The sequence below is a fragment of the Arenibacter troitsensis genome, from assembly GCF_900177645.1.
GTDB lineage: Bacteria > Bacteroidota > Bacteroidia > Flavobacteriales > Flavobacteriaceae > Arenibacter > Arenibacter troitsensis.
This window is the reverse complement of sequence record NZ_FXAO01000010.1, coordinates 1-57,671: the sequence shown is the minus strand read 5'-3', so window position 1 is coordinate 57,671 and position 57,671 is coordinate 1. Positions and strand designations below refer to the sequence as shown.

The 57,671-nt window shown below is 39.5% G+C and carries 41 protein-coding genes and 2 tRNA genes (1 of these 43 running past the window's edge); 22 read left to right on the top strand and 21 right to left on the bottom strand.

Annotated elements, in window-relative coordinates; genetic code table 11:
- The 7 genes from B9Y87_RS18890 to mce all read right to left on the bottom strand — a co-directional run.
- Positions 1-1,215: the 5' portion of a GH92 family glycosyl hydrolase gene (locus tag B9Y87_RS18890; protein ID WP_085500525.1), read on the bottom strand. It extends 1,113 nt beyond the left edge of the window; 1,215 of the gene's 2,328 nt are visible here — the first part of the coding sequence; its start codon is at positions 1,213-1,215; the stop codon falls past the left edge of the window.
- Between the two features lie 225 nt (positions 1,216-1,440).
- Positions 1,441-3,333: a GxGYxYP domain-containing protein gene (locus B9Y87_RS18885; protein WP_217807543.1), complete on the bottom strand. Its 1,893-nt coding sequence runs from the start codon at positions 3,331-3,333 to the stop codon at positions 1,441-1,443.
- A gap of 31 nt (positions 3,334-3,364) precedes the next feature.
- On the bottom strand, positions 3,365-5,014 hold the full coding sequence (locus B9Y87_RS18880) for a RagB/SusD family nutrient uptake outer membrane protein (protein WP_085500524.1): 1,650 nt from the start codon (positions 5,012-5,014) through the stop codon (positions 3,365-3,367).
- Positions 5,015-5,026: 12 nt separating this feature from the next.
- The gene (locus B9Y87_RS18875; protein WP_085500523.1) at positions 5,027-8,032 is read right to left on the bottom strand and encodes a SusC/RagA family TonB-linked outer membrane protein; all 3,006 of its coding nucleotides are present in this window, start codon (positions 8,030-8,032) and stop codon (positions 5,027-5,029) included.
- A 30-nt stretch (positions 8,033-8,062) separates the two neighbouring features.
- On the bottom strand, positions 8,063-9,127 hold the full coding sequence (locus B9Y87_RS18870) for a LamG domain-containing protein (RefSeq protein WP_085500594.1): 1,065 nt from the start codon (positions 9,125-9,127) through the stop codon (positions 8,063-8,065).
- A 705-nt stretch (positions 9,128-9,832) separates the two neighbouring features.
- Positions 9,833-9,906 (bottom strand) — tRNA-Ile (locus B9Y87_RS18865).
- Positions 9,907-10,062: 156 nt separating this feature from the next.
- On the bottom strand, positions 10,063-10,488 hold the full coding sequence (gene mce, locus B9Y87_RS18860) for a methylmalonyl-CoA epimerase (RefSeq protein ID WP_085500522.1): 426 nt from the start codon (positions 10,486-10,488) through the stop codon (positions 10,063-10,065).
- A gap of 184 nt (positions 10,489-10,672) precedes the next feature.
- Here mce and rbfA point away from each other — a divergent pair, with 184 nt between their 5' ends.
- Positions 10,673-11,065 (top strand): 30S ribosome-binding factor RbfA, encoded by a 393-nt coding sequence (rbfA, locus tag B9Y87_RS18855; RefSeq protein WP_072860162.1) that lies wholly within the window; start codon positions 10,673-10,675, stop codon positions 11,063-11,065.
- A gap of 2 nt (positions 11,066-11,067) precedes the next feature.
- Entirely contained in the window at positions 11,068-12,276 is a 1,209-nt protein-coding gene (locus B9Y87_RS18850) for an ABC transporter permease (protein ID WP_085500521.1), read from the top strand.
- Here the strand turns inward: B9Y87_RS18850 and dusB are convergent.
- On the bottom strand, positions 12,273-13,268 hold the full coding sequence (gene dusB / locus B9Y87_RS18845; protein ID WP_085500520.1) for a tRNA dihydrouridine synthase DusB: 996 nt from the start codon (positions 13,266-13,268) through the stop codon (positions 12,273-12,275). The genes B9Y87_RS18850 and dusB overlap by 4 nt on opposite strands.
- Before the next feature lie 177 nt (positions 13,269-13,445).
- On the opposite strand from dusB, the gene B9Y87_RS18840 reads away from it, so the two are divergent.
- The 3 genes from B9Y87_RS18840 (at position 13,446) to B9Y87_RS18830 (ending at position 15,973) form a co-directional block, all read left to right on the top strand.
- Complete coding sequence (locus B9Y87_RS18840) at positions 13,446-14,219, top strand: prolipoprotein diacylglyceryl transferase (RefSeq protein ID WP_085500519.1); 774 nt, start codon at positions 13,446-13,448, stop codon at positions 14,217-14,219.
- Positions 14,191-15,594: a radical SAM protein gene (locus tag B9Y87_RS18835; protein WP_072860158.1), complete on the top strand. Its 1,404-nt coding sequence runs from the start codon at positions 14,191-14,193 to the stop codon at positions 15,592-15,594. The genes B9Y87_RS18840 and B9Y87_RS18835 overlap by 29 nt, the downstream gene beginning before the upstream one ends.
- A gap of 160 nt (positions 15,595-15,754) precedes the next feature.
- Positions 15,755-15,973 (top strand): hypothetical protein, encoded by a 219-nt coding sequence (locus tag B9Y87_RS18830; protein ID WP_072860157.1) that lies wholly within the window; start codon positions 15,755-15,757, stop codon positions 15,971-15,973.
- On the opposite strand, the gene B9Y87_RS18825 is transcribed toward B9Y87_RS18830, so the two are convergent.
- The gene (locus tag B9Y87_RS18825; RefSeq protein WP_176225679.1) at positions 15,970-18,324 is read right to left on the bottom strand and encodes an outer membrane beta-barrel family protein; all 2,355 of its coding nucleotides are present in this window, start codon (positions 18,322-18,324) and stop codon (positions 15,970-15,972) included. The two genes, B9Y87_RS18830 and B9Y87_RS18825, sit on opposite strands and share 4 nt — an antisense overlap.
- A gap of 373 nt (positions 18,325-18,697) precedes the next feature.
- Here B9Y87_RS18825 and lepA point away from each other — a divergent pair, with 373 nt between their 5' ends.
- On the top strand, positions 18,698-20,494 hold the full coding sequence (gene lepA / locus B9Y87_RS18820) for a translation elongation factor 4 (protein WP_085500517.1): 1,797 nt from the start codon (positions 18,698-18,700) through the stop codon (positions 20,492-20,494).
- Positions 20,495-20,598: 104 nt separating this feature from the next.
- Here the strand turns inward: lepA and B9Y87_RS18815 are convergent, their stop codons facing one another.
- A complete protein-coding gene (locus tag B9Y87_RS18815) occupies positions 20,599-22,062 on the bottom strand; it encodes a sodium:solute symporter (RefSeq protein ID WP_085500516.1) in 1,464 nt (487 codons plus the stop codon).
- A gap of 108 nt (positions 22,063-22,170) precedes the next feature.
- Entirely contained in the window at positions 22,171-24,021 is a 1,851-nt protein-coding gene (locus tag B9Y87_RS18810; protein ID WP_085500593.1) for a cation:proton antiporter, read from the bottom strand.
- A 389-nt stretch (positions 24,022-24,410) separates the two neighbouring features.
- Between B9Y87_RS18810 and B9Y87_RS18805 the strand changes: the two genes are divergently transcribed.
- The 4 genes from B9Y87_RS18805 to B9Y87_RS18790 all read left to right on the top strand — a co-directional run bounded on the left by B9Y87_RS18805 (position 24,411) and on the right by B9Y87_RS18790 (position 30,866).
- Entirely contained in the window at positions 24,411-26,192 is a 1,782-nt protein-coding gene (locus tag B9Y87_RS18805) for a cation:proton antiporter (protein ID WP_085500515.1), read from the top strand.
- Between the two features lie 116 nt (positions 26,193-26,308).
- The gene (locus B9Y87_RS18800) at positions 26,309-27,169 is read left to right on the top strand and encodes an MBL fold metallo-hydrolase (protein WP_085500514.1); all 861 of its coding nucleotides are present in this window, start codon (positions 26,309-26,311) and stop codon (positions 27,167-27,169) included.
- 114 nt (positions 27,170-27,283) lie between these two features.
- Entirely contained in the window at positions 27,284-28,915 is a 1,632-nt protein-coding gene (locus tag B9Y87_RS18795) for a S8 family peptidase (protein WP_085500513.1), read from the top strand.
- 82 nt (positions 28,916-28,997) lie between these two features.
- Positions 28,998-30,866 carry a M1 family metallopeptidase gene (locus B9Y87_RS18790; RefSeq protein ID WP_085500512.1) on the top strand — a complete coding sequence of 623 codons (1,869 nt, stop codon included), beginning with the start codon at positions 28,998-29,000 and terminating at the stop codon, positions 30,864-30,866.
- 24 nt (positions 30,867-30,890) lie between these two features.
- Here the strand turns inward: B9Y87_RS18790 and B9Y87_RS18785 are convergent, their stop codons facing one another.
- Entirely contained in the window at positions 30,891-32,120 is a 1,230-nt protein-coding gene (locus B9Y87_RS18785; protein WP_085500511.1) for a succinylglutamate desuccinylase/aspartoacylase family protein, read from the bottom strand.
- Positions 32,117-33,967, bottom strand: coding sequence for a CBS domain-containing protein (locus B9Y87_RS18780; protein ID WP_085500592.1), 1,851 nt, complete (start codon positions 33,965-33,967; stop codon positions 32,117-32,119). Before B9Y87_RS18780 ends, B9Y87_RS18785 begins: the two co-directional genes overlap by 4 nt.
- A 118-nt stretch (positions 33,968-34,085) precedes the next feature.
- On the opposite strand from B9Y87_RS18780, the gene rnpA reads away from it, so the two are divergent.
- Positions 34,086-34,469, top strand: coding sequence for a ribonuclease P protein component (gene rnpA / locus B9Y87_RS18775; protein ID WP_085500510.1), 384 nt, complete (start codon positions 34,086-34,088; stop codon positions 34,467-34,469).
- 11 nt (positions 34,470-34,480) lie between these two features.
- Complete coding sequence (locus tag B9Y87_RS18770) at positions 34,481-36,109, top strand: S41 family peptidase (protein WP_085500509.1); 1,629 nt, start codon at positions 34,481-34,483, stop codon at positions 36,107-36,109.
- A 36-nt stretch (positions 36,110-36,145) separates the two neighbouring features.
- Here the strand turns inward: B9Y87_RS18770 and B9Y87_RS18765 are convergent, their stop codons facing one another.
- A complete protein-coding gene (locus tag B9Y87_RS18765; protein ID WP_085500508.1) occupies positions 36,146-37,252 on the bottom strand; it encodes an acyltransferase family protein in 1,107 nt (368 codons plus the stop codon).
- Between the two features lie 206 nt (positions 37,253-37,458).
- On the opposite strand from B9Y87_RS18765, the gene B9Y87_RS18760 reads away from it, so the two are divergent.
- The 6 genes from B9Y87_RS18760 to B9Y87_RS18735 all read left to right on the top strand — a co-directional run bounded on the left by B9Y87_RS18760 (position 37,459) and on the right by B9Y87_RS18735 (position 45,236).
- Positions 37,459-38,118: an SGNH/GDSL hydrolase family protein gene (locus B9Y87_RS18760; protein WP_085500507.1), complete on the top strand. Its 660-nt coding sequence runs from the start codon at positions 37,459-37,461 to the stop codon at positions 38,116-38,118.
- Positions 38,119-38,280: 162 nt separating this feature from the next.
- Positions 38,281-40,404, top strand: coding sequence for an outer membrane protein assembly factor BamB family protein (locus B9Y87_RS18755; protein WP_085500506.1), 2,124 nt, complete (start codon positions 38,281-38,283; stop codon positions 40,402-40,404).
- Between the two features lie 30 nt (positions 40,405-40,434).
- Positions 40,435-41,496: a Gfo/Idh/MocA family protein gene (locus B9Y87_RS18750; RefSeq protein WP_085500505.1), complete on the top strand. Its 1,062-nt coding sequence runs from the start codon at positions 40,435-40,437 to the stop codon at positions 41,494-41,496.
- Between the two features lie 183 nt (positions 41,497-41,679).
- Positions 41,680-42,840 carry a galactonate dehydratase gene (gene dgoD / locus B9Y87_RS18745; RefSeq protein WP_085500504.1) on the top strand — a complete coding sequence of 387 codons (1,161 nt, stop codon included), beginning with the start codon at positions 41,680-41,682 and terminating at the stop codon, positions 42,838-42,840.
- 40 nt (positions 42,841-42,880) lie between these two features.
- A complete protein-coding gene (locus tag B9Y87_RS18740) occupies positions 42,881-44,203 on the top strand; it encodes a GntP family permease (protein WP_085500503.1) in 1,323 nt (440 codons plus the stop codon).
- 1 nt (position 44,204) lies between these two features.
- Positions 44,205-45,236 carry an SMP-30/gluconolactonase/LRE family protein gene (locus B9Y87_RS18735; protein ID WP_085500502.1) on the top strand — a complete coding sequence of 344 codons (1,032 nt, stop codon included), beginning with the start codon at positions 44,205-44,207 and terminating at the stop codon, positions 45,234-45,236.
- Positions 45,237-45,243: 7 nt separating this feature from the next.
- Here B9Y87_RS18735 and B9Y87_RS18730 read toward each other — a convergent pair whose 3' ends face one another.
- Positions 45,244-46,446: an SH3 domain-containing C40 family peptidase gene (locus B9Y87_RS18730; RefSeq protein WP_085500501.1), complete on the bottom strand. Its 1,203-nt coding sequence runs from the start codon at positions 46,444-46,446 to the stop codon at positions 45,244-45,246.
- A 363-nt stretch (positions 46,447-46,809) separates the two neighbouring features.
- On the opposite strand from B9Y87_RS18730, the gene B9Y87_RS18725 reads away from it, so the two are divergent.
- Positions 46,810-47,184 (top strand): hypothetical protein, encoded by a 375-nt coding sequence (locus B9Y87_RS18725; RefSeq protein ID WP_072860137.1) that lies wholly within the window; start codon positions 46,810-46,812, stop codon positions 47,182-47,184.
- 81 nt (positions 47,185-47,265) lie between these two features.
- Here the strand turns inward: B9Y87_RS18725 and B9Y87_RS18720 are convergent, their stop codons facing one another.
- Positions 47,266-47,706, bottom strand: a complete 441-nt coding sequence (locus B9Y87_RS18720; RefSeq protein WP_085500500.1) for a GNAT family N-acetyltransferase — start codon at positions 47,704-47,706, stop codon at positions 47,266-47,268.
- 128 nt (positions 47,707-47,834) lie between these two features.
- Positions 47,835-48,266, bottom strand: a complete 432-nt coding sequence (gene rpiB, locus B9Y87_RS18715; protein ID WP_085500499.1) for a ribose 5-phosphate isomerase B — start codon at positions 48,264-48,266, stop codon at positions 47,835-47,837.
- A 641-nt stretch (positions 48,267-48,907) separates the two neighbouring features.
- On the opposite strand from rpiB, the gene rnr reads away from it, so the two are divergent.
- The 3 genes from rnr to B9Y87_RS18700 all read left to right on the top strand — a co-directional run bounded on the left by rnr (position 48,908) and on the right by B9Y87_RS18700 (position 52,612).
- Complete coding sequence (gene rnr, locus B9Y87_RS18710) at positions 48,908-51,097, top strand: ribonuclease R (protein ID WP_085500498.1); 2,190 nt, start codon at positions 48,908-48,910, stop codon at positions 51,095-51,097.
- Between the two features lie 155 nt (positions 51,098-51,252).
- Positions 51,253-51,936, top strand: a complete 684-nt coding sequence (locus tag B9Y87_RS18705; protein WP_085500497.1) for a head GIN domain-containing protein — start codon at positions 51,253-51,255, stop codon at positions 51,934-51,936.
- 13 nt (positions 51,937-51,949) lie between these two features.
- A complete protein-coding gene (locus B9Y87_RS18700) occupies positions 51,950-52,612 on the top strand; it encodes a LysE family translocator (protein WP_085500496.1) in 663 nt (220 codons plus the stop codon).
- Between the two features lie 57 nt (positions 52,613-52,669).
- Here B9Y87_RS18700 and B9Y87_RS18695 read toward each other — a convergent pair.
- The 4 genes from B9Y87_RS18695 to B9Y87_RS18680 form a co-directional block, all read right to left on the bottom strand.
- A tRNA-Cys gene (locus tag B9Y87_RS18695) sits at positions 52,670-52,743 on the bottom strand.
- Positions 52,744-52,794: 51 nt separating this feature from the next.
- Complete coding sequence (folB, locus tag B9Y87_RS18690; protein WP_085500591.1) at positions 52,795-53,151, bottom strand: dihydroneopterin aldolase; 357 nt, start codon at positions 53,149-53,151, stop codon at positions 52,795-52,797.
- 93 nt (positions 53,152-53,244) lie between these two features.
- Positions 53,245-54,195: a PorP/SprF family type IX secretion system membrane protein gene (locus B9Y87_RS18685; protein WP_085500495.1), complete on the bottom strand. Its 951-nt coding sequence runs from the start codon at positions 54,193-54,195 to the stop codon at positions 53,245-53,247.
- 20 nt (positions 54,196-54,215) lie between these two features.
- Positions 54,216-57,671 (bottom strand): T9SS type B sorting domain-containing protein (locus B9Y87_RS18680; protein ID WP_139827290.1); only part of this gene is annotated, 3,456 nt, incomplete at its 5' end.

The window sequence follows — 57,671 nt, the reverse complement described above, 5'->3', positions numbered from 1 at the left end:
TCCTGGACTGGCCCATTCCGGTAACCATCCGCTTTCATTGTATGCATTTACCAAACCGTTCATAACATTACTCAAATAATCCGGGTACATAATGGTGAAGAACGGAAATACTGCCCTAAAAGTGTCCCAAAAACCATTATCGGTAAACATATAACCAGGCAATACCTTTCCGTTATACGGGCTATAATGCACTATTTCATTTTCGGCATTATATTCATAAAATTTTCTTGGAAACAATAGCACTCGATATAGTGCCGTATAAAAAGTCCTATATTGCTCCAAGGTGCCTCCGGAGACCTCCATTCTACCAAGCTCCTTGTTCCAGGCAGCTGCGGCCTTAGCCTTTGTTTGGTCAAAAGAATCTTGCCCTATTTCGCGATCTAAATTTATTTTGGCCTGTTCGGGACTAATAAATGATGAGGCCACCTTGGCGGTTACCGTCTCCCCGTCCGTGGTCTTAAACGTAATGGCAGCACCCACATGGTAACCCTCCGCTTTTCTGTCTTCGGAGATTCTTAGTGAACTATCCTTTCCTTCTTCTTTTTCCCATGTAATCAACTCTTCGAAATCCTTATCAAAAACAATAACAAAATAATTATGGAAATTCTCTGGGACTCCTCCACTATTGTTTCTACAGTAACCAATTATTTTACGTTCACTTGGAATTACCTTTACCATAGACCCTTTAAAAAATCCATCAACCAAAATGTGGGACCTTTCAGATTCTGGGAAAGTAAACCTGAATTGTGCTCCCCGGGTGGTAGGCGTAATTTCGGTAGTAACGTCATAATCGGCTAAATAAGCTCGATAATAATGCGGTTGGCTAATTTCCGCCTTATGTGAATACCATGATGCCCTATCGTCCTCATTAATCTTCAAATCCCCAGTCTCTGGGAAAAGTGAAAATGCCGCATAATCATTGATCCAAGGACTAGGCTGATGGGTCTGTTTAAAGCCTCTTATTTTAAGTGCATCATAGGTATACCCCCAACCGTCTCCCATTTTTCCAGTCTGAGGAGTCCAAAAATTCATTCCCCATGGGGTAGCGATTGCAGGATAGGTATTACCATTGGACAGGGCGAACTCGGAATCCGAACCTACTAGAGGATTTACATACTCGACATAAGATATTAGGGTATCTTTTATTTTGGGTTGGGCAATGGCGGTAAATGAACTTATTATCACTAACGATAAAATCAATTTTCTTAATTTCATAATTTTCTGTTTTTATTATCCTTTGTTGATGCGTCCGAGTCAAAATATATTCTACTGTGATACTTAAAAAAGGGCAAAGAATAGACCATTCTTTGCCCCTCAACTTAACTAACTATTAACTCAACTCTATTACTTTATTGCTTCTCACATACTAAGGGATTCTACCCCATTAACGAATGGCATAATGAAGAAATATAGAATCCTTCTTGCATATCAGATAACAGTTTAAAATACTTCTTTTAACCATTTAGTGGTTTGTTCAGGCCTGTAATGCATTCTTATACGCCAAATTAATTCCTCCACGTTAACGACCTTAAAGTTTTCATCTAGCTTATCCGCATTGAGTTTTGCTGCTCCTGCTCCCACTATATTACTCCCGGAATTCTCGCTTAATTCATCGAGGGAATCCCCGATGTCCGTAAACTTGCTCCAGGCGTGAACTGACACTAGGCTAAATGGGTTATCAGACGTTTCAGAATTTAATTTATTGGCTATATATGTAGGAGTTCCTTCTCGCTCATTGTTGTGGTCTCCAAAATTCCATAAGGAATATTTAACGGTAACTACAGGAATATCATACCCCTTACTATTTTTCACCCAAATAATATCACCCTCTCCCCCGGCATATGGAGAATATTGTACGGCTATAATACCTTCCAATTGATCGTTGGCATCCACATAGGCCTGGTAGGCCTCCTTCGACTGTGTAGACCGTACGTCTTTTGCAATCAAAGCCAGTACTTTAACCCGATGTTGACGCATATGGGAAGCCGTAGCTTCCGATATGTATTTAAGATTCTCTAACCTATTTGCCGATTCACCAAGGTTGTCGGCATATGTATAACCGCCCCCAAAGGTTTGCACCAATGATGTTTTTGATGCTTGCCCTTCAAAAAGAGACTGCATCATGGCAGGTGCCATCATGGAAAGATTATCTACCGGCAGACCAAACGACATTTTCATATCATTTGCCTCAGGATGGGTATAATAATCAGACCCATCAAATCCATTCATCATCCATTGAATGTTGTCGCCATCAGACAGATAATAGGAAACATACTTCTTACCTTCCTCCTCAAAATCTATAAATTGTGGATTCAATACCTTAGCCATTCCAGCTTGACGTTCTTTATATAAAATCGATGTTAAACTCGTATTGTACGACCAGTCTGAGGGAACCATGATATTACCACTTTGGGATACCTTGTCTACAAACTGATCCTCTCCCACTCCTTGCTCCCAACCATACACGGGTGAATTTGGCTCCAGCCAATTCAATACTTCTTCGAATAGTGCCACATTCTGACCCGCGGACGGATTATTGAATTCTTTATTTAAGTTGATTACGAACAAATTGTTTTTTATGGCAAATTCCCGTAATTCTCCTGTTTGTACAGGCATAACTACCAATGCTTTGTTGTTGCATTTATCCTTGAATTCATTCCATGCATCTTGGGTTGTTTTAGTGGTGGCGTCATAGGTCATTTCATAACCTGCTTCTTCATAATATTCCTTGTCCCTTACATCCACTATGATGGAATTGTGGACATGGGAAGCTATAGAGGCTACAATATTGCTTTCAGGGTTGTTTTCCACATCGGTTAGAACATATCCGTCGAATAAATCCTTCAATTGCAATGCTACTCCATTATCCGGACCATAATCATTACGAGCCAATTCAAGACCACTTTGCATGCCTTGCTCTTTGATTCCCATATTTTCCAAGGCCTGTTTGGATACTTTATAGGATTCCTTTCCACTGTGGTCATGTAACCATACCCCCACTTCACTTTTTCCTTGCTCTACAGCCCTATTTGTCAAGCCTGCCAAGGATTGACATAATAAATGGTATTGCAAACCCCTTATTTTTTCCGTCTGTCCCAGTTCATTTCTACTTCCAACTGGGATTACTTCTACGCAATTCCAATATTTTTTGGGTTTAACGCGCATTTCTGGGTGCCAGTATTGTCCCTCATCTTTAAATGGGTCATATTGCTCCAGATAAAGGCTAGCCTCTTCCTCTTCATTCTGATAGTCCATGGGGTTAGGTGATTCATAATTATCGCAACCTGTGAATGATAAGGTTGTCATGAATAAGAATATCAATATATTGTTCATTGTATTTTTCATTTTTTATGTCTTATATCAATTAGTATCCTGTATTTTGAGTAAGTCCATCTACTTTATTAATCTCATCTTGTGGAATAGGACGCAGAAGGTGCATATTACCAATATTGTTATATTTAGTAACGAAAATATTGTATTCTTTAGCCCTATCTATCAATTTACCGGTACGTTTAAGATCGAACCAACGATCATGCTCTCCTAGTAATTCCCTAGCTCGTTCATCCAATATAAAATCCAGATCTACCGTTGATACTTCCATGTTGTCCCTTTCCGAAGGTGTTACAGCAGCCCGTCTTCTTAAAGTATTGATCCGGTTAAGGGCCATATCAAAATTTCCTGCTCCCAAATTAGCTTCGGAGCTTAATAAATAAGTGTCCGACAACCTAAAGATTACATCTTCCCTGGAACCCGGGCCACCCCAATCAATTTGAGTATCCTTAAACTTTTTTATGATCGGCATCCTATCCAAAGCTGTAGTAAGAATCGGTAATGCTGTGGACTGAGGGTACCATTTGTAATCACCATCTTCTTTGAAAGCATAATAGTTTATAGCGTCATTAGTGTTCCCGGAATCATCATTCCAGCGAGGGAAATAGATACCTAATTTGCCAAAATCATCACTATTTGGATTATTCACGTAAAACTCCCTTTGAAAAGTGGCATCATAACGGGAATCAACATAAGGGTTCTCAAATAATTCATGCACCCTAGGGTTTATCCAATAGCCACGACTCATTGCGCTATAATCGGACTGTACTCGGTCAAATAAATCCGGCTCAAGTGCTACGATATTAAATCCAAATAGCGATTGTTGTGGGTTACCTCCACCAATATAATTTCTATCCATCCCATATTGTATGGCCCATATCACCTCAGAATTGTTCTGATTGTTTTCGTCATAGACACTAGTATAGGAATCCAACAACTCATAAGGAGATTCTGGATCATCAATAATTCGATCCAATTGCTCGGCAGCAAGTTCAAAATCCAAGGGATTGGCAAAAGGCTTATAGGCACGGGTCAAATAAACTTTCCCCAATAACTGAATAGCCGCAGCTCTACCAAGCCTTCCAGGTTCCTCTACCTCCCAAGAAAGCAAATCAACCACTTCGGAAAGCTCATTCACCATAAAACTATATACTTCGGCTTCGGAAGTCCTTTCCACCTCTGTTATTACAGTGGTCTGCTCAGTAGTATATAGAGGCACCGGTCCAAAGGTCTCCACCAAATAATAATAGGCCAATGCCCTTAAAATCCTGCCTTGTCCCGTTATTTCATTAAATTCTTCCAAGGTCATTCCCTCAGTATCTAAACTGGTTCGGGAAAGTAAAATATTAGCCTCCTGAACAATCTTAAATAAATTGTTCCAATATGGCCCAACTACTCCTGCAGTAGAGTTAAAAGAGGGATCGTATCCATTGAACATTCTTTCATTGGGACTTTCCGTAATGGCCATGTAAAGATCAGTGCCGTAATATTGAAGTTCGCCTGTATTGAATACAGAACGATATTTGGAATACATATCTACCAAAAGTTTTTCCTGGCCCGATTTGGTGTTGTAAAAATCATCTGTTATGGCCGAAGGATTGTCAATATCCAAATTATCGGAACAATTGACCAAGAAAAATACCGATACTGTTAGAAAAACGAGTTGACTTATATTTTTTATCATATCTGAATTCGATTAAAAGTTTAGGTTAACACCAAGAGTAAAAGTCATTGGAAACAATGAAAGCTGGGTATTTAAATCTTCCCCTATTATTTCGGGATCCGAACCTATGTAGTCCGAAAAGGTAAAAGGGTTTTGTACAGATCCATAAATCCTAGAATTATTAAGCCCTAAAAATTTATTCATTTTATCATTTAAGGAATATCCCAATGTTATGTTCTGAATCTTTACAAATGTCCCTGAAACCTGACCTAATACTTGTGTGTTGTATGATTGGGCTCCCACTTCTTGATAGTCGTTACTTTGATTATCAGGGGTCCAATAATTAACATCGGCCTTGTTCCAATGCTCGTTATCCCAGGCCGTGAAGGTATAGGCAAAACTATCATTATACAGACCTCCGATCCGTGCGTACATATCAAACGATAAATCAATATTTTTATAAGAAAACGTATTTACCATACCAGCCATCCAATCCGGGTTGGGTGATCCTACGATTTGATAGTCTTGTTGGTCCAAGTTATAATCACCATTTACGTCTTCTACCTTAATATGCCCAACGCTCTGACCATATAAGGCGGCCTCTTCCGCCTCAGATTCCTGCCATATTCCGATTTGTTTTAAATCGTAGATTACATTTATAGGTTGGCCTATAAACCATCGGTTGCCCAAATCATCCTTTTTGTCCCCATACAGATCCTTTATTTTATTCCTATTCAAGGAAAATGAAAATTTACTTTTCCAATAAAAATCCTGATTAGAAATATTAACTGTATTTAGTCCTATCTCTATTCCTTTGTTAGTAGTGGTCCCAATATTTTCATAAATAGAATTAAACCCGTTTACTGAACCAACGGCCTTGTTAAAAATTAAATCATTGGTTGTGCGGCTATAGACATCGATGCTTCCGGAAATTCGGTTATTAAAAAATCCAAAATCCAAACCAATATTATGTTCAGATGTCATTTCCCATTTCAGATCGTCATTGCCTTTTGCCCCACCAAGTCCAAATCCGTTAGTACCGCTATCTCCGAAGGTATATCGGGAGAGATCTAATTTGGTCCAAGTTATATCATGTCCAATGTTATTGTTGCCGCTCCTTCCATAACTGATACGTAGTTTTAAAGAATTTATGGCGTCAAAATCCTTCAAAAACCTCTCATTTTTGATTTGCCATCCAAATGCCAGAGAAGGCATAAAGCCCCACTGATTTCCTTCTTTAAGACGCGAGGTTCCATCATAGCGCCCAGTAAAGGTCAAAATATACTTATCCCACATAGAGTAATTGGCTCGAAGCATATATGAATTAAGTGCTGATTCCCAGTAATAACTACTCACATCACGAATCTCATCGGCAGTTTGAATAGCGTGCCAATCAGAGTCATAAGGTAATCCATCACCTCTCATTGCAGATCCTTGGTGAGTATCTTTTTGAATACTGAACAAGCCAATAACATCCAAACGATGATCCTTAAAAAATTCCTTTTTGTAGGTAAGAATGTTATCCCAAACTAAATTCCTATTTCTAGCTTCTCTGCGATAGGCCTCACTTTCATTGACACCACTTTTTTGCTGGGTAAAAGTCCCAATCCATTCCCCAAAAAGATCCGTATCAAACTGGTAAGCTAACTGGGATTTTAAGGAAAGACCTTTCATGGGCTTAATTTCCACGAATCCGGAAAAATTGGCAAAAAAAGCCTCCGTTTCCCGGATGTTATTCTCATTCTGAATAAAAGGATTTATTTTACTGGATGTAGGTTGAACTATGAAGGCATATTCACCATTTTCATCGTACGGACTAACAATTGGGGGAAGAAAGTAGGCGTTTATTAAGGTCTCCGCCGCCCCATGGTTGGTATTATTATTCGAAATATAAGAAGTTAATCCTGTCGTAATTTTATCTGAAAACCGGTGTTCCAATCCAATATTTGCTGTAATTCGATCAAAGCCTTCTTTTCCTACCATTCCTTCATCCTTTAAATATCCTAAACCAAACGAATAGGAAGAATTCTCATTTCCGCCACTTGAATAAATACTATGGTTTGTAACTAAACTATTATCAGAAACCTCACGCAGCCAATCATAATATTCGCCATTTCGTATACGTCTTTTTTCGTCTTCAGTTAAAAAGTCTGACCTAGATAAAGAAGCATCTCCATATTTCTTTTTCCACAAAGCAATCCTATAATCCACATATTCCAATCCGTTGCCTTTATTTCCCAACATATCTGGGATACGCGTAGGGGTTTTTATCCCGACGGAACCACTATACTCTATTGATAATCCTTTCTTTTTATTAGCTCCTTTGGTAGTGACAATTACGACCCCATTGGCGCCACGAGAACCATAAATAGCTGTTGAGGAGGCATCCTTTAATACATCAATTGATTGAATATCGTTGGGGCTTAAGTATTTAAGACCAGAATATGAAGGTATTCCATCTACCACATATAAGGGTTCATTGGAAGAATTGATAGAGTTCATCCCCCTTATTTGAATGCTCATATCAGCACCTGGCCTATTGGAGGACTTGGTAACCAAAACACCACTTACTTTACCATTCAAAGTCTCTGTAACATTGGTATTGTTTACTCTCACCAAATCACTGGAAGATATAGTTTCTATAGAACCTGTTAGATCCTTTTTTTCTACAGAACCATATCCTATAACCACTACATTTTCCAATACCTCTTCATCATTTTGCATAACAATTGACAAGTAAGTCTCTTCTGTGATGACCCTCTTTTGGGTGACCATCCCAATAAAAGAAATTGAAAGTACATTTCCCTTCGGAACGCTAATACTGAATTTCCCATCAAAATCAGTCACTACCCCTTTTCGAATGTTCTCAATAACAACATTTGCACCTGGAATGGGAAATCCCTCTTGGTCCTCCACCAATCCAGTTACTTGAACCTCGGTATTCTGATTTTGTGACCGGAGTTGTCCTGTGAACATTAATAAAATTGTTACTGTCACCACCAACATCAATTGTGTTGTGTAATTCTTATTTTTTTTCATAATTAAATTCACGTTTAATATTCGTAAGGGTTAGTCATTTAGTGGCATCCATTTATAGCTACCCACAATCTTTGCGGTGTGATTTCCTGTTTTGTCCAATATATTTTGATCGTCTTCGGGCACTTGAGTGAAATCCCATGCACACTCCAAATCCGTTTCAGAACCTGATACATCCGAATTCATAAGTACTTTGATATCTTCCAATGATTTTGCTGTATTCCAAAAGCGAAATTTTTTAATATAACCAGTCATAGTCCTACCTCGGTCTGTAGGTTCCTGAAAGGCCCACATATTATAGTTCTTGGTATTTGGCTGGTACGATTGTAGTTCACCGGCACCATTAAAAATGTCGTTAGTTTTGCTAAAGAAAAGGTCTCCATTTAAATACATCTTAAGCTGGCCTTCCGCTAAACTGGCATCATAAACCATCACAAGGTGATTCCATTCCCCATAATTTTGTGGGTACTTACTTCCAAATTCCAATACCCGTGACTCTTGTGGGCCCATTCCAATTGTAGCACGTAAGTTGTCACCCAAAAAATTGATCATCCAACCTTCTATCGGCTGGGTACTACCATCAAAAGTTGCTATAAAATCACCTATACCACTTTCAAAAAATCCTTTATCATATTTCAGCCATGCCTCTACAGAAAAAGCATCGTCTCCTCCAAATGCCGGGTCGGCCCCAAACTCAACACGTCCTTTACCATCAATACCAAATACTATAAGTTCTGCAGGTTCACCAGGGGGTAAAGTAAATTGAAGTGAATTTTCGAACTCCGCGATTGCCTTCTCAGCTTGTATACAATAATTATCGGCTTCAAATTGTAATGTAAATTGGCCAGCCAGTCCTTTTGAATACCCAAACTGAAGTTTTTCAATTTCTTGTTGAAGTGCAATGGCATTTTCTTCTGGGTAACTTCCGTCTTCATCACCTATAATTGCGTTTTCTAAAAGTGACTCCATGGTTTCCAAATTGGTGTCAAGACAATTCATACTAATTTCCCTTGGTTCTGTGTTAACTTCATCCTCGCAGGAATGAAAAACAAGCGAACAACAATACAGGGCGAATAATAAATTCCATTTTCTTTTCATATTTTTCATTTAATCATTAAGGTTTGGCAATCATTTTAATTTTTGTAATACAACATCGTATTTTCAAAAATTTAATTTTCCGTAAATATATCCGGGTAAGGTTAGTTTGAGGGTTAATTTTGGATTAGGGTAGGATTAGATGTGGATTAATTTTGTTAATCCAATGATTTTTTAATCAAAAAATGAGAATATATTATTTTTCCAGGGACAAAATTGCCATTATAAATTCCAAGTCAGGAACCATTTATGCCGATAATATCAGTGCAATTTCAGGTTTCAACTGAATTGGACATTACTACTGAAATCAGCGTAATTGTAAAGTTAATCTCCTTAAATCTCCCAACTAAATTGCGCCAATAGTAATAATATGTTTTAAGAGATTTGAGGTTAAGTCCTTATGAAAACACATATTGTTCCTATTGATAGTTCACTATCTATTGTCTTCACACATAGAACTGAACTCCATATAAATTTTTAACTCTTTGAATTTATCCCAATCGATTAATACTGTAGAAAGATTGAAGCCTGAATATTAAAGTAGAAGATGGGTTGGATCAAGTATAGAAAGATTTTAATGAGGTTATCATATAAATCCTTATTCAACATTCAAAATCGAAAAATGAATTGTTTTAAACATGTTGTACCTATGTTGTACCCAATACAATCAAAAAAGCCCTCCCATCTGGGAAGGCTTGATTTTACTAGTGGTCCCACCTGGGCTCGAACCAGGGACCACCTGATTATGAGTCAGGTGCTCTAACCAACTGAGCTATAGGACCATTTCCTTTTTTGCCTCTAGCTTCAAATACGCTTATTTGAAAAAGCAATCGGGAACCGCAATTTGCGGATGCAATATTACTACTTATTTTTTAACACTGCAAACAAATTAGGAAGCATAATTTAGCGCTTAGGCAACAACTTCGCCTTTAAACTCCCTACTGTAGTAATTCTTCCCCTTGAGCCGGAGCTTCCTGACAGAGCTCTATCAGCACCCCGTTGGTGCCCTTGGGATACAAAAAAGCCACCAGTTTGTTATCCGCTCCCTTTTTGGGAGTTGTATCTAAAACGGTAAACCCTTCCTGGACCAAACGTTCTATTTCCGCCGCAATATCATCTACCGCAAAGGCAATATGGTGAATTCCCTCTCCCCTTTTCTCCAAAAATTTGGCTATGGGGCTATTGTCATCAGTGGCTTGCAACAGTTCTATCTTATTGGGACCGGCTTTAAAAAAAGAGGTTCTTACCCCTTCTGACGCTACTTCCTCAATTTTATAATGGGGAACCCCCATTAATTTTTCAAACAAGGCATTGGAAGCCTCCAAATCATGTACCGCTATACCTAAATGTTCAATTTTGTTCATATTCACCATATTTGGCCCCTAACAATTTCTATGGGCCCTGTCTTTCATGGCCATAACCCAACCAATTATCGGATTCTTATTGGGCTTAACCACCACTTCTCTCAAAAATACTACATTCCACATAATCTAAGGCTATTCCATACCCAATCATAGAATCTATATAAATATATCGTATTTTTGTGCCATGGAGACACAAAGACAGAAGAAAATAGGCGGGGTTATACAAAAGGATATCGCGGATATTTTACAACGTGCTGCTACCGACGGCGGACTAAAAGGTACGCTAATTTCGGTATCCAAAGTGTCGGTCACCACAGACCTTTCCATCGCCAAGATATATGTGAGTATTTTTCCGGCCAACAAGGGCAAGGAATTATTGGAAGGAATTAAATCCAACCAGCCTATGATAAAACATGAACTGGCACAACGTACTAGGCACCAGTTAAGAAGGGTTCCAGAACTTTTATTCTTTCTGGACGATTCCTTGGAATATATAGATGGCATTGAAAAATCGCTCAAGGGCGAAGAAAACCCCGTTAAGAATCCAGATCTGTTGGAAAAAAGGAAAAAATCATAAGATTGAACTTCCCTTTATACATAGCAAAGCGGTACTTACGTTCCAAGAGTAGCCAAAATGCCGTAAACATCATCAATTTTATTACATTTCTGGTCATCGTTATTGGATCGGCAGCCCTTTTTATTGTCCTCTCAGGTTTTGCCGGACTAAAAACTTTTAGCCTTTCCTATACCAACATGGTAGATCCGGATCTTAAGGCATTGCCCTTAACAGGTAAATTCTTTAGCGTGTCCGAATCCCAGGACCAGGCACTTCAACAACTGAAGGATGTAGCAGCCTATTCCAAGGAAATTGAGGAAAAGGTCTACCTGACCCATGATCAAAAGGCCCATATTGCCTATATAAAAGGAATAGATTCCACTTTTACGAAAACTACGCCCATAGACAGTAGCCTGTATTTTTATGGTGATTGGGCCGTTAACAGCTTACAAGGGGTTGTAGGGCAGGGAATCGTTAACTTGTTAGGATTAAACATCAACAATTTCCGGAGTCCCCTGGTCATTCGTGTCCCTAAACCGGGAAAAGGCCTTTTGGGCCAACGTTTGCTAAAGGATAGTTATAACGAGACCAATCTGGTCATAAGTGGTATATACCAGATTGAGGAGGAGCTGGACAGAAAATATGTCTTCGCAGACCTGCCTATGGTACAGGCCCTGTTGGAAAAGGATAGTACCCAGATATCCGGAATAAACTTTAAACTCAAGGAAGGGGCCAATGTTCCTGACCTGAGGCAACAAATCGAAAATATTTTACCAGGTCAGGTTATTTTAAAGGACCGCAGGGAATTGAACAGTACCCTACATAGAATGTTAAATACGGAGAACCTTGCCACCTATCTTATTTTTACCTTAGTACTCATTATTGCCCTTTTTAATGTAGTGGGTGCCATTATCATGATGATACTGGACAAACAACAGAATTCCAAGACCTTGTACAATCTGGGTACGACCATTAAGGCATTAAGAAAAATTTACTTTGTACAGGGCATACTGGTAACAGGATTGGGTGGCTTGATAGGTGTATTTTTGGGTTCTATGTTAATATGGTCCCAATTGGCCTTTGGATGGTTAAAAATAACGCCTTCCCTATCCTATCCCGTGGAATACAGCTTGATCAATGTTTTTATAGTCTTGGCTACCATTATTGTCCTGGGCATAATTGCCTCCTTAATAGCCAGCAGTAGGATCAATAAAAAATTAATAGCACACTAGCTTACAAATTCGAAGTCCCCGAATTTTTCCATTACCTCATCAAAGGCCTCGAACACATCTACCGAGTGGTCACTGGTGACCATCTTCATACGGTACTCCTTAAAATTGGGAATTCCCTTAAAATAATTGGTATAATGCCTACGGGTTTCAAATACACCCAACTGTTCCCCTTTCCAATCTATGGCCATTTGTAAATGACGACGGGCAGCATTAACGCGCTCCTCCATGGTAGGTGGGGCGGCATGGGTCCCCGTTTTAAAATAGTGCTTCACTTCTTTAAAGAACCAAGGATACCCTATACTGGCGCGTCCTATCATGGCTCCGTCCAAGCCGTATTCGTCCCTCATTTTCATAGCCATTTCAGGGCTGTCCACATCGCCATTCCCAAAAACCGGAATGTGCATACGCTGGTTGTTCTTCACCTCAGCTATGGGTCCCCAATCGGCTTCTCCCTTATACATCTGTACCCTAGTTCTGCCGTGTATGGAAATTGCCTTGCAACCTACGTCCTGCAAACGTTCTGCTACCTCAACAATTCTAATGGAGTCGGAATCCCAACCCAAACGCGTTTTTACGGTGACAGGCAGTTTGGTATGCTCTACCATGGCCTTGGTCAAGGACACCATTAAGTCGATATCCTTAAGGATTCCGGCCCCGGCCCCTTTACAAACCACTTTTTTTACGGGACAACCAAAGTTGATATCGATAATATCCGGCCCGGACTTTTCCACTATCTCCACAGATTGAAGCATAGAGTCCAGGTTGGCCCCAAAAATCTGTATCCCTACAGGACGTTCCTTTTCATAAATATCCAATTTCATGACACTTTTGGCAGCATCACGGATAAGTCCTTCCGAGGAAATAAATTCGGTATACACCACATCAGCACCCTGCTCCTTGCACAAGGCACGGAAAGGTGGGTCACTAACATCTTCCATTGGTGCAAGCAGCAATGGGAAATCCGGTAATTGAATGTCTCCTATTTTAGGCACAGTATATATCCTTTAATTTTTGGGACTGCAAAATTACAGAAAAATTATATAATCCTAAATTTCAAGGCATAAGAATAGTTTAACAGCTAAACAAAGCCAATAACAAAGTTCCTGTTTAGATATATTTCTATCTTAATAATGCATTGGGAAATTTAATTATAAAGTAAATTAGCCCTTATGTTATCTCTTATCTTTATGCCATACGAGCCAATTCTGTTTGGAATAAAAATCAATATACATTTGGTATTGGAATATTTGGCTTTTTTTGTTGGGTTTCAATATTACCTCTATTTAAGAAAACGCACAACGGATACCATCTCCACCAATAACCGTTTATCCATCATTATTGGCGCCATATTTGGTGCCTTATTTTTTTCCCGATTAATGGCCTTTTTAGAAAATCCACCCCTACACTACTCCCAGGGCATACTATCCTTCCTTAATAACAAAACCATTATGGGCGGACTCTTTGGTGGGTTGTTGGGCGTAGAGTTGGTAAAAAAGGTAATTGGGGAAAAACAGTCTTCTGGGGACCTCTTCACCTTGCCCATAATTCTAGGGATAGTCATAGGAAGGTTGGGCTGCTTTTTGGCAGGGACCAAAGAATTTACCTTCGGGAAAGAAACTACATTCTTCTTGGGTATGGATTTGGGCGACGGACTTTCAAGACACCCGATTGCGCTTTATGAGATCGTTTTTTTACTAGGTCTGTTCTTCCTGATCCGACAACTTCAGAAATCCGCCCTGCCCCTTAAAAATGGAAGCTATTTTAAAATATTTATGATCGGCTACTTTACTTTTAGGTTTATGATAGAATTTTTAAAGCCGAATACCTATTTCTTATTAGGTTTAAGCAGCATTCAATATTTATGTTTACTTTGTTTACTGTATTATTATAAATCCATTGGAGAAGCCATTAATTATGCCCGCAAAAAACTATACCTACTATGATTTTACCCTGAGTCTTTGCCCTGAATGCCTAAGGCGGGTAGATGCCAAGATCGTCTTTGAAGATGACAAGGTATACATGCTAAAAAATTGCAGGGAGCATGGAAAATCAAAAGTGATCATTGCCGATGATATTGAGTATTACAAAAATATTCGCAACTACAATAAGGCTTCCGAATATCCCAAGACCTTTAATACCAAAACCCATTATGGTTGCCCTTATGATTGTGGGCTTTGCCCAGACCATGAGCAACACTCCTGCCTTACGGTAGTTGAAGTTACGGATCGCTGCAACCTTAGCTGCCCTACCTGCTATGCTTCCTCCTCGCCCCACTATGGTAGACATAGAACCCTGGAAGAAATAAAAAAGATGTTGGATGTTATCGTAAAAAACGAAGGTGAACCAGACGTGGTCCAGATCAGCGGCGGTGAACCTACCATACATCCACAGTTTTTTGAAATATTGGATTATGCCAAATCGTTGCCCATTAGGCATTTAATGGTAAATACAAACGGTATTGAAATTGCCAAGGATTTTGCCTTTGCAAAAAGGTTGGCCACCTACGCTCCCGATTTTGAAATTTATCTTCAGTTCGACTCCTTGGATGATAAAGTTCTAAGAACGCTACGCGGTGCTGATTTAAAACAGACCAGACTCAAGGCTCTTGATCATCTTAATGCACTTAACCTGTCCACCACCTTGGTAGTTACCTTGCAGAAAGGTTTGAACGACCTTGAAATGGGCTCCACCATAGACTTTGCACTGAAACAAAAATGCGTTCGGGGAGTTACTTTTCAGCCTACACAAATTGCAGGAAGACTGGAGAATTTCCAGGTCGATGAAAATAGGATTACCCTAACCGAGGTTAGACGCAAAATTTTGGAGCAATCCCCTATTTTTGAGCCGGACGACCTAATTCCCGTTCCTTGTAACCCTGATGCCCTGGTCATGGCATATGCCTTAAAGATTGGGAATGAGGTAACGCCCTTAACGCGGTATATAAATCCGGACGACTTGCTAAATAGCGGGAAGAATACCATTATCTATGAACAGGACGAACAGCTACATGAAAAAATGATACAGCTATTCAGCACCGGGAACTCGGTAGAGAAAGCTTCCGAGAATTTAAAATCCATCATGTGCTGCCTCCCGGAGATCGATGCCCCCAATATGGGCTACGACAATTTATTCAGAATCATTATCATGCAATTTATAGATGCCTACAATTTTGACGTTAGGGCCATTAAAAAATCCTGCGTTCACATCGTTAACAAAGATTATAAGATTATACCCTTCGAAACCATGAACCTCTTCTATAGGGACGATAAAATAAAACGTCTCAACGAACTAAAAGCAGAAGTGGAACACCACCTATAATTCATTGATCCAAGGCTCCATATCCTTCGTAAACCCATATTCCTTGGTTAAGGATAAAGTGGATTGGGCGTTATATCCAAATCACCTAGACACAACGTGACCCCATTTTTCTCCCAGGCCTATTATAATTTTATGGTATATTTAATCTATAATTTTAGCTATGTATATTTTATCCCTTCCTTTAGAAGTAGGTAACTTGGGCGGACTAGTGGCAATCCTTTTTTTGATTATGTTCGGTCCGGCCATTCTATTATTGGTTATAGGCTTAATATTGAGGTCAAAGCGGAAGAAAAAAGCCGGCAAGATTTTAATTATTTTGGCCGGAGTCTATATGCTGGTTAGCCTAGGGGTTTGTGGAGCCTTGGTGGGTGGATATTAAAGCCTATCCCGTTCATCCGTGTCTTTGGATTTGTAGTTATCCCTAATCTTCATATTGCCAAAGTTATACCTAAACCCAAGCGAAAATATTCTCGCGTCAGGTTTATAGATGGAGATATTAAATTGATTGTCATATTTTCGGGTGTTCCGTAATTTAAATTGCCTAAATATATCGGTTACCCCCATAGTGACGGTTCCTTTATTACCCCAAACGTTTTTCTTTAGTGTAATGCCCCATTCGTTATAGAATTCCTGTCTGGAATTACCGGTGATGACCGGTGAAACATAGGAGAAATCTATATTGGCCGTTAGGGATCTATCCTCCAAAAAGGTCAGGTTATTACTAAACTGTAACAGCAAGGTCCAAAGGCCCTGATCTATCTTGTTCTGAGATTGAATATCCGTAAAACGCTCCGCACCATAAAAATAAGAGGAAAGAAAATAGGTGTCCCAAAACCTTGTAATATTTTTGCGATAAATAAAATCCAACCCATAGGCCAATTCCCTATCCACATTATTCGTAATAAATCGCAATAATTTACTTTCATTGTCCTGAAAGGTCAACAATCTCATAATATCCTTATGGTACCTATAAAAAAGCTCAAAGGTATAATCCTTGTTATAACTATAGGAGAAAATTACCGAATTCTTAAATGAGGGTTTTAAGTTTACATTACCTTCTATTACGGAGTTATTGCTCTGAAATACTTGGAATGGGTTAATTTTACTATAACTGGGTCGTATGATACTTCTTTTGTAATTAAACCCAAACCTATGTTTTCTATTGGGGTTGAACTGCAAAAATGCCGTTGGAAAAAATTCCAAATAATGATTTTTGATCTTGTCCACTGTATGACTGTAATCCCCTTTGGTTTCTGTATACTCCGCCCTTAATCCGGATTTCAATGACCATTTGTTCCAATTGGCGTCAAAACTGGCATAACCGGCAAAAATTTCCTCGTCATACAAAAATAACCCGTCTTCGGTAGGTTCTATACCCTCTTGCTCCCTATCAAAACCTTCTTGGGTTATATAGCTTTCGGAATCTATAATAGCGTATTTTATACCCGTCTCAAAATTGGCGTTCTCCCCTACCGGTGAAACAAAATCTGACTGTACACTGTACAAATCGGTGTGCTGTCTATTAAAGGTATTAAAATTATTCTCCCCGACTATGGTACGGTTACTATCGTAAAAGTCGGTTTCCAATTCCTGATCTTTATCATAATCATAATGGGTATAATGCAAATTCACCGCCAGATTGGAGCCTTGATCGTTAAACTTGTGTTTGTAGTCCAGATAAAGCGCCGAGTTGATCGACTCAAAGTTGGCATCGTTCAAGGTAAGAAACCCAGTTGTATTGCCACCATCGGCATCCTGTATTTTGGTATCTGAAAAATCCCTGCTAAGGTAAGAAGGGGTAAGGGTAGCCAATGCGGAAAAACTTAAATTGTTATTATCATTAATGGCATAATCCAAGAAAGCACTGGTATTGTGCTTCTTACTTCTATAGATGGTCTCAAGATCTGAAGTCCAGGTATCCGTTATTTGACCTGCCTCAATAAAATTGGTGATATCCGTATAATTCGTCAAAATCTTATTCTGAGCAAAGCTGTAATTAACAGATAGTTCCAGCTTCTTCCCCTTAAAATAATGATTTGTTCCTATCATTTGTCGGGGAAATACCCCTTGGCTATATCTATTGTAGACGGAACCATTGTAGCCCGCCACCAAATTCTTCTTCATTTTAATATTGATCAAGGTCCCGCCTTCAGCATCGTATTTCGCCGGTGGTGTAGTTATTACCTCTATAGATTGGACACCCTTGGCAGAAGTGCCACTTAAAAGATTAAGAATGTCCTCTGGAGGAAGGTTCACTTTCTTGTCGTTTATCATTATCTGAACGCCTTTCTCCCCTTTCACGGTAATCTCATCGTTCATTACGAAGACAGTGGGAGTACTCTTAAGAACATCCCATAAATCCGAATCCGAAAGCGCTGTATGCTCAATATTAAAGACCAACCGATCTACTTTTTGTTCCAACGATGGTTTTTGGGAGACTACGACCACCTCGTTCAATGCCTGGCCCTTATCGTCTATATAGAGAGGTCCTATGTCTAGATCAGAATTTACCTCTATCATTTTATAGGAGGAATGACTCCCTATATAACTGGCACGTATCAAATATTGGTTGCGGATTATATTGTCGAAAGAAAAAAAACCTTTTTCATCAGATGCGGCTCCTTTAAAAAAACTGGTATCGGCAACCTTGTAAAGCAGTATATTTGCAAAAGCAACCTCAGTACCATCTGATTGCTTAACATGGCCTGAAACCTTGTATTCTTGACCCATTGCAGGCATCCAAATTAAGAGAAAGAATAGGGTCGAAACCTTTAACATTGTCACAAACAGTGGCATATCCGTTATAAAAATTGTTAAAGTTAACTTTTTATTAACAATCCACAATAGTTTCTCCAAATTTTGTAGTAAAAATCTACAAACCGGATATTTATCCCGAGAAATTCCCGGAAATCATCTGCCAAATTTTATCCCTCCCGGGTAACAAAAACGACCTTGGAGAATTTTACTTTAAAAATCATGGATAAAGCCTATCTTTGCAGTTGCTTTGATCTGCATTGGATGACAATGAAATGCTGATCACGAAAAAAGGGATACTGAAACGCATTTTTATAGCACCTATTCAGGACCAGTAAATTAGGCATACATGAAAAACATACGGAATTTCTGCATCATTGCACATATTGATCACGGCAAGAGCACCTTGGCCGATAGGTTGTTAGACTTTACTGGTTCGGTAACGGAACGGGAAAAACAGGACCAGTTATTGGATAGTATGGACCTTGAACGCGAGCGTGGGATCACCATAAAGAGCCATGCCATTCAAATGGATTATGAACATAATGGCGAGAAATACGTACTGAACCTAATTGATACCCCTGGACATGTGGATTTTTCATATGAAGTATCTCGTTCCATAGCAGCCTGTGAAGGTGCCCTATTGGTAGTAGACGCTGCCCAGAGTATACAGGCCCAGACTATTTCCAACCTTTATTTGGCTCTGGAAAACGATCTTGAGATTATTCCTGTATTGAATAAAGTGGACCTGCCCAGTGCCAATCCAGAAGAAGTTACCGATGATATTGTTGATTTATTGGGTTGTAAACCAGAGGACGTTATCCCTGCTAGTGCTAAAACGGGCTTAGGAATCCAAGAAATTTTGACGGCCATCATAGAACGTATACCAGCGCCCAAGGGCAATCCTGATGAATCCCTACAGGCTTTAGTGTTCGATTCCGTTTACAATCCGTTTAGGGGGGTAGAAACCTATTTCAGGGTTATTAACGGGGAAATAAAAAAGGGTCAAAAAATAAAATTCGTAGCCACGGATAAAAACTATTTTGCGGATGAGGTGGGTACCCTAAAACTGGTACAACACCCCAAGCAAAGTATAAAGGCGGGAGATGTTGGCTATCTCATTACTGGTATAAAGGATGCTAGGGAAGTAAAAGTAGGGGACACCATTACAGATGCGGCAAGTCCAACCAAAAATCCTATCGGAGGTTTTGAGGATGTTAAACCAATGGTATTTGCCGGTATTTATCCGGTAGATACAGAAGATTATGAAGAACTGCGTTCCTCTATGGAAAAATTGCAGTTAAATGATGCCTCTTTGGTATTTACACCAGAAAGTAGTGCGGCACTTGGGTTTGGTTTTCGTTGCGGCTTCCTGGGAATGCTGCACATGGAAATCATCCAGGAGCGTTTGGAGCGGGAGTTCGACATGACCGTGATCACCACCGTACCCAACGTAAGTTACCATGCCTTTACCCGCAAGAATCCGGATGTACCCATTATTGTCAATAATCCATCCGATCTACCCGATCCATCAACTTTAGATCACGTAGAGGAGCCGTACATTAAGGCAACGATTATCACCAAGGCCGATTTTGTTGGCAACGTTATGTCCTTGTGTATAGATAAAAGAGGGCAGATTACCAACCAGACCTATCTGACCACGGAAAGGGTAGAATTGAATTTTGATATGCCCCTGGCGGAAATTGTGTTCGACTTTTATGACAGGTTAAAGACGGTATCCAAAGGATATGCCTCCTTTGATTATACGCCAATTGGCATGCGTACCTCCAAATTGGTAAGGGTAGATATATTGCTCAATGCACAACCTGTGGATGCCTTATCCGCTTTAATACATGCCGACAACGCTGCCAACATTGGAAAAAAAATGTGCGAAAAGCTTAGAGAACTGATTCCAAGACAACAATTTGATATTCCCATCCAAGCCGCAATCGGGGCCAAAATAATTTCCAGGGAAACCATCAAGGCCTTAAGAAAGGATGTAACCGCCAAATGTTATGGTGGTGATATCTCAAGAAAGAGAAAATTGTTGGAAAAACAGAAGAAAGGTAAAAAACGTATGCGCCAGGTTGGAAACGTAGAAATACCCCAGCAGGCATTTATGGCGGTACTTAAGCTGAACGATTAAAGAAAATAGAAAAGTCCATAAGTTTATAAGGTCAATATATCGATTATCCCATATTTGGGGGCCATGTACCAATTAGTGATCCTTAGCCTTTCTGCCTATGGAAATCAAGCGGTTTCCCCCTTTTGTTTTACCAATAACAATCCCAAAATAGTAAGCCCGGCATTAACGGCTATATTGATAAATCCAAAGTCGAAATTAAAGGATTGGGCAAAGAACACACTCAATAAATAAGTAAGTACGGGAGCCAATACACAAATAAGGGGCACCCATTTATCCTTAACGGCAATCTTGGTAAACATCCCCAGCATATAAAGGCCCAATAACGGACCATAGGTATACCCAGCTACTTTGAATATAAGCGATACCACATCTCCCCTGCTGTTTGCAAAGAGCATTATTATCAAAAATAATACCACCGAAAACCCAAGTAAAACCCAATTTTTAAGCCTTTTTTTATCCGCACTGGATTTATGTGAGATATCCAGAAAATCATAGGTAAAGGAAGTAGTTAGGGCGGTTAGGGACGAATCCACACTGGAAAATGATGCCGCAATGATTCCCAACAAAAAACTGATTCCCGCAAAAATACCAAGGTGGTTCAATGCCAGATCTGGAAACAGGTTGTCCGTATCCAAAAGTGCTCCGTTTTCACCTACGGCCAACGTAATTCCGTTATTCTCCGTATAAATATATAATAGGATTCCCAAACCCAAAAACAAAAATTGGGTGATGGCCAAAATAAAACTGTAGGTCAGAGTATTCTTTTGTGCATCCCATTGGTTCTTACAGGTCAATGTTTTTTGCATCATGTTCTGATCCAGTCCTATCATGGCAATGGCCACAAGAATACCGGCAATAAACTGTTTGAAAAAATTATTGCTCGATTTGTTTTCCCAATTGAATACTTCAAAATACTTATGCTCCGTTACCTGTTGAATGGCTCCTGAAAACGACAGGTTTAAGGAGGTAGTAATGGTATAGATCGTAATAATGGCGCCCAAAACCAAGAAGGTAGTCTGTAAGGTATCTGTCCAAACAATGGTCTTTATTCCAGATTTATTGGTGTACAACCAAACCAACAGTAAGATGATGATTACCGTTATGGGAAACGGAATATTCAATTGATCAAATAAGGCAAACTGAAGAATTTTTGAGGCCAACAATAACCGCAAGGCTGCCCCAAAGGATTGTGACACCAAAAAGAACAGCGACCCGGTCTTATAGGTCTTTACCCCATATCTCTGATCCAAATAACCATAAATGGATACCAGCCTTAACCTGTAGTACAATGGAATTAACACAAAGGTAATGAAGAGATAGCCCACAACATTCCCCAGAATAAATTGGTAGAAATAGAAATTGTTATTGCCTACCATACCCGGAAGGGACACAAAGGTTACTCCTGAAAGTCCTGCCCCCACCATTCCAAAGGCCACCAAAAACCAAGGTGATTGTCGGTCCCCCGTAAAATAAGACTCGTCACTTCTATTTCTTGAAGTGAAATACGAAATGGTCATTAACAGAACAAAGTATACGGAAATGATCGCTAAAACTAGAAGTGGATTCAATGCAGCTAGATTAAATTATAACTTAAAGTATTCTTTCTTATGGTATTATTCAACTATTATTCATGGATAGCCATTTTGGCCAAATGTACAGGTTTAGTACCCAGCCACCTATGTTTTCTGTTTCTTATCTTGCTTGTCAGCCTCCAATAACTTTCCAAGATACACCAACTTACAGCCTTCCTTAATATCCTCGAAATTTTTACTGAAGGAAGAAATAATTTTTAAATCCCCGTCCAAGGTCTTTATAAAAATGGGAACAATGTCCTTATCCGCTTTGGTAATTTCTATGAGTCCCTCATAATGTTCCTTGCCCTTTAATTCTATTTCATGAATTACGGGATTACTTCTAGCGGCTTCCGTCAGGGTAATAAAATCATCGGTATGTGAAAAAAGACCTTCCATTGGATTATTTTCAGGATCGTTCATTTCATCCGAATTTACAAGCCTAAACGAACCCTGCTCCCCAAATTCCTTCTTGAAGGTTTCAATAGCGTATTCATTGATGTCCGAGTTACCGGTCAATGCCATTAAATATCCAACATCGTTCAATTCTATATTGTCCGTTAAGGCATCGGAATAGATATTGGCCACAAAGGCCTCGAGCCCAAGGTTTTTAGCCTTTTCTATATTGTTCTGGTTATTATCTATCAATACCACATGCCTATTATTTTTCTTTAGATAACTGGCTATCAATCTAGGCACCTTGGAAGCACCTATAATGAGAATGCCTTCGGACTTTTCCAAGAATACCCCGAGTAATTTGGCCATGAACCTGGCGGTTGATGCATTGAGAAGTACTGTTCCCAAGACAATCATAAAGACCAAAGGTGTAATATATTCCGCTCCTGGTTCCCCTCGCAAGATTAATTTGGAACCAAATAATGAGGCTATCCCCGCAGCAACAATCCCCCTGGGACCAACCCAGCTTATAAACAACTTTTCCCTAAAATTAAGATTGGAACCCATAGTGCTTATAAAAACTCCCAAAGGTCTAACCACAAAAACTACAATAGCAAAAAGTATTAACGTATTAGGACTATACAACAATTCCAGTTCGGGTAAATTCATACTTGCCGAAAGTAAAATGAAAAGCATAGAAATCAAAAGTATGCTAAGCGACTCCTTAAAATAAAGTAGCTCCTTAATATTGGGAAGCTGTGTATTCCCCATGACCATGCCCATAACCACCACGGCGAGTAGCCCGGATTCATGTGCAAAAAGCTCTGAAATAACAAAAACCGAAAGCACTACGGACAAGGATACCACATTTAACAGATAATGGGGTACGTAATTTTTTTTAATGGCCAAGGTCAAGGCATGTGCAAAGGAGAAACCAAAAGTGAACCCCAGCAGCAACACCTTTACAAACTCCAAAAGTCCGGTCTGGGTATAGCCCTGCCCTTCCCCGATACTGATAAACTCAAAGACCAATACCGCTACAAGGGCACCAATGGGGTCTATCAAAATTCCTTCCCATTTCAGCACCGCGGATAGGTCCTTCTTCAAAGGAATATTTCTAAGGATAGGAGTAATTACCGTTGGACCCGTTACTATAATGAGCGCCGAGAACAAAAAAGAGATTTGCCAAGGTAAATCAAATATAAAATGCGCTGCTGTCCCAGCTAAAAAAAAGGTAACTGCACTACCCAAGGTAATCAACTTGGTAATTACCGGGCCTACTCTAGTAATCTCGGAACGTTTCAAGGTAAGTCCGCCTTCAAATAATATTACCCCTATGGCCAAGGATACAAAATGGTATAGGCTCTCCCCTAGAAACAAACCTTCAGTCTTGTTCCAGATGGGTCTTATTAGTTTGGTACCGTCCTCCGTAAACAAAGTAGATATAGGTCCTACCAATAGACCTATAAGAATTAAAGGCAAAATGGCCGGTAATTTAAAGCGCCATGCCACCCATTGTGCAATGATACCAAGAACAATTATTCCCGCTAGTTCTACCATAAAAAAATTTGAAGCAAGATAAGTTTTAATATAGAAAAAATCCATCTATGGTAAAAAAACCTTGGCTCACGATTAAAAATTGCCGTTTTACCTCCATGGCAAAGGCAATTCATTGCAGGGAATTTGTAAAAGACACCATCTTTTTAGTGGAAATAAAAGGTATTAAACCTCAGGGCAAGCCCTGAACCCAATAATTAGGAGTCGACCCAAGGGTCGAGGTATTGAAGCTAGATCCCGCCGAAAAAGGTGGGATTAGTTCAACTTGCCATTTTCAGTGCGTCTTACTGACTTCTCCAAGTTGAGTTTCACTAATAAAGTTTCCAGTTTCTTTGGGATTAGCCAATTTTTAGGTATTTTCTCATCGGTTTTCCCACCAATACATTACTACTATGGTAGAACTGAATATAGTAAACTTGTTGATGGTATTGGCCGCTGCCTGGCTTGGGGGGATTCTGGCCAAACGAATGGGTTTCCCTGCCATTTTAGGGGAACTTTTGATTGGTATAATTTTGGGTCCTGCGTTATTGGCTGTATTGGAAACCTCAGCTGACCTCGACATTTTGGCGGAAGTAGGTATTCTTTTCCTTATGGCCTATATTGGCATGGAAATTAACTTTAAGGATCTGGGTAAAGCCTCATGGGCAGGCCTACTTGCTGCCATTGGTGGATTCATAGTTCCTTTTGGGCTCGGCTATTACACTATATTACATTTTGGGGGTACACACGTTGCCGGACTGTTTGTTGGGATTGCCGTTGGGGTCACTTCCTTGGCCACCAAGAGTAGAATTCTCGTAGACCTTAAACTTCTGGATACTCGAATTGCATATGTCCTTATGGCGGGAGCCCTAATATCGGACACCTTGGCACTTATTATTTTTGCAGGGATTATAGGTTATGTGGAAGCTGGCAGTATTGATACCGCAGGCCTCGTATGGGTGGCAGGGAAAGCAATTCTATTCTTCACCATGGCCCTGTTAATCGGCATCTATTTATTTCCTCTTTTGGGTAAATTGCTCACAAAGGCCAAGTTAACGAGCCGGACCATACTAGTTACCATTTTGATTATAATGGTGCTTGGTTTTTCCGAGTTGGCCGAACTTGCCGGACTTCACGGTATTTTGGGAAGCTTTATGGCCGGACTCTTTATTAGGGATAGTGTTTTTTCCAGACAGATTCTCAAAGATATTTCAGCTGTCTTTCATGATATTTCCATAGGTTTTCTAGCGCCCATATTTTTTGTTACGGCCGGCTTTCATGTTACTTTGGAGGTCTTTCAAACAGACCTGGCCCTTCTGATAAGTGTCATTGTAGGTGCCGTAGTAGGAAAGATATTGGGAACCACACTTTTTTATCTGCCCAGCGGTTATGGTTGGCGGGAAGGGTTTACTATTGGTACCGGCATGAACGGAAGGGGGGCCGTAGAAATAATTATTGCAGGAATAGGCCTTCAGATGAACATTATTTCGCAGGAAATTTTTTCAATATTGGTGTTTATGGCCATTTCTACCACTCTTACGGTGCCAGTATTCCTAACTTGGACCACCAATTGGCTCCGAAAGCGCGGGGAGCTTGTAAAACAGGCAGCTCGTAATGGTTACCTGATACTTGGAGCAAACCCTTTGGGGCTGTTCATTGCCAAGCAATTGGCCGAACAAAACGAAGTAATCCTTATAGACTACAATAAGGATTTGGTACAAGAAGCCAAGGCACAGGGCTTAAAGGCTATCTATGGAAACGGACTTAGGGAAGACGCGTTTGAAGAGGCGAACGCCTTAAATACAAAAACCTTTATAGCACTAACGGGAAATAGCGAGATTAATCTTCTTTCCGCACAATTGGCCTACAACTCCTTTTACATCCCAAACAGAATAGTGCTGGTCTCCCCGGTTGAAAATGGGGCAGGATTAAATCTATTGGAACACATGGATGCCTCTTCCCTCTTTGCCAACAAAACAGATATGGTGCCTTGGTCCTACAAAATAACCACGAACAATTTTGAGCAAAAGGCAGAAAAAATAGAAAAGGAAATCTCCACCAGAAACTGGTTTAAAAACAATGCCAAAAATAAAGATATCCTACCTATTATAATTCTCGATGAAAATGGCCAAAAACGACCATTTCATTATAAGGACGTTATAAAGCCAAAGGAAAGCGTTGTTTACCTACAGTAGCTAAACACCAATGCTAAAATGCTGATAAAGTGTTAAAAAACCTCTAATAAAACCAAGTTTCAAGAAATATCCCTAGTGCTTTTGTTAATTTGCACCTTCTTTACACTAGGTTATCTATGAAATTATACCCTATTGAATCTGGAAATTTTAAATTGGATGGTGGGGCCATGTTCGGTGTGGTACCAAAATCAATATGGAACAGGACCAATCCGGCAGATTCAAATAATATGATAGATATGGCCGCAAGATGTCTATTAATTGAGAATGGCGACCGACTTACCTTAATAGATACCGGGATGGGCAATAAACAATCCGATAAATTCTTTGGTTATTACTATAGGTGGGGAGACCATTCCTTGGATAAATCCCTAAAAAAATATGGCTTTCACAGGGATGATATTACCGATGTTTTCCTGACCCATTTACACTTTGACCATTGTGGGGGAAGTATACAATGGAACAAGGATAGAACCGGTTACGAACCCGCTTTTAAAAATGCCGTTTTTTGGACCAACAAGGCCCATTGGCAATGGGCCACGGAACCAAATGCTCGGGAAAAAGCTTCCTTTTTAACAGAAAACCTAATACCCATGCAGGAAAGTGGGCAGTTGCGGTTTGTTGAAAGAACGGGAAACCCTTTCGCGGAAAAATCGGAATTGGATTTTGGAATTTTGTTTGTGGACGGACATACGGAAAAACAGATGATACCCCATATTAACTATAAGAACAAGACTCTGGTATTTGCAGCGGACCTACTCCCCACCGCAGGCCATATTCCACTGCCCTATGTTATGGGCTATGATACAAGGCCGCTATTGACACTCTCAGAAAAAGCACTTTTTTTGGACAAGGCCGTCAAAGACGATTACTATCTGTTTTTGGAACACGATGCCCACAACCAAATCTGCACCCTACAAACAACGGACAAGGGAATACGTTTAAAAGAAATACATACCTTTGCCCAGCTTTTTGAATAATATGAAAAATAATAGACTCCTATTTATAGCAGACCATGGCTTCATGGAAAGCTTTCAAGCAAAATTTTCTGGAAATCAAATTAATAAGACATTCTAATCTAACACTATAAATAAATGACAATAACATTGAACAGAGCTATTTTGGCCGTATCGGCCTCAATTTTACTTTATGGCTGTGGTAGTACTGCGCTAGTTTCCACCCCCATTGAAAATATTGATACAGTACCCTTAAAAATATCGGATTTAACCGAGGCCGAAAAAAAGAATTGGGGACACACGGATCTGCTTACCGACACTATTCCAGGGATGAGTGTGGACAAGGCCTACTCCGAAATAATCGGGAATAAAAAAGGGGAAACGGTAATTGTGGCCGTACTGGATTCAGGTATGGACCTTACCCATGAGGATTTGGTAGATGTTCTTTGGGTGAATAAGGGAGAAATTCCGGGAAACAATAAGGACGATGACAACAATGGTTATATAGACGATATACACGGTTACAACTTTTTAGGGGAATCCTACAACGAGCAATTGGAAATGGCAAGAATTGTGGGCAAAAAATTAGGGGATGCTTCCCTTCAGGCCAAGGCCAAAAGCGACCTGGACAAGGATTATCAAAAAGCCCTTCAAAACAAAGGACAGTACGAACAAATACTGCAAGCAGTCCAAAATGCGGATGAAGAGGTTAAGGAACTTTTGGGGAAAGACAGCTATACCAAAAAAGACCTGACCGAAATTAAATCCAATGACGAAAACATGCAGAGAAACGTTAGTATTTTAATGCAAATGTTGAGCATAAAGGATTCCATTCCAGAAATTATTTCAGAACTTAAGGATGGCATTAAACATTTTTCCGATCAACTTAACTATAATCTTAATGTGGACTTTGATGGCAGAAAAATAGTAGGGGATGATCCTTATAATTTTGATGATAGAAACTACGGAAACGGAAATCCTAAAAACAGGGTGGATGATGAAAGCCATGGTACCCATGTTGCCGGTATTATTGCCGCAAAAAGAAATAATGGCCTAGGAGCCAACGGGGTTGCGGAGAATGTAGAAATTATGAGTATCAGGGCTGTACCCAATGGAGATGAATACGATAAGGATATTGCTTTGGGAATACGTTATGCCGTAGACAACGGCGCCAAAATCATCAATGGAAGTTTTGGAAAAGCTTATTCTCCAAATGCCGAATGGGTTTATGACGCCATTAAATATGCAGCGGAAAATGATGTTCTTTTTGTACATGCGGCGGGAAACTCAGGCGAAGATCTTGATGACCCAAATAATCCAAATTTCCCCAACGATCAAATCAATAATGGGCCAGAAATGGCGGATAACGTAATTACTGTGGGCGCATTAACAAACAAATATGGTTCCGAAATGGTGGCCTCATTTTCCAATTATGGCCTTATAAACGTAGATGTTTTTGCCCCTGGTGATGATATCTATTCCACCATGCCCAACAATGAATACGATTTTCAGGGAGGTACTTCCATGGCCGCGCCCGCTGTTGCAGGAGTTGCCGCCCTTGTAAGATCTTTTTATCCAAAATTAACAGCCCCCCAAGTTAAAGCGATATTGTTGAATTCCGGACTTACTACCAAATCCAAAGTAGTGGTAGATGGTGATGCCTCAAAAGCAATGGATTTTCAAAAGATCTCGAAATCCGGTAAAATGGTCAACGCATACAATGCCTTGATTATGGCAGATGCCGTTTCCAGAGGTAAATTAAAACTATAAAGGATAAGTAAAACTCATTGGACAGCCTAAAAACATGGGACGCCTTTGAACCATAAAAAAATAGATTATTCAAATTGTAGGTATGAGACATAACAAAGGACTTTTTTTTGGGTTGGTGATTGCCATTCTTAGCTTAACGGCGCAATTGGAAGCACAGAACAATACTTCCTATTGGCAGCAGCATGTGGATTATTCCATGGATGTAAAGGTCGACGTTGAAAAATATCAATATAGCGGTACCCAAAAATTGGTCTATACCAATAACTCCCCGGATGAACTTGATAGAGTGTATTACCATCTCTTTTTCAATGCCTTTCAACCTGGCAGTGAAATGGATATGCGTCTACAAAATATTGCCGATCCGGACGGTAGAATGATGGCCAATGGGAAAAGTAGGATTGCAAGCCTGAGCCCGGAAGAAATAGGATACCTCAGGGTTACTTCGCTAACTCAGGACAACCAAGCCGTTTCCTTTGTGGAAGAGGGAACAATTTTGGTTGTTGAATTAAATAAACCCATTCCCGCTGGTGGAAAAACCACCTTTGAAATGACCTTCAACGGGCAAATACCTTTACAAATAAGGCGAAGTGGTAGAAACAGCAGTGAAGGGGTAGCGCTCTCCATGAGTCAGTGGTACCCAAAATTAGCAGAATATGATTTTGAAGGTTGGCATGCGGATCCTTATATTGCCCGGGAATTTCATGGAGTTTGGGGCGATTTTGATGTTAAGCTTACTTTGGACAAAAAATATGTAGTAGGGGGAACCGGTTATTTACAGAACCCTGAGGAAATAGGCCATGGCTACGAAACTCCTGGAACAACAATAAAAAAGACGAAGGGAAAAACCCTTACCTGGCATTTTAAGGCCCCAATGGTGCATGATTTTATGTGGGCCGCCGATCCGGACTACCTTCACGATACCTTAAAGGTTGAGAATGGGCCAATGCTACATTTTTTATATAAGAACGATAAGGAAATTATAGAAAATTGGAAAAAGCTACAGCCCAAAACGGCAGAGGCCATGCAGTTCTTCAATAAAAATATTGGCGATTATCCCTATGAACAATATTCGGTGATACAAGGAGGCGACGGCGGTATGGAATACGCCATGAGTACCCTTATCACTGGTGGTAGAAACTTTGGGAGCCTGGTTGGGGTTATGGTACATGAATTGGCACATTCCTGGTTCCAACATGTGCTGGCTAGCAACGAATCCAAACACGAATGGATGGATGAAGGCTTTACCTCCTTTATCTCCAGTCTGTGTATGGACCAGATCATGGACCAAAAAAAGGAAAATCCCTTTGCAAGCTCCTATCAAGGATATTATAATTTGGTGGCTTCCGGTAAAGAACAGCCCCAAACCACCCATTCCGATAGATATGAGCTAAATTTTGCCTATGGGGTTGCCGCCTATAGCAAAGGAGCCATTTTTCTATCGCAGTTGGGATATATCATTGGTCAGGATAAACTTATGGAAACCCTCAGGAAATATTATCAGGACTTTAAATTTAAACACCCTACCCCAAACGATATTAAAAGAACTGCCGAAAAGGTTTCCGGGATGGAGTTGGACTGGTACCTTACAGATTGGACCCAAACAACAAACACCATAGATTACGGTATTAAAACGGTAGAGGCAGAGGGACAAAAAACCAAGGTAAGTTTGGAACGAATTGGTCTTATGCCCATGCCCTTAGATATTTTGGTGCTGTACAATGATGGTACCCAAGAAACATTTTACGCTCCCTTGCGTATGATGTATGGTGAAAAAGAGAATCCATATCCCCATTTAAAACGAACCGTATTGCAAGATTGGCCCTGGGCATATTCCAATTACGAATTTATCTTGGAAAAGGAACTCACTAACATTAAGGCCATTGTATTGGATCCATCCCAACTAATGGCAGATATAAATGAGGAAAACAATGTTTGGCAGGCCCAAGAGTAAAAATAATTAAATGTTTAAATCCGTTTAAGATGGCATACCATAGCTATTTTGAACGGATTTTTTATTTCGATACCACCAGGTTTCCTTGTACATACTATTCTTGGCGGTAGCTTCCCTACTGGTCATTAAGATTTCACTTTTATTGATTACCCTATTTCTATAGCCCAATAGGTGGAAAAGAGGTTTTGCCATAAATCTGGCAGTTCTTTCATTTACCAATAAAGTACCGTTTTTCTTATCTGCCCACGAAACCCCGGGCAAAATGGGCAACAAAGCGGGCATTCTTATTTTTCTCAATAGAACGGATAACCACAAGGCGAACTTAGGCGTCTTACGAATCAGAAAAAAACCATCCTCACCTTGACTTTGGTATAGAGGCATAAAAATACTCGATTTTTGCTTCGCCAATACCACTTTATCGTTGTGTTCGGCCAGTACTTTTCCTTTGTTTACAATATCAAAACTCTGGAATCCGGGCTGCATTTGAAATTTCTCCCCGGATTCTATAGGATGCCTGTAAATTATCTCAAAAAAGCTGGCGTTCTCCTTGGCCGAATTTTTAAGCTGGCGGTAATATGCCTCAAACCCAACAATATCTACACTTTTAAGGGCACCTGCATACACCAGGGCCAACCACATAAAAGCTATACTATTGTCTACCGCTTCCCTCTCCGTATGCTGGCCAGATTCAAAACCAACGGAAAGGTATCCCCGTTCGTTGATATAACTAAGTAGGGGTCCCTCTAAATACTCTTCTATCCCCAAAATTATTGGCACAGGAAAAAGTTTTGAAAATTTCCTATTGATCAAGGCATCATTGATGGTAATAAAAGGCAGGGTCTTGCTGGAAGTAGTATGAAAATCTATAAAATAGAAAGGCCCGGATTCTGTTTTCAGTATATCCGACAAGATTTGGTGAATGGATAACAACTCCTTGTCCTCGCTAAGCAGTTCATATTTTGATTTGCCTTTAATTTTTTCAATTTTTTCATCGGTCCATAAACGGTTCAAATCCCGATCCAAAAATCTTTTCCCCGCCAATAGTGCCGCAACGTTGCCCCGAATCCCATAGAAGTTACCATTTGCTGAAATACCATTTTTGACTATCCCATTAAAAACTTCTTGTATTGCCTGCTCACCAGAAGGCTCATTACCGTGAATGCCCCCGAAGAATATCATGGTAGGTCCACCTTTGTCTCCTTTTAAATGACCAATGGTCCGGCTCCTGCCAACTGGCTTCCCTATCGTGATCATAGATCCTTGGTCGTGATAATACCTATCAATTTCTTTCCTTGTACAACCGGTAGACAATTTATTCCTTTGGATTCCATTAGGACCTTTGCCCGCTTAGTGCTTTCCTCCTCTGTTATCGTAATCAATTCCTTTTTCATAATATCTTTAATAGGCCCTTCAAATTTGTCCGGATTCTTTAAATACGCTTTTAGGTCTGTCCAAGTCAACAATCCTACCAAATCCAAATCCTCATTTAAAATGGGTACATGGTGAATGTTTTTCCACTGCATCATTTTTAACACCAATTCCGAACTGTCACTATCTTGGGCAGTTACGGTATGTACGTTCATTATCTGGTACACCTTTCTCTCATTTTCGTCAATTACAAATTCATCACCTCTTGGCAATTCCCAAGCATCAACGGAGTAACCCTTTTGCTGACCTTGGTACATTTTTGCCGTTAATATGGTTAGGGCATCTGGAAGTTTAATCTCCTTTCTAAGTTTTCTATAACTTTGAATCGTCCATCGTGAACCGTTGTAAGTGGCAATCCTCCTTTCTATAATTTTTAAGTAGTGCTCTGCATCTTTTGGTAATACCCCCATACGGTACAATCCCTTAAAGGCCATTGGCAGAAAGTGATCCAACAATAACTGTTGACTAGAGATTAGTTGTCCATCCCAATAAAATTGGGCTGCCATACCGTATCTGGCGGCATTAAAAAAATTGCTTTTTGCATCCTTAAAATCCATCTTGGTATGAATGGTATTAAACTTTTTAGGCCTTCCCATCATTATTCCCACCCAAAACATCATATTGGCTATTTCGTCCTCGGTAGTGGGTCCGGATGGGATATATCTGTTCTCAATCCTAATATGTGGCCTACCATTGGTACTACCATAGCAGACACGGTTCCAGGTATAGACTGTTCCGTTATGGAGTGACAAAGTTTTTAATTTTGGCGTTTTTCCCTGTTCCAGTTCGCTTAAACTATCCACATTGGAATCGGAAGTAAGTAAGCTCCTAAATCCTGTAATGGAATCTTTAAAATAATCCACAACCGATCCTTTTGCCCAACTATTGCCGAAGTTCACACGGGGTTCACTTTCGTTCAATAGAAAATTACTGGCCCTAGTATCCACACTCTGCGTAAATAGTGCAATTCTAGTTTCCTCCCACAATTCCCTTCCGAAGAGCATGGGGGAATTGGTACAAATAGACAGGATGGGACCTGCAATGGCCTGGGACCAATTGTAGGTATCCTTAAAATCATATGGGTCTATCTGCAGATGGGCTTGAAAGCTGGTATTGCATCCTTCGAACAGCACGGAATCATGCCGAATATTCAACTCATCTACCCCTTTAATATGAATTTCTATATCATTATTTCTTATTTCCTTTATTACCTCGTTCAAAATATTATAACGGGGAATAGGGGTCAAATATTCAAAATCAAGATGCCTTTTAGCAATGGTCGGCAAAATTCCACATAAAATAATTTTAGTAGCAGATTTCTCGGCAACCTTATTGGCCATGGCCAATAAATGATCTAACTGTAAATGCATTTCAGAAAAGCAATTCCCCGATAATGGAAGGGGATCCAAATTAATTTCCAGGTTATAAAGTGCCAATTCGGTGGTAAAATGGGGGTCATCTATATTTTCAAGCACTTCCAAAGCCTTATTGGATGGCTGCCAAAATTCGTCCACCAAACAAAATTCCTGTTCGGCACCAATCCTAATCGGACTTAGTTCGAACATCTTTTTATCCAGTATTTGTTCCAAGGCCGCAATATCTACCAACAATTGTTTTATATACAAAGCTTTAAGTGGATTGTTTTTCAATTTTTGAACTTGCAATTCTCCCATAGGTCCCTTATTTATAATTTTATAAAAAATATAATTCAAGATAATGGCCAATGGGATTTTGAACAATGATGATTGTCATATCCCATAACTGTGGTTTTTATTTTACATTTACGGCAAAATGTCATTTAGCTTCCCAAAAAAAGAAAAACTCAAGAGCAAAAAACTAATAGAACAGTTGTTTGCGGAAGGGATTGGTGTTACCAATTATCCTATAAAACTTGTTTATCTCAAAACGAGTTATGAAGATGATTCCAAATGCAAGGTCGGAGTAACCGCGTCCAAAAGAAACTTTAAAAGTGCCGTAAAAAGAAATCGAATCAAAAGATTGATGCGGGAAAGCTATAGGCTGAACAAACACCTAATTTTTAACAACATAGAGGGTAACTTTGCGTTTATGTTTTTATATCTTGGTAAGGAGATGCCCTCGCAAACCAAAATAACAGATGCCATGATTCCTTTGATGCGAAAATTTATCGATGAAATTGCTAAGGCCAGCAAATAATATATGAACAGATGAAAGTGATAGTAAAAAAGCGAATACTAATTCCCATTATCGCCATTGCCCTACTCATTGCAGGTAGTAGTTTTAAGGGCGATTTTTTTGAGATTGCCAAACAGATCGAAATTTTTACCACCTTGTTCAAAGAATTAAACATGAACTATGTGGATGAAACCAATCCTGCTGAATTAATGGATACGGCCATTAAGAATATGTTGGAAGACTTGGATCCCTATACCAAATTCCTGAATGAGCAAGACGTTGAATCCTTTAAAATAAATAATGCAGGCGAATATTCGGGTATTGGGGCCGTGGTAAGGACTTACAAGGATAAAGTAGTTATTGTTGAACCTTACAAAGGTTATCCAGCAGATAAGGCGGGCCTTAAAGCCGGGGATGAAATTATAAAGATCGGTGATATTGCCATAGCGGATATTAAAGAAGACGCCGACGAACTTTTAAAAGGAGCTAATAACACCAGTGTAAAAATTAGCTACGTAAGGCAGGGCGAAACCAAGTCTACCACAGTGAACAGGGAATCTATTGAAGTAGATGCCGTTCCCTATTACAAGATGATCCAAGAAAACACCGGTTATATTGTTTTATCAAAATTTAATAAAAAAGCCACGGAACAAACCAAGGAAGCTCTTCTCAACTTAAAAAACGAGGGTGCCAAAAAAATTATTTTGGACCTAAGGGATAATCCAGGTGGACTGTTAACCGAAGCCATTAATGTAACCAATCTCTTTATTCCAAAAGGAGAACTGGTAGTAACCACCAAATCCAAGGTAAAGAAATTCAACAGGGAATATAAAACTACCAACCAACCCGTGGACACTGAAATACCTTTGGTGGTATTGGTCAATGGAAGAAGTGCATCGGCCAGTGAAATTGTCTCTGGAAGCCTCCAGGATTTGGACCGGGCGGTTATAGTGGGCGCAAGAAGTTTTGGCAAGGGGTTGGTACAACGCCCTTTAAAACTTACCTACGGTACGCAATTAAAGGTAACGATCTCCAGATACTATACAGCATCGGGCAGGTGTATACAATCCTTGGATTATTGGAATAGGGATGAGAACGGAAATGCAGTTAAAAATACCCAGTTTAGGGATTTTAAGACCAAAAATGGACGAAAAGTACAAGATGGTGGAGGTGTTTTGCCAGATATAGAAATTGCCGCTGCCAAAACAAATCCTCTTACACAGGCCCTATTATCGGATAATGTGATTTTCGACTACGCAACCGATTTCTATTATAATAACACCATAGAGAATGTATTGGACTTCAATTATAAGGATAGTGATTTTGCATCTTTTAAAAACTATGTTTCCAAAAGTAACTTTAACTTTGAGACTAAGGCAGAAAAGGCCTTAAAAGAGGCCATGTCCGGTGAGGACAGCACTATATTCGGTATTGAGGTCACGGAACAGTATAAAGCTCTCTTATCGGAGATGGATAAAAACAAACTAAAGGCATTGGATAAGTACAAGGTGGAAATCCAAAAGAATTTGGAGGATGAAATTCTTAAGCGCTTTTTCTACAGGGAAGGTCTTTATGATTACCATTTACAAAATGACGAAGCCATTATGACCGCTACCGCTCTGCTAAATGATAAAAGCAAATATGAAACCATTTTAAAATAAAGGTATAATCGTAAAATAATACCCAGGCAAGAATTACTATACCTTAAAATAAACCTTCTTCTGATCCAAAAAGTAGGTGATATACCAGAACATAAAGAGTACAAACAAGGAATTTATAACCGATATTAGTCCTTCTTCCAAGCCAATGGGAGCCAATAATCCTTCGGTAAAGATTAGGCCAAAACCCCTGAACCATTGAGACCCTACAGTTTCTGCAAACAAATAAATAAAAATGGAATTGGTCCCCACCACAGAAAAGATCTTCAACCAATTACTCTTATGATCCTTAATATCTATCCACCAATAAAATAATGCCAATGCCAACAAGGCCCATCCTCCTGAAGCCAGAGTAAACGATGTGGTTGCTATTCTTTTAATGATTGGGGTTATTCCTAATAAATCCATCCCATAGCCCAACAAAAGTAAAGCCGCTCCCCACATTATTAAAGGATTTAATTTCTCCTTGGCGGATTTGTTGGAAAGCAACAATTGACCACAAATTACCCCCATAACCGTATGAACCGCAGTAGGCAGAAAATTGATAAAAACCCAGCCCCCACCGTTAATTTTACCCATTACCAACATATCTACCCAAGACCCAAAACTTTGACCCTGATTATAGGGATCCTGTGGGTTATAGGCCCTATATAGGATTTCGGTAAGAACCAAAATTCCCAGGCAAATAAGTATCTGTATACGGTGCGGAAGATTCATGATAGCGTAAGCTATAAGAATGGTGAAGGCCAATTGAACCAGAACGTTCCAGAGTTCCCAAACCAACGCATGGCTATACACACAGTGCAGCAATACCCCAAAACTAAAAAGTAAAAAACATCTTCTTAAAATATGTTTGGTGGCAGCCGTACGAGTTCCGCTTGCCAAACGCTTTCTCAAAGAAAAGGGCATGGCCACCCCTACTATAAACATAAAGAAGGGTTGTATCAGGTCCCAAAATCGTAAACCGTTCCAGGGATGATGGTGCAACTGTTCCGCCAATGGATGCAAAACGGCGTTGTTTTCGGTAAAGGCCCCGAAGCAACCATGAAATCCGGCTGCTTCGGCAATAAGTAAAAACATGGTCAATCCCCTAAATACGTCCAAGGAAAACAACCTAATGGATAGGTTGGTAGTTTCGTTTGTCATTTTGTATGTGGTTGGTTATTTGGCAATAACAATGTAGTGATTTTCTTTAGACATTTATAAAATATTGTGCTTAATGGATAATAATCCAATCCCGATTTTTGGCCGACTTGGTTCTTCACTAAGCAAAAAATACAGGCCTTATAGTAGCCCCAGCATTCCCTTTCTAAAATTTTTAATTATTTTTCACCCTTGAAAAAATTAAAAGCATGAATAATAAATTTTACCTTATAACAGCCTTATGTATTTTTCTTTGCTTGGGGTACAAACCCAAAGAGCCCAAAATCTTAATTATAGGCGACTCTATTTCCATAGGTTATTTTTCAAAGGTAAAAGAAGAAATGGCCAACAAGGCAATAGTAATGCACAATCCTGGAAATGCCCAGCATACCGGAACGGGACTGGAGAAAATCAAGGATTGGATAGGTAAGGAAGATTGGGATATTATTCAATTTAATTGGGGCCTATGGGATCTTTGTTACCGTCATCCGGATGCCGATGCCTATGGAAATAGGGATAAAATTAAGGGTACCATAACCTATGACCCACAAACATATAGACAAAATCTGGAAGAGTTGGTGAGTATCCTTAAAGCCAGTACCTCGGCAAAATTAATATTTGTAACAACCACCTATGTTCCTGTTAATGAAGCCGGAAGATTTACTGAGGATGTACCCAAATACAATGCAATTGCAAAAGCCGTAATGAAAAAGAATGGCGTAATCATCAATGATATCTACAAAAAATCCATTGCTATCCACCACAAAAACGGTGTGGGAGACAATGACGTTCATTATAACAAGGAAGGATATAAAGAACTTGGCGAACTAATTGTTCCTGTGCTCAACAAAACCTTGAAAAAGTTATAGTGTATACAACCATTCCTTTTCTTCAACCCAAACCATTGGGCTTCTGGAGTGTTAGATGAATTAGGGAAACAATGGTAGTTTCCTGGTCAAAAAATATTAAGATGAAACTACAGGCCCTTAGTTCTTAAAAATTAATTAATTTAAGCGATAAAACCACCACCAATGTCGCTTAAAACAACAAAACTTTTATCCATACTAAGCATAGCGGCAATTTGTCTAGTAAGTTGTAAACTTGATAGTACTACCAAAACCGACCCCAAGAAATACAAAACTTGGAGTTCCTATTTAGGTGGGCCAGATCGTAACCATTATTCCACCCTATCACAAATTACCTTGGACAATGTAACGCAACTTAAGGTAGCTTGGTCCTACTCTGCTCCTGATAGTGGTCAAATGCAAATGAATCCAATAGTAGCGGACACCATTCTGTACGGGGTTACGGCGGCCTTAAGGGCAGTGGCATTGTACGCTGGAACGGGGAAAGAAATATGGCGATTTGGGGATTCACTGAACCTTACCAATAGTACTAGTAGAGGTGTGGCATTTTGGGCAAAGAACGATGATAAACGTATTCTGTTCACCCAAGGACCCAAGCTTTTTGCCCTAAATGCCATAACAGGTATGCCAATTACTTCCTTTGGGGAAAATGGAAAAATTGATCTCCGATCCGGATTACCAACAAGCGCAAAGAATAAATTTGTAGTCTCCAACACCCCAGGAACCATTTACCGGGATTTAATTGTAATGCCCATTCGCCTCTCGGAAGATAGCGGTGCCGCACCAGGAGATATTATGGCTTTTAATGTAATAACTGGCCAATTGGAATGGTCCTTCCACACCATTCCCTATCCAGGAGAGCCCGGAAACGAAACCTGGGAAAATCCTGATAGCTATAAAAGTGAAATTGTTGGTGCTGCCAACAATTGGGCGGGTATGGCATTGGACGAAAAAGCGGGAATCCTATACGTGCCAACGGGTTCAGCAGCCCCAGATTTTTATGGTGGCGACAGAAAGGGCAGTAATCTTTATGCCAATACCTTATTGGCTTTGGATGCACAAACAGGAAAACTGCTTTGGCATTATCAATTTACCCATCACGACTTATGGGATAGGGATCCGCCGGCGCCTCCCAACCTTTTGACTATTACCAGAGCGGGGAAAAAAATACCTGCCGTGGCTCAAGTAACTAAACAAGGGTATGTTTTTCTTTTTAACAGAATCACGGGAGAGCCATTGTTTGATATTGAGGAAATACCAGTCCCTCCATCCAGCTTGGAGGGAGAAAAAACATGGGCAACCCAACCTTTTCCCACCAAGCCCAGGCCTTTTGCAAGACAATCCAATCTATTGACCGAAAAAGACCTTAGTCCCTATGCCCAAAATAAGGAGGAATTATTGGCCAAATTCAATGAAGCAGACAAAAGAATCTATGCTCCGCCCAGTCTAGATCCTGTGCTTCTACTTCCTGGGTATGATGGCGCTGCGGAATGGGGAGGAGCCGCCGCCGATCCGGAAGATGGCATATTGTACGTAAATTCCAATGAAATGGGGTGGTTCCTTCAAATGGACAAGGATACCCTAAACACAAGCATGGCTCCAGGGGAATATGCCTATAACCAATATTGTGTTGTATGCCATCAGCAAGACCGTAAGGGTAATGTGGCAAGTGGATATCCATCCCTGTTGAACCTAAAATCGACTTATAATAAAGAGACCGTAATCCAGACCATAAAAAAGGGAAAAGGAATGATGACAGGTTTCCCTCAAATTGAAAAAACGGAAATAGAAGCTTTAATACAGTTTTTATTTGAGGAAGAAGTTGGACCAATGGTTACCGAGAACGATACAAAACCTGTAAAAACAACCTACAAACACCGCGGATATAAAAAATTTCTGGACAGTAACGGGCTGCCGGCCATTTCCCCGCCATGGGGTACGTTACATGCAATAGGCCTCAATTCTGGGGATTACCTATGGTCCATTCCCTTCGGGGAAACATTGAGCTTGAAAGAACAGGGTTATCCTCAGACAGGCTCGGAAAACTATGGCGGGGCTATAGTTACCGAAAACGGACTATTGTTTATAGGGGCCACAAAAGACGGATATTTTAGAGCTTTTAATAAAACCAATGGCAAGCTACTCTGGGAATACAAACTCCCTGCTGCTGCATTTGCAACACCCGCCATGTATGAAGTTAACGGCAAACAGTATATTGCCATTGCCTGTGGCGGAGAAAAATTAGGAACAGAAAAAGGAAACAAGATCCTTGCATTTTCCCTTGAATAAAAAAATTAAGAAATATTATACCTTAGGAATATGAACAAACTAAAAACCCTTGTTGTAGGTTGTGGAAATATGGGTATTTCCCACGCCAGAGCCTATCATCAACTCAGTGAATTTGCAATTGTAGGGCTGGTAAGCCGAAAACCTGAAAGTAGGGAAAAGTTATCCAGGGAATTGGGAGGATTGCCTACCTATGCCGATTTTAATACCGCCTTGAGGGAATCCAAACCAGATGTAGTATCCATTAATACCTATCCGGATACCCATGCCGACTATGTTAGAAAAAGTCTGAACGCAGGAGCACATGTATTCGTAGAAAAACCGCTTGCCCTAACGGTAGAAGAGGCCGAGGAACTAGTGGTGTTGGCAACGGAAAAAAACAAAAAAATGGTGGTCGGTTATATTCTAAGGGTACATCCGTCATGGACCAAGTTCGTAGAAGTTGCCCGTACCCTTGGCAAACCCTTGGTAATGCGTATGAACTTAAACCAACAAAGCTCTGGGGACAAATGGTATACCCATAAGCAATTAATGAATTCCATGTCCCCTATAGTGGATTGTGGTGTTCATTATGTGGATATTATGTGTTTAATGACCCAATCCGTTCCGATCAGTGTTAGTGCCATTGGAGCCAATTTGAGCAAGGAAATTGATAATAAAATGTACAATTATGGTCAATTACAAGTACGTTTTAAAGACGGTTCGGTAGGTTGGTACGAAGCCGGATGGGGACCTATGATGAGTGAAACAGCCGTCTTTATAAAGGATGTTATTGGTCCTAAGGGAGCGGTTTCCATTTCGGACAAACCCAAAGATAGTTCCCAAGATATAGAAGGACATACAAAAACGGGCAGTCTACAACTTCATTATAGTGAATTGACCAAAGAGGGGAATTTCCTTAAAAAAGATGAGTTTATTGGAACCGAAGATGAGCCGGATCATGACGGGCTCTGTCTATTGGAACAGGAATATTTGTTGAACGCCATTAAGAACAATGTTGATCTGTCATCGCATTTAACCGATGCCATTAATAGTCTAAAAATTGTATTGGCCGCAGATGAATCGGTAAGAACTGGAAAAACTGTTATACTTTAATTTATTCTGTTAAAAAAATGCCATATTGCATATATACGTAACAAATAGTTATATTTAATTCCGAAATCTTTTAAAGAACCAATGGCCTAAGGAATGGCTTGTATCCATATAAAGACCAGCTAGCGAAAAATAAAAACGATTTCTAAATGTCCTGAAAAGGGCTAAAGAATTTGTAAAATCATTATGAAGGCAGAACTTATTATTGAAAAAATTGAACTTTTTAAAGTCCCCCCAAGGTGGCTTTTTGTTAAGGTTACCACCAAAGAGGGAATTATTGGTTGGGGCGAACCCGTTGTGGAAGGAAAAGCAGATACGGTGGCCGCCTGTGTCATGGAACTACAGCAACATATCATTGGAAAGTCGGCCGCAAATATTGAAGATATATGGCAAATACTCTATCGTGGAGGATTTTATAGAGGTGGTCCCATACTCATGAGCGCCATATCCGGTATTGATCAGGCACTTTGGGATATAAAGGGAAAATTTCTTGGTGTTCCTGTCTACGATTTATTGGGTGGTGCTGTGCGGCATAAAATGAAAATGTACTGCTGGATTGGTGGAGATCACCCAGAGGTTATTTTGGAACAGGCCCACGAAAAAGTCAAGGCCGGTTTCCAAGCTGTAAAAATGAACGCTACCGGTGGTATGGACTGGATTTCATCCTTGAAGGAGGTGAAAAAGGTATCCAACAACATTAGAGTATTAAGAGAGGAATTCGGTAACGATTTGGACATAGGACTGGATTTTCATGGGCGTGTACACAAGGGCATGGTAAAAAGGCTTTTGGATGAGCTAGCGCCTTATGAACCCATGTTTATTGAAGAACCGGTACTTAGCGAAAACCATGATGCCTTAAAGCATATTTACCCTTATACAAGCATACCCATCGCCACCGGGGAAAGAATGTTCTCCCGTTGGGATTTTAAGAAAATACTGGAACAAGGGGTTGTAGATATTATTCAGCCAGATCTTAGTCACGCTGGAGGAATTTCCGAGGTAAGGCGAATTGCTACCTTGGCCGAAGCCTATGATGTAGCTTTGGCCCCCCACTGTCCGCTTGGGCCCATTTCCCTGGCTTCGGCATTACATGTCGACTTTGTATCCACCAATGCTTTTATTCAGGAAAACAGTATAGGTATCCACTATAATCAAGGTTTTGATTTATTGGATTATGTCCTTAATCCTGAAATTTTTGATATCAAGGATGGTTATATAGAGTTGTTCCAGAAACCAGGCTTAGGGGTTGAAATGAATGAGGAAAAATTAAGGGAAGGCCAGAAAATTGGCCATAACTGGTCCAACCCCATATGGCGCGGACCCGATGGAAACTTCACCGAATGGTAAAATAATAACCGAATAATACCAATAACCAACCAAAAAAACCATGACTTACCTTATCGCCTTAGTACTTTCCCTTGCCTTATTAATTATAGGTATTATCAAATTTAAAGTGCACCCCTTCTTTGTGCTCCTTTTCTCGGCTATCGTTTATGGTTTTTTGACCGGGATGGATATAGAAGCCATAATCAGTTCCATAAATAATGGATTTGGGGATATTATGGGCAAAATAGGACTTATAATCTTGTTTGGGGTTACCATAGGCAAGGTACTGGAAAAATCTGGTGGCGCTTTTGTTATTGCCTCCAAAATTTTACAACTAATAGGTGCAAAATCCATCCACTTGGCCATGCTACTTACAGGTTATATACTTTCTATTCCTGTATTTGCTGATAGTGCACTTTTAATAATGAACCCTCTAAACAAGGTACTCTCCTCCAAAGCGGGTGTATCCTTTGCAGGTACCACTGCGGCACTTGCACTGGGACTTACGGCTTCGCATACCATGGTGCCACCAACCCCGGGACCTATTGCCGCCGCCGGTATCCTAGGAGCAGATTTGGGAAGTGTTATGATATGGGGCTTGCTCATCAGTAGCATTTCACTAATTGCCTGTTATTTCTTTGCTACCAAATTCGCCTCCCGAATTCATGTTCCAATAATCCTCGAAGAAGTGACTACCCAACAAGAACAACCAGCCCTTTGGAAATCCTTATTGGCTATTGTAATTCCTATTGTACTCATCATATTTAAGTCGGTCATGGATTATCCGGAATTTACCTTTAAACCTTCACTATTCAAGACAATCATATCATTTTTGGGCACGCCTGTAATTGCACTTTTGGTAGGCGTATTATTGTCCCTTGTACTGCCCAAAAAATTGGACGAAAAGATTTTCTCCGCCACAGGTTGGTTTGGAGAATCTTTAAGGGAAGCGGCCCCCATAATTTTTATAACCGGGGCGGGAGGGATTTTTGGAAAGATGTTGCAGAATTCAGGAATTGCAGATACCATTACTTCAGAATTTACAGGAATGGAGTTGGGCTTGTTCCTGCCCTTTTTGTTGGCAGCCTGTCTTAAGACCACTCAGGGGTCATCTACAGTGGCCTTGGTAACCACAGCCTCCATAATAGCCCCTTTAATGCCCGCCTTGGGTCTAAACGACCCCTTTATGGCCACTATGACGGTTTTATCCATTGGTGCTGGAGCTTCTGTTGTATCGCACGTAAACGACAGTTTCTTTTGGGTGCTTACCCAACTAACCGGCATGAACGTAAAACAAGGTTATCAGGTCCAATCGGCAGGTACATTCGTTCTCGGAGGTACTGCTATGACCATTATTACTATAATCGTTAAAATAATGCACTAAAATGAAAAAATTAGCATGTATAATAGTTACTTCCATTCTACTCTTTGGGGCCTCCTGTAAAGAATCCAGTAAAAAAGCGATGACGGCGGAAGCTATTGCTTCTCCATTTTCCATTGAAATTTTGGATGATGAAGCGCATCAGATCATAGATCAGAAATCTAAAATTGAAATCCTTGCCAGTGGCTTTGCCTGGACAGAGGGACCCCTTTGGATAAAAGAAGGCAATTATTTATTATTTTCAGATATCCCAAATAACAAGGTTTATAAGTTGGATCCAAAAAACAACGATACGGTCACCTACTTACATCCTTCAGGTTTTTCAGGAACTAAATTTACAGGTGAAGAACCGGGTTCCAATGGTCTTTTACTTAATAAGGATGGAGAATTGGTGCTCATGCAACACGGGAATCGTCAAATAGCCAAAATGAATGCGCCCCTAAGTTCCCCTTCATCTGAATTTTCTACCTTGGTGGATTCCTATATGGGCAAGAAATTGAACAGCCCCAATGACGCCATATTCGATAAAAACGGTAACCTCTATTTTACAGATCCACCCTATGGCCTGCCAAAAAGAATGGATGATGAAGGTAAAGAATTGGATTTTCAAGGAATTTTTTGCCTAATGACCACTGGGGAATTAATACTGCTCGACACCATTTCCCGTCCTAACGGAATTGGAATATCTCCGGATGGTAATGTCCTTTACGTTGCAAATTCAGATCCGGAACATGCCGTGTGGTACCAATATAAGCTTCCGGAACCTGGAAAAGTCACTGATAAAAAACTATTTTATGAGGTAACGCATCTTATTGGAAAAGAAGGTCAACAAGGCTTGCCTGATGGACTAAAAGTAAACAACAACGGAATTCTATTTGCTACTGGGCCCGGTGGCGTTTGGATCTTTAATTCCCAAGGAAAGGCCTTGGCAAGAATCCATACCGGACAAGCTACGGCCAATTGTGCTTTTGATACCGAAGAAAAAAGGCTCTATATCACTGCGGACGACTTTATAATGGCTGTAGACCTAAAATAAGTCTAGCTCAGTCCTTAAATACAGGGGTTTTGGAAAGCTCGATCAATCCGTCCTTGGTTTCCTTGAGATAACGATTGGAACGTAAATATCTGTTTAGGTTGTATTCGTCAAAATTTGAAGCGTCTTTGTCCACACTACTTATATGTACCCTTCCGGCAGAATGGATAAATTCATTGTTACCTATCCACATCCCTACATGGATTACGCGTTCCTTTGTGGTATCTGTTGCCGGTTTTCCAAAAAACAATAAATCTCCAGGTTGCAACTTATCAAAATCCTTAACGGCATCTATCTCCCTGCCCGTATGAATTTGCTGGGAAGCGTCCCTTGGTAATACAATACCATTCAAAAAATAAATGGTTTTGGTAAATCCGCTGCAATCCACTCCTTTGGTAGAAGTACCCCCCCATAAATAAGGAACTCCCATTAAGGTTTTGGAAGTACTTACCAAAGATTCCTGACTAGGATCCAATGCTGCCAGCCAAGTGTCATAATCCATGGCTTCTGTTTTAAGGATATAAGTCTTTCTACCATCTGGAAATACCACAAAATAATAGTCCTTTTCTTCACCTATCTGCTCCAAAACACCCCCGGAAACCATATCGGAAACGACCTGGGAATTCTTGTTAGGCTCGGTATAACAATGACCTATAGTATTGGTGTAAATAACTTTTGGGGTGGATTTCCACTGTGTATATTTTTCAGTTGACAGCGGCATTATTCCTCCCCTATCTACCCAGGACAAATATTTATCCGGAGTCTGGATCAGATACCAACCATCCTCTTCTTTAAAAATCTTGACGGGGGTACCCAAAGTGGCCTGGGTCACCAATTCTGAAGAATGGGCGGGTTTACCACGCAAATTGGCCACGGATATGGTAATAAGACCTTGGGTAAATCCATTTAAATTGGATGATGGCAATAATTGAATACTGTCTATATAGTTTATTTTATGCTGCGCCAGCTTTTCTTTAAAACTGTTAATGGCCTCAGGTAGGTTGGACTCTCCCCTCAGGATGGTTTCATTACCTCTATTAACATATTCTATATTAAAAAGGGCTACCCTTTTGTCCGGTGCAAATTCTTGTTTTACCTCTTCCATCAATCTTGTAAAAGTAAGCTCATCCTTATCAAGCTTTTGTTCACAGGAAAAGGATAGAAAAACTCCGGTAATAAGTAAAAAAATTATTCCTTTTTGGCTGTAATTCATGAAAAAAATCTATAACAGTTAATATAAAATCCTGTTTGGAACTTGGAAAATTATAAAAATTTAAGGAATGCCAGGTTAGCACCCTTACTTAATTTAATGTTATCTCTTATTTTTTGCTAGTTTTTAGATCACCCAATAGGATGGCCAATGGGTAGTTGGGCTTCCATTCCATGACTATTCCGAGACCAAATTCCATAAGGAAATGTTGCCCATTCTTATAAAACCATCGATGGTTAACCTCAACTGTTGTAATCCTTTAAGGAATAATTTTCTTTATACCGGTATATTGTTAAAATCCACTTAAATATCTGTTAATCAACGTATTTATTTGCTTTTTATCGATTTTTTTTATACATTACGATTATGATAAAAATTGAAAAATCAGCAAACGAAGATTTCATAAAGAAGTCCATTTCCCACTTGGAAGCGCACGGTTTTGAAAAAATCAAGGCGGATATTGACGGTTATGATTGTCCAAAATCCTATTTAAAAAGAGGTAGCGACACCAAAATTACTCCAGATATTGTGGCAATTAAAAATGGAAAAAAATATTATTTCGAGATTAGTTTAAAATCGGATAGGCCATTGTTATTGAAATCGAAATGGTTGTTTTTGGATACCTTGAGTAGAATGAATTCCAACCGTTTTAAAATAATTACCACTAAAGGGCACTATAAGTTTACCGATAATATGTTGGAGGATATCAATTTAAGTGATAAAACGCCTATCAAAATATAGTTTAAAGATATCCAATAATATATGGAGCTGTTTATACAGCTCTTTTTTTTGAATGAATTTAAAAAATTGAATTTTCAATTCTCATTCCCTTAGCATACCAACATGCGGAATACCATCCTCTAAATATTCCTCACCAATTATTGCAAAACCAAGGGAAGAATAAAACTTCGTCAAATATTTCTGGGCGGAAATATGTATGGGAACCACTCCATAATTTTTATGTATTATTTCAATGGAAGCCTGCATTATTTTCAATCCATATCCATATTTCCGCTCAGATCTACGTACTACTACCCTCCCTATACTTGCTTCCTTAAAATAATCCCCAGGTTTAAATACTCTGGTATAAGCTACTATTTTATTGTTCTTATTTCCCATTATATGAAGGGCAATCTGATCTTTATCGTCCATATCTTGGTATACGCAATCTTGTTCCACTACAAATACTTCACTACGTAATTGTAAAACATCATAAAGCTCCTGTATATCTAGTTCATTGAATTTTTTTATTTCAATTCTCATAGTTTAAATATCAACAATACTATCTACCCAACGTTTTAAAGATTACAACATGTACTTAATAAAGTAATGATCCCTAATGAATATGTTTTACAATACTCCCTGTATCTATTGGTTTTGAAGTACTTATTTTACTTACAGGGAATTTTCTCTATTCGTCTTTCGTGACGACCACCTTCAAAGGAAGTATTTAAAAAAGTTTTCACCATTTCCAATGCCTGTGGCAAAGAAACAAATCTGGCTGGCAAACTTAAAATGTTGGCGTCATTGTGTTCTTTGGCCAATTGAACTATTTCAGATGTCCAACATAAAGCTGCCCTTATTTTTTGATGTTTATTGGCCGTCATTGACACCCCGTTGCCACTACCGCAAATAATAATACCCAAATCTGCATTTCCTTCCTCCACATCTATTGCCACAGGATGTACAAAATCGGCATAATCAACACTATCGGAACCATCGGTACCGTGATTTATTACTTCTGTACCCATAGATTTCAACAATCCAATAATGGCAAGTTTATATTCTGTACCTGCATGGTCATTACCTATAGCTATTTTCATTCTTTTAGGAGTCCTATTAATGAATAAAACAAATAATTAGTAGTTGCAATCACACAAATGTACAAATACCTAAGGTTTCACCACAGAAACTAGGTTATTAACAACAAAAATTTTAAAAAAAACAAAAACCATTGTTATTTAGTCGTTTACTAATAATGGTTCATTGTTAATAAACTACTTATAAAAAGTAAAGATTAAATTTTTATTATCCACCTGAATTTTGCTTTACAAAATGTTATTGTAAAAGAATAATTTACTTCTTAGATTATTGTAGAAAGATATCAAATAATTAAAAGGAGTAATTAACACTCCCGTAACATTAACTTTTCAATAATTTTATGTTGATATAGGTTGTCAACAAATATTAATAACCCGTTTAAAGGCTTGATTTATAATCTTTACTCTCTGTATAAATTGTCAATAAACTTATTTAATGGTTTAAAGCAAGTTTAAAGGTAAATATTTATATCCACTATAAACAAGCCATCATAATCATCATTTTATTTTAAATTTTAGAAAAAAGAAAACATATATATAATATAAATGTTGATAACAATAATTATTGAAGAAGAAGGAAACTTAAAATTGGAATCCAAGTACAATGGATTATAATTCGTAATTTTCCAAAAATAAAAGTGTTAATGTCAAAGAATAACAAGAGAAACAAAAATCAAAGAAAAAACGAAATAACCAGAGGTATTTTCACGGTTCTTGAAAAGGAGCCGGAAAAATCTTTTAATTATAAGCAAATTGCTGCTAAAATTGGAGTTGTAGATTCGAACGAAAGGAATACCCTAATCAAAAGATTGGTAGAATTAAAGGAAAAGAAACGAATATTGGAAGAAGGAAGAGGTTCGTATAAAGCTGTAGCTTCCACTAAGACTTACCATACTGGAACAGTTGATATCACGGGAAGGGGAAATGCCTACATTGTAGTTGAAGGTTTGGATGATGATGTTTTTGTTCCATTCAATAAATTAAAGAAGGCTTTTCACAGAGATGTAGTGGAAGTGTATATCTTTCCCAGAAGAAAAGGTAAAAAATTGGAAGGGGAGATTACTAAAGTCATTTCCAGGGATAAAACATCATTTGTAGGTATTGTAGATATGCAAAAAGATTTTGCGTTTGTACGGCCCACAGATTATAGAATGTATACGGATATCTTTGTACCAAAGAACAAATTTTCGACTGCAGCGGATGGCGATAAGGTAATTGTAGAAATTAATGAATGGCCGGATAATGCGGATTCCCCTTTTGGGACCATTACCCAAGTATTGGGAAAACCAGGGGAACATAATACTGAAATACATTCCATATTGGCCCAATATGGTTTGCCATATGAATTTCCTGTGGAAGTGGATATGTTTGCCAATACATTGGATACCAGTATAAAAGAGGAAGAAATAGCTAAAAGAAGGGATCTTAGGGAAACTTTGACTTTTACGATTGATCCCAAGGATGCCAAGGATTTTGACGATGCCCTTTCCTTTAAAACATTGGAAAATGGCAATTATGAAATAGGTATTCATATTGCAGATGTTTCGCATTATCTATTGCCCGATACTATTCTGGATGATGAAGCCTATGATAGGGCTACTTCGGTTTATTTGGTGGACCGGGTCGTGCCTATGTTACCGGAGGTATTATCCAATAATGCCTGTTCCCTTCGTCCTAATGAAGAGAAATATACATTTTCTGCCATATTTGAAATCGATGAAAAGGCCGTCATAAAGAATGAATGGTTTGGCCGTACGGTAATTAATTCGGATCAAAGATTTGCCTATGAAGAGGCACAGTATATTATTGAGACTGGCAAGGGATCAATTCCTTTGGAAATATCCATAAGGGAAGGGGCTTATACCGTTGGCGATGAGATTGTTGATGCTACCTTGACTATGGATAGATTAGCCAAGATTATGAGGGAAAAACGTATGCAACAGGGAGCTATTTCTTTCGATAAAATTGAGGTACGTTTTAATCTCAACGAAAAAATGGAGCCCGAAGGCGTTTATTTTAAGGAGTCCAAGGATGCCAACAAGCTTATTGAAGAGTTTATGCTATTGGCCAATAGGAGGGTAGCGCAATTTATTGGAAAGCAAAAACCGGTTAAAACCTTTGTTTACAGGGTTCATGATGAACCGGACGAGGATAAATTAATGGCGCTTAACGGTATAATATCACGTTTTGGACATAAACTGGATTTTAAGGATAAGAAATCTATAAGTAATTCCTTGAATCAACTTTTGGAAGATGTAAAAGGAAAGAAGGAACAGAACCTAGTGGATACGTTGGCTATACGAAGTATGAGCAAAGCGATTTACACAGTGGATAATATTGGTCATTATGGTCTGGCCTTTGATTACTATACTCATTTTACCTCCCCTATTAGAAGGTATCCGGATGTAATGGTACACCGGTTGTTACAGCATTATTTGGATGGTGGGGAGACTCCAAAAGCAGAACCATATGAAATAAAGTGTAAGCATTCTTCCGATATGGAAAGTTTGGCGGCTAATGCTGAGCGCGATTCCATAAAATATATGCAGATAAAATTTATGGAAGATCACCAGGATCAGGAGTTTGTGGGTGTAATTTCTGGGGTTACCGAATGGGGACTTTATGTAGAGATCATTGAGAATAAGTGCGAAGGAATGGTGAGAATTAGGGATATAAAGGATGATTATTATACCTTTGATGAAAAGGAGTACGCTATAGTTGGTGAAAAAACTAAGAAAACCTATCAATTGGGTGATGAAGTTGTGGTTATGGTGAAGAGTACAGATTTAATAAAGCGCCATTTGGATTTTTCTTTAATCGGAAAAAACGCCTAAATTTTTGTTTTGGAACGGAATTTGTTTATTACAACGAGGTAACTCCAAATATTAAACAAAAAGTTACCATGACATAAATATGTGTTACGGAAGTATTCCGGAAAATATGTTTATTGGACAATAATTATTGGCCAATAGACTATAGCTCTAAAATAATGGATCAAAAACTAATAGTAATATTGTTGTTGCTGGTTGCTACCAACCCATTAAGGTCGCAAAATGAAAAGGTAACTCAGAATTTACAACCGTTCAAAGAAGTCAAGGCTTTTGATGGATTGTCCGTGAACCTAATAAAATCCGATGTAAACAAGGCTGTGATTACTGGTGCCAATACCGGTAATGTGGCTATTGTTAACAATGATGGTGTTCTTAAGATAAGAATGGAAGTTACTAAACTGTTCAGTGGTTATAGAACTTTTGTAGATCTTCATTATACGGAAAAACTTGTGGTTATTGATACTAATGAGGATGCAAGAATTTCGGCCAAAGATCCTATAAAACAGGATATTTTGGAGTTGAAGGCTCAGGAAGGTGGAGAGTTGATCATTAATGCCCAAGTAGATCAAATGCTTATTAAAAGTGTTACGGGAGGTATTATTTCTGCTTCAGGTTCTTCAAATATTCAAGATGTACAGATAAATACTGGAGGGGTATATAAGGGTAAGGATTTCAAAACCAAATTTAGTACTATCAATGTAAATGCCGGTTCTAGGGCAGAGGTGTTTGCAAGTGATTATGTAAAGGCGGCGGTAAAGGCAGGCGGGGAGGTTATGGTATATGGAAATCCTGCCAAAATGGAAGAGAAAACGGTTTTCGGAGGGAAGATTACCAGAATGTAAGTAATTAAAATTTATGATCGAGGATATTCAGGCAGCTATTCCATTGGGCTTATTATTGAGCTTTATGATAGGGCCTGTTTTTTTTGTACTTCTCGAAACCAGTGCTATTAAAGGGTTTAGGGCAGCCTTGTGTTTTGATGTTGGTGTAATTGTTGCCGATATCGTTTTTATTTCCTTAGCCTATTTCAGTAGTTTCCAACTTTTGGAAAACCTCAGTAGCCATCCTGGACTTTATGTCTTTGGAGGGACTATTTTGTTGGTTTATGGACTCACCAATGTATTTAAGAAGGAGTCTGTAAAACAGGAAACTAAAATAAGGATTACCAAAGGGGATTATTTTAGCTTGTGTATCAAGGGATTCTTGCTGAATTTTATAAATATTGGTGTATTGGTGTTTTGGTTGGGCATCATCATTGTTGTGGGACCTAGTCTGGATAATGATCCCAATAGAATCATAATTTTCTTCTCCGCTATGATTCTTGCCTATTTTATTACAGATATCTTTAAAATATTATTGGCCAAACAATTGCGTAAAAAGTTGACCAAAAGAAGAATTCTTCTAGTCAAAAAAGCGATTGGCATAGTTCTGGTTATTTGTGGAATTGTTCTGATTATTAAAGGCTTTCTCCCAAAAGATCAATTAAATATAGAAAAGGGAATAGAACTTATAAAGTAGAATACGGTGTAAAAGAAAGTAAGAAAAAAAAACCTTCATCTGTAAAGATGAAGGTTTTGGAGGCATCGAGCGGATTCGAACCGCTGTACAAGCTTTTGCAGAGCTCTGCCTAGCCACTCGGCCACAATGCCTTTTTGCAGTGCAAAGGTAATACTTTTTTTAAGTTTCAAAAATTAAAAGCTTTATCTTTTGGATTTAAGTATTATGGTCACTTCTTGAACATCCCCACCAATTGGGGGGTTGATTTTGGAGACCGCAACCTTCACTTTTTTTGCTATGGGTATTTCGGAAAATATTCTGTTTAGAATGCGCTGTGCCACGTGTTCCAGTAGTTTGGAAGGAATGGACATTTCTTCTTTTACAATATAATTTATATGTACATAATCAACCGTTTCCGAAAGTTCATCGGTTTGTGATGCTTTTTTTATATCGGCATCCACTTCTACATTTACTTGATAATCGCTGCCAATAATTGTCTCCTCCTTAAGACAACCGTGATTGGCATAAACTTTAATATTGCTTACCCTTACTTTCCCCAACACATTAATAATTTGTACAAAATTAAATCAATCCAAACTTAAAAGAAGGGATTTTATAAATATTTTAGGGTACCATTTGCCCAAGGCATGGTGTTAATAGGTACATCTACAATTACTAATACCCTGGAATAGGTCCACCCCAATGGTTACCACGTGGGTACCGGTGCTATAGCCTAATATTTCATTAAGTATGATCTGATATGAATATCCGAAATAGAAATTACTTTTTTTGAGTCCGGCCAAAGGAGCAATGTACAAGGGCCGTCCTATCTGGTCATTTAAAAAACGGTAGGTAACACCTGCGTAATAGTAATCTTCAAAATCATACCATCTAAATTTTAAGTTTAAATCCGCTTCGGACCTACCATCACTTTCAAATATTTTATACAAAAGTGAGGGTTCTATTTCCATATTGCTGCTTCTGGATTTTTTATATCGGTATCCAGTATAGGCATAAAAGTTTCTAAGTTTGTTGGGTTCGTAGATGGGATCGAAGATATAAACGTCCTTATTGATAACGTTGGAGGCATTTACACTGAAATAAAAGGAATTTTTTCTGTACAAAAGACCTACATCGAAGTTATGGTTGGATGTGGATCTATCATCCGTTACCCCTGGATCAAAACCGGCATCTATAAATTCTTCTACGTCCAATCTAAATTGGTTAAAATTATAGGAGATTCCAAAGGATAAAAATTCGTCCTCATAGCGGTTCAACGTTAAATGGTGGGCAAAGGATATACGTGCACCCTGTTGTTTTGTATACCCGTTTGAATCGTTGTAAAGAAATAATCCTATTCCTGATTTTTCCCCTAATCTCATATCGGCGGCCAAGGATTGGGTCCTGGGAGCATCCTTAATTCCGACCCATTGCGCAAGACCGTTCAACCTAATTTTCACATGGTCGCCAATCCCGGCATATGTTGGGGAAAGCACAAAAGGGTTGTCGGCCAGGTATTGTGAAAGCTGGGGTGAATTAAGTTCCTGGGCACTAGTGATCAAGGTACTTAAAAGCAACACAAAAGTTAATAGTTTATTGCGCATTGTATGTATGGTTAAGTTTTTTATCTGTATAATGTAAAATGTCCAACAAACTCCCTATCATCTTCCTCTCCTTTTAGTTTTATAATATACCAGTAATCACCGGTTGGAAGTTCCGTATTGTGATACATTCCATCCCATCCTTGGTCATTGAGACCCATTCGGTAAACCTCCCTACCATAACGGTCAAATATTATGGTTAGTATCTTTGGAAATCCTTCTTGATTTCTAGGTTTCCAGAAATCGTTTTGTCCATCACCGTCAGGGGTAAAGAAATTAGGGATTTCAATATCAATGAACTCCATAAAGATTTCCGCAATGGCTTCACATCCGTTTTCGTCTACTACCCTTACGGTGTGGGTTTTTGTCTCTGTTATATAATGGGTATTATCCGTGCCATTGTCCTTATCGTTAAAATAGAAGGTATACTCTTGTTGTCCTCCTGTGGCGACAGCCGAGATTTCGTTGATATTCCCTGGTGCCAAGGTTAGTACCAAGGGTTCAAAGTTTTCTATTTCAAAATCTATGGTCAATACACAACCATTGGCATGGGCTATGGTAATGTAATGGGCTCCAGGTGCAATATTGGCAAAATTGGGTTCCAAGACCATGTCATTTGGATCTGTAGAGTCCAACGCATACATTACATCTGGGGCAACCGTTGGATCTTCCAGTACCAGATCTATTGAATTGTTGGGGATGTTACCCGTACATTCATAGATAGGGGTAGCCGTGGCATTCAAGTTTACACCGGGATCAATGGTTACAGCCATATTGATCATACAGCCTTGTGCATCCTTTATAAATACAGCATAAGTTCCGGCAGCCAAATTGGTAAATATGGTTCTGTCCAAGACAAAATCGCTATCTGCAGTAGAATTTATACTAGTACTATATGGTGCGGTTCCTCCGGAAATGCTCAAGGAAATTGTACCATCCTCACTACCAATACATATTTCCGGTGTGGTAGTCGGTACAGCCGTTATAATGGCCGGTTCTGTTATGGTATATCTCAATTGCTCAAAACAGCCATTGATATCCTGTGCAATTACAGTATAGTTGCCAGGAGCTAGATTTGTAAATGTATTTACCGTATCAAATTTGTCCAAATTGGGTGAAATGGCATATTGATATCCACCGGAACCACCACTTAAGGAAACGGTTATACTACCATCACTGGCGCCATTACAGCTAACGTTCGTAAAGGAATCGTCAACAACCAACGGAGTTGGTTCCGTTATTCTGTTTTCGGTGGATACTACTACGCAATCATCACTTGTTACCCTAACCCAGTAACTGCCAACTGTAAGGTTACTGAACTGACGGCTTGTTTGTGGTCCGGCAATACTATTCGTCAATGCAGCATCTGTGAACAATTCATAACGGTAGTTACCCAATCCTCCATCTGCCTTGGCAATCAACATAGCGGTGTTATCACCATTACAATTAATTACTGCTGCAGAAGTATCCATGGTGACCGTTAAAGGTTCAATGGCATCTTCCTTGATTTGATTGGACAAAATGGAATTACATCCAAATGAATCCCTAACATAGTATCTATAGGTACCTGCAGGCACTGTGAAAGTATGTGTGTTACCACCACTCATTGGAAAATAATTAATATCGTCCACACTATATTCATAAGGACCTGTTCCACCGTGGGCCGTTAACAGCAATTCTGCGTCGTTTAAGCAAGTTAATGGACTTGTCCTTATTAAAGAGGCATAAACTTCCGTAGGATTTATTATAGTGGCCTGTACGGTTTCAACATCGCATCCCCAACCATCGGAAACGGTAATTGTATAGATACCGGATTTTAGGTTGTGGAATATGGGACTAACTTGTCCGCCGGAGGTATATACAATGTTGCTACCTGTGGAATCATAAACATTCAATTGATATTGGTATATACCCTCACCTCCAGCCATGTTAATGGCAGTCAATGCACCATCACTATCTCCGTAGCAATCCAATGTTGTGGATATTGGGGTGATGTCTGCCGTAATCGGTGAAGGTTGTACCAAGGTTTCCGTATCGTTTAGGATACAGCCATTGGCATCCGTAATTTGTACGGTGTAATTCCCGGCTGAAAGTCCGTTGAATACCATTACATTAACATCGGTGGCATTATACACCTGTGAAGTTGTGGTATTGGTAAGTACAATATCATAAGGACCATAACCTCCACTTGGGTCCACAATTATTTCACCTTGATCATTGGAACAGGTAACGTTGGCTATTGGATCCACTATGGCGGTAAGCGCTCTGTCTGGAGAAATTATTTTTACCGTATTGGAATTCTCAGAACATAATGGAGCATTGGCCTCGGTAACCCTTACATAATAATTTCCTCCCGTTAGTCCCGTAATGGTCAATGGGTTGGTGGATGTGTTGGCCGATCCCGTAATTGCTGTGGCTACACCTGCACTGGTATATACCGTATAGTTATAAGGACCGGAATAACCGCTTACATTTATTTGCAATGCACCGTTATTGTCGCCAAAACAGGTTACAGGCGTTATAGCGGTAGCACTTACCTTGATCAAATCATAAGGAGCAATGGTATATGTGGCAGTATCCACATAACATCCGGTTGCGGTATCGGTAACCCTAAAGGTATAACTTCCCACAGCAGTTAAATTAAAGGTGGCACTGTTATAGGTTGGAGTTCCTGTTTGGGTTGCATTGATATTACCAACAGGTAACAATTGATAGGTATACACATTGGCGGCATTGCCATTGTCGTTTACCGTTATCGTTACTTGCTCAGGTCCTGCACAGGATATGGCCGCATCCTGGGCCAAGGTAGCAGTAAACTTGTTCAGGGCAGGAATGTTCACAATGGTGACATCCGTACATCCGTTGTCATCTTTTATAGTAACCGTTATAGCTCTATCTGACCCATTTTCGGTTATGTTAAAGGTATTTGAAGTAAAGAAGTTTACACCGTTTATACTGTAGGTATAAGGAGCCGTTCCACCTGTACCCACTGCGGTTATTACAGCCTGTGAAGCCTGGTTATTGGCATTACAGGCAAACGTGGTAGCAGTAGCGGTTACATCTACTGGATTAGGTTGTGCAATGGTTACTGTTTGCGTGGTAAAGCAACCCCTATCGGAGGTTACCGTAATGTCGTACGTACCTGCAGCAAGGCCTGTGAACAGGCTGCCGTTCTGTGTTGTCGGCGGATTTACGCCGTCGTTGATGGTAAAGGTATATGGCGGATTGTCGTTGGCAGCATCCAGGATGAGCTGAATGGAACCGTCGGCACCCCCGTTACAGGATACGTCCTCTTTGGTATATGTAAACACGACCGGTGTTGGGGCTTCCAGGGAAACGGGCACCTGTGCGTTACAATTGGACCCTGAGGTATCGTATACCATGGCGGTATAGTTTCCAGGGGCCAGTCCGCTGAACACGTTGGAAGCCTGTGGAGTACCAACCACGCTTATCCCGCTACTATTCAATAGGTCGTACTC

What these genes read in the sequence shown, in the direction of transcription:
- B9Y87_RS18885 (WP_217807543.1), bottom strand. Translation starts at nt 3,333, where the DNA reads ATGAACAATATATTGATATTCTTATTCATGACAACCTTATCATTCACA.
- B9Y87_RS18880 (WP_085500524.1), bottom strand. Translation starts at nt 5,014, where the DNA reads ATGATAAAAAATATAAGTCAACTCGTTTTTCTAACAGTATCGGTATTT.
- B9Y87_RS18875 (WP_085500523.1), bottom strand. Translation starts at nt 8,032, where the DNA reads ATGAAAAAAAATAAGAATTACACAACACAATTGATGTTGGTGGTGACA.
- B9Y87_RS18870 (WP_085500594.1), bottom strand. Translation starts at nt 9,127, where the DNA reads ATGAAAAGAAAATGGAATTTATTATTCGCCCTGTATTGTTGTTCGCTT.
- mce (WP_085500522.1), bottom strand. Translation starts at nt 10,488, where the DNA reads ATGAACAAAATTGAACATTTAGGTATAGCGGTACATGATTTGGAGGCT.
- rbfA (WP_072860162.1), top strand. Translation starts at nt 10,673, where the DNA reads ATGGAGACACAAAGACAGAAGAAAATAGGCGGGGTTATACAAAAGGAT.
- B9Y87_RS18840 (WP_085500519.1), top strand. Translation starts at nt 13,446, where the DNA reads ATGTTATCTCTTATCTTTATGCCATACGAGCCAATTCTGTTTGGAATA.
- B9Y87_RS18835 (WP_072860158.1), top strand. Translation starts at nt 14,191, where the DNA reads ATGCCCGCAAAAAACTATACCTACTATGATTTTACCCTGAGTCTTTGC.
- B9Y87_RS18830 (WP_072860157.1), top strand. Translation starts at nt 15,755, where the DNA reads ATGTATATTTTATCCCTTCCTTTAGAAGTAGGTAACTTGGGCGGACTA.
- B9Y87_RS18825 (WP_176225679.1), bottom strand. Translation starts at nt 18,324, where the DNA reads ATGGGTCAAGAATACAAGGTTTCAGGCCATGTTAAGCAATCAGATGGT.
- lepA (WP_085500517.1), top strand. Translation starts at nt 18,698, where the DNA reads ATGAAAAACATACGGAATTTCTGCATCATTGCACATATTGATCACGGC.
- B9Y87_RS18810 (WP_085500593.1), bottom strand. Translation starts at nt 24,021, where the DNA reads ATGGTAGAACTAGCGGGAATAATTGTTCTTGGTATCATTGCACAATGG.
- B9Y87_RS18805 (WP_085500515.1), top strand. Translation starts at nt 24,411, where the DNA reads ATGGTAGAACTGAATATAGTAAACTTGTTGATGGTATTGGCCGCTGCC.
- B9Y87_RS18800 (WP_085500514.1), top strand. Translation starts at nt 26,309, where the DNA reads ATGAAATTATACCCTATTGAATCTGGAAATTTTAAATTGGATGGTGGG.
- B9Y87_RS18795 (WP_085500513.1), top strand. Translation starts at nt 27,284, where the DNA reads ATGACAATAACATTGAACAGAGCTATTTTGGCCGTATCGGCCTCAATT.
- B9Y87_RS18790 (WP_085500512.1), top strand. Translation starts at nt 28,998, where the DNA reads ATGAGACATAACAAAGGACTTTTTTTTGGGTTGGTGATTGCCATTCTT.
- B9Y87_RS18785 (WP_085500511.1), bottom strand. Translation starts at nt 32,120, where the DNA reads ATGATCACGATAGGGAAGCCAGTTGGCAGGAGCCGGACCATTGGTCAT.
- B9Y87_RS18780 (WP_085500592.1), bottom strand. Translation starts at nt 33,967, where the DNA reads ATGGGAGAATTGCAAGTTCAAAAATTGAAAAACAATCCACTTAAAGCT.
- rnpA (WP_085500510.1), top strand. Translation starts at nt 34,086, where the DNA reads ATGTCATTTAGCTTCCCAAAAAAAGAAAAACTCAAGAGCAAAAAACTA.
- B9Y87_RS18770 (WP_085500509.1), top strand. Translation starts at nt 34,481, where the DNA reads ATGAAAGTGATAGTAAAAAAGCGAATACTAATTCCCATTATCGCCATT.
- B9Y87_RS18765 (WP_085500508.1), bottom strand. Translation starts at nt 37,252, where the DNA reads ATGACAAACGAAACTACCAACCTATCCATTAGGTTGTTTTCCTTGGAC.
- B9Y87_RS18760 (WP_085500507.1), top strand. Translation starts at nt 37,459, where the DNA reads ATGAATAATAAATTTTACCTTATAACAGCCTTATGTATTTTTCTTTGC.
- B9Y87_RS18755 (WP_085500506.1), top strand. Translation starts at nt 38,281, where the DNA reads ATGTCGCTTAAAACAACAAAACTTTTATCCATACTAAGCATAGCGGCA.
- B9Y87_RS18750 (WP_085500505.1), top strand. Translation starts at nt 40,435, where the DNA reads ATGAACAAACTAAAAACCCTTGTTGTAGGTTGTGGAAATATGGGTATT.
- dgoD (WP_085500504.1), top strand. Translation starts at nt 41,680, where the DNA reads ATGAAGGCAGAACTTATTATTGAAAAAATTGAACTTTTTAAAGTCCCC.
- B9Y87_RS18740 (WP_085500503.1), top strand. Translation starts at nt 42,881, where the DNA reads ATGACTTACCTTATCGCCTTAGTACTTTCCCTTGCCTTATTAATTATA.
- B9Y87_RS18735 (WP_085500502.1), top strand. Translation starts at nt 44,205, where the DNA reads ATGAAAAAATTAGCATGTATAATAGTTACTTCCATTCTACTCTTTGGG.
- B9Y87_RS18730 (WP_085500501.1), bottom strand. Translation starts at nt 46,446, where the DNA reads ATGAATTACAGCCAAAAAGGAATAATTTTTTTACTTATTACCGGAGTT.
- B9Y87_RS18725 (WP_072860137.1), top strand. Translation starts at nt 46,810, where the DNA reads ATGATAAAAATTGAAAAATCAGCAAACGAAGATTTCATAAAGAAGTCC.
- B9Y87_RS18720 (WP_085500500.1), bottom strand. Translation starts at nt 47,706, where the DNA reads ATGAGAATTGAAATAAAAAAATTCAATGAACTAGATATACAGGAGCTT.
- rpiB (WP_085500499.1), bottom strand. Translation starts at nt 48,266, where the DNA reads ATGAAAATAGCTATAGGTAATGACCATGCAGGTACAGAATATAAACTT.
- rnr (WP_085500498.1), top strand. Translation starts at nt 48,908, where the DNA reads ATGTCAAAGAATAACAAGAGAAACAAAAATCAAAGAAAAAACGAAATA.
- B9Y87_RS18705 (WP_085500497.1), top strand. Translation starts at nt 51,253, where the DNA reads ATGGATCAAAAACTAATAGTAATATTGTTGTTGCTGGTTGCTACCAAC.
- B9Y87_RS18700 (WP_085500496.1), top strand. Translation starts at nt 51,950, where the DNA reads ATGATCGAGGATATTCAGGCAGCTATTCCATTGGGCTTATTATTGAGC.
- B9Y87_RS18685 (WP_085500495.1), bottom strand. Translation starts at nt 54,195, where the DNA reads ATGCGCAATAAACTATTAACTTTTGTGTTGCTTTTAAGTACCTTGATC.